This window comes from Butyrivibrio sp. INlla14 (genome assembly GCF_900102515.1).
Classification (GTDB): domain Bacteria; phylum Bacillota; class Clostridia; order Lachnospirales; family Lachnospiraceae; genus Butyrivibrio.
Map to the genome: position 1 here is coordinate 1 of NZ_FMVS01000022.1, position 54,874 is coordinate 54,874.

70 protein-coding genes and 1 pseudogene are annotated in these 54,874 nt (G+C 40.7%); 8 read left to right on the top strand and 63 right to left on the bottom strand.

What is annotated here, in order from left to right:
* Nucleotides 1-205: 205 nt before the first annotated feature.
* Entirely contained in the window at nt 206-439 is a 234-nt protein-coding gene (locus tag BLO53_RS13560; protein WP_092062710.1) for a helix-turn-helix domain-containing protein, read from the bottom strand.
* A 211-nt stretch (nt 440-650) separates the two neighbouring features.
* Between BLO53_RS13560 and BLO53_RS13565 the strand changes: the two genes are divergently transcribed.
* Nucleotides 651-1,280 carry a helix-turn-helix domain-containing protein gene (locus BLO53_RS13565; protein ID WP_092062713.1) on the top strand — a complete coding sequence of 210 codons (630 nt, stop codon included), beginning with the start codon at nt 651-653 and terminating at the stop codon, nt 1,278-1,280.
* A gap of 84 nt (nt 1,281-1,364) precedes the next feature.
* Nucleotides 1,365-2,654, top strand: a complete 1,290-nt coding sequence (locus BLO53_RS13570) for a tyrosine-type recombinase/integrase (RefSeq protein WP_092062716.1) — start codon at nt 1,365-1,367, stop codon at nt 2,652-2,654.
* A gap of 154 nt (nt 2,655-2,808) precedes the next feature.
* On the opposite strand, the gene BLO53_RS13575 is transcribed toward BLO53_RS13570, so the two are convergent.
* From BLO53_RS13575 to BLO53_RS13610, 10 genes and pseudogenes are all read right to left on the bottom strand, one after another.
* Nucleotides 2,809-4,743, bottom strand: a complete 1,935-nt coding sequence (locus tag BLO53_RS13575; protein WP_092062719.1) for a hypothetical protein — start codon at nt 4,741-4,743, stop codon at nt 2,809-2,811.
* A gap of 42 nt (nt 4,744-4,785) precedes the next feature.
* Nucleotides 4,786-5,007, bottom strand: a complete 222-nt coding sequence (locus BLO53_RS19675) for a Beta-galactosidase C-terminal domain (RefSeq protein ID WP_242875382.1) — start codon at nt 5,005-5,007, stop codon at nt 4,786-4,788.
* Nucleotides 4,999-6,834 (bottom strand): annotated as a pseudogene (locus BLO53_RS13580) (beta-galactosidase); the annotation flags it as partial. The gene BLO53_RS19675 and the pseudogene BLO53_RS13580, both read right to left, overlap by 9 nt.
* 90 nt (nt 6,835-6,924) lie before the next feature.
* Nucleotides 6,925-7,497, bottom strand: a complete 573-nt coding sequence (locus tag BLO53_RS13585; protein ID WP_176757289.1) for a histidine phosphatase family protein — start codon at nt 7,495-7,497, stop codon at nt 6,925-6,927.
* Between the two features lie 113 nt (nt 7,498-7,610).
* Nucleotides 7,611-7,919, bottom strand: coding sequence for a P-loop domain-containing protein (locus BLO53_RS13590; RefSeq protein ID WP_330388919.1), 309 nt, complete (start codon nt 7,917-7,919; stop codon nt 7,611-7,613).
* Nucleotides 7,916-9,574 (bottom strand): amino acid ABC transporter ATP-binding/permease protein, encoded by a 1,659-nt coding sequence (locus BLO53_RS13595; protein WP_092062725.1) that lies wholly within the window; start codon nt 9,572-9,574, stop codon nt 7,916-7,918. Before BLO53_RS13595 ends, BLO53_RS13590 begins: the two co-directional genes overlap by 4 nt.
* Nucleotides 9,571-9,822 (bottom strand): hypothetical protein, encoded by a 252-nt coding sequence (locus BLO53_RS19870; RefSeq protein WP_330388920.1) that lies wholly within the window; start codon nt 9,820-9,822, stop codon nt 9,571-9,573. The genes BLO53_RS13595 and BLO53_RS19870 overlap by 4 nt, the downstream gene beginning before the upstream one ends.
* On the bottom strand, nt 9,803-10,846 hold the full coding sequence (locus BLO53_RS13600; RefSeq protein ID WP_330388921.1) for an ABC transporter transmembrane domain-containing protein: 1,044 nt from the start codon (nt 10,844-10,846) through the stop codon (nt 9,803-9,805). The genes BLO53_RS19870 and BLO53_RS13600 overlap by 20 nt, the downstream gene beginning before the upstream one ends.
* Before the next feature lie 251 nt (nt 10,847-11,097).
* Nucleotides 11,098-12,042: an L-lactate dehydrogenase gene (locus tag BLO53_RS13605; RefSeq protein WP_092062728.1), complete on the bottom strand. Its 945-nt coding sequence runs from the start codon at nt 12,040-12,042 to the stop codon at nt 11,098-11,100.
* A gap of 88 nt (nt 12,043-12,130) precedes the next feature.
* Nucleotides 12,131-12,820, bottom strand: coding sequence for an ATP-binding protein (locus tag BLO53_RS13610; RefSeq protein WP_092062731.1), 690 nt, complete (start codon nt 12,818-12,820; stop codon nt 12,131-12,133).
* Nucleotides 12,821-12,958: 138 nt separating this feature from the next.
* On the opposite strand from BLO53_RS13610, the gene BLO53_RS13615 reads away from it, so the two are divergent.
* Nucleotides 12,959-13,618 carry a Crp/Fnr family transcriptional regulator gene (locus BLO53_RS13615; RefSeq protein ID WP_092062734.1) on the top strand — a complete coding sequence of 220 codons (660 nt, stop codon included), beginning with the start codon at nt 12,959-12,961 and terminating at the stop codon, nt 13,616-13,618.
* A gap of 717 nt (nt 13,619-14,335) precedes the next feature.
* On the opposite strand, the gene BLO53_RS13620 is transcribed toward BLO53_RS13615, so the two are convergent.
* From BLO53_RS13620 to BLO53_RS13640, 5 genes are read right to left on the bottom strand one after another with little or no spacing between them, the layout of a single operon-like run.
* Entirely contained in the window at nt 14,336-15,187 is an 852-nt protein-coding gene (locus BLO53_RS13620; RefSeq protein WP_092062737.1) for a DUF3737 family protein, read from the bottom strand.
* A gap of 25 nt (nt 15,188-15,212) precedes the next feature.
* Nucleotides 15,213-15,833: a cyclophilin-like fold protein gene (locus tag BLO53_RS13625; protein ID WP_242875380.1), complete on the bottom strand. Its 621-nt coding sequence runs from the start codon at nt 15,831-15,833 to the stop codon at nt 15,213-15,215.
* A complete protein-coding gene (locus BLO53_RS13630; protein WP_092062740.1) occupies nt 15,808-16,350 on the bottom strand; it encodes a flavodoxin family protein in 543 nt (180 codons plus the stop codon). Before BLO53_RS13630 ends, BLO53_RS13625 begins: the two co-directional genes overlap by 26 nt.
* A gap of 12 nt (nt 16,351-16,362) precedes the next feature.
* Entirely contained in the window at nt 16,363-17,364 is a 1,002-nt protein-coding gene (locus BLO53_RS13635) for an alpha/beta hydrolase (RefSeq protein WP_092062828.1), read from the bottom strand.
* Nucleotides 17,365-17,379: 15 nt separating this feature from the next.
* Nucleotides 17,380-17,604, bottom strand: a complete 225-nt coding sequence (locus tag BLO53_RS13640) for a hypothetical protein (protein ID WP_090008798.1) — start codon at nt 17,602-17,604, stop codon at nt 17,380-17,382.
* A 176-nt stretch (nt 17,605-17,780) separates the two neighbouring features.
* Here BLO53_RS13640 and BLO53_RS13645 point away from each other — a divergent pair, with 176 nt between their 5' ends.
* A complete protein-coding gene (locus BLO53_RS13645) occupies nt 17,781-18,656 on the top strand; it encodes a LysR family transcriptional regulator (RefSeq protein WP_092062743.1) in 876 nt (291 codons plus the stop codon).
* A 116-nt stretch (nt 18,657-18,772) separates the two neighbouring features.
* On the opposite strand, the gene BLO53_RS13650 is transcribed toward BLO53_RS13645, so the two are convergent.
* From BLO53_RS13650 to BLO53_RS13705, 12 genes are all read right to left on the bottom strand, one after another.
* Nucleotides 18,773-19,078, bottom strand: a complete 306-nt coding sequence (locus BLO53_RS13650) for a type II toxin-antitoxin system PemK/MazF family toxin (protein WP_092062746.1) — start codon at nt 19,076-19,078, stop codon at nt 18,773-18,775.
* Nucleotides 19,078-19,320 carry an AbrB/MazE/SpoVT family DNA-binding domain-containing protein gene (locus BLO53_RS13655; RefSeq protein ID WP_092062749.1) on the bottom strand — a complete coding sequence of 81 codons (243 nt, stop codon included), beginning with the start codon at nt 19,318-19,320 and terminating at the stop codon, nt 19,078-19,080. The genes BLO53_RS13650 and BLO53_RS13655 overlap by 1 nt, the downstream gene beginning before the upstream one ends.
* A 455-nt stretch (nt 19,321-19,775) precedes the next feature.
* The gene (locus tag BLO53_RS13660) at nt 19,776-20,597 is read right to left on the bottom strand and encodes a helix-turn-helix domain-containing protein (RefSeq protein ID WP_092062752.1); all 822 of its coding nucleotides are present in this window, start codon (nt 20,595-20,597) and stop codon (nt 19,776-19,778) included.
* Between the two features lie 425 nt (nt 20,598-21,022).
* Nucleotides 21,023-21,520 (bottom strand): DUF6680 family protein, encoded by a 498-nt coding sequence (locus BLO53_RS13665; RefSeq protein ID WP_092062755.1) that lies wholly within the window; start codon nt 21,518-21,520, stop codon nt 21,023-21,025.
* A 27-nt stretch (nt 21,521-21,547) separates the two neighbouring features.
* Nucleotides 21,548-22,918, bottom strand: a complete 1,371-nt coding sequence (locus BLO53_RS13670) for an ATP-binding protein (RefSeq protein WP_176757290.1) — start codon at nt 22,916-22,918, stop codon at nt 21,548-21,550.
* 339 nt (nt 22,919-23,257) lie between these two features.
* Nucleotides 23,258-23,734: a type III toxin-antitoxin system ToxN/AbiQ family toxin gene (locus tag BLO53_RS13675; RefSeq protein WP_176757291.1), complete on the bottom strand. Its 477-nt coding sequence runs from the start codon at nt 23,732-23,734 to the stop codon at nt 23,258-23,260.
* Nucleotides 23,735-23,980: 246 nt separating this feature from the next.
* Nucleotides 23,981-24,595 (bottom strand): HAD family hydrolase, encoded by a 615-nt coding sequence (locus BLO53_RS13680; protein ID WP_092062763.1) that lies wholly within the window; start codon nt 24,593-24,595, stop codon nt 23,981-23,983.
* Between the two features lie 21 nt (nt 24,596-24,616).
* Nucleotides 24,617-25,138 carry an AAA family ATPase gene (locus BLO53_RS13685; RefSeq protein WP_092062766.1) on the bottom strand — a complete coding sequence of 174 codons (522 nt, stop codon included), beginning with the start codon at nt 25,136-25,138 and terminating at the stop codon, nt 24,617-24,619.
* A gap of 154 nt (nt 25,139-25,292) precedes the next feature.
* Nucleotides 25,293-26,252, bottom strand: coding sequence for a plasmid recombination protein (locus BLO53_RS13690; protein ID WP_242875381.1), 960 nt, complete (start codon nt 26,250-26,252; stop codon nt 25,293-25,295).
* Between the two features lie 324 nt (nt 26,253-26,576).
* A complete protein-coding gene (locus BLO53_RS13695; protein WP_092062772.1) occupies nt 26,577-26,810 on the bottom strand; it encodes a complexin-2 in 234 nt (77 codons plus the stop codon).
* Nucleotides 26,811-26,917: 107 nt separating this feature from the next.
* Nucleotides 26,918-27,892 (bottom strand): AAA family ATPase, encoded by a 975-nt coding sequence (locus BLO53_RS13700; protein ID WP_092062775.1) that lies wholly within the window; start codon nt 27,890-27,892, stop codon nt 26,918-26,920.
* A 129-nt stretch (nt 27,893-28,021) separates the two neighbouring features.
* Nucleotides 28,022-28,258 carry a hypothetical protein gene (locus BLO53_RS13705; RefSeq protein WP_013280038.1) on the bottom strand — a complete coding sequence of 79 codons (237 nt, stop codon included), beginning with the start codon at nt 28,256-28,258 and terminating at the stop codon, nt 28,022-28,024.
* A 163-nt stretch (nt 28,259-28,421) separates the two neighbouring features.
* On the opposite strand from BLO53_RS13705, the gene BLO53_RS13710 reads away from it, so the two are divergent.
* Complete coding sequence (locus BLO53_RS13710; protein ID WP_092062778.1) at nt 28,422-28,946, top strand: helix-turn-helix domain-containing protein; 525 nt, start codon at nt 28,422-28,424, stop codon at nt 28,944-28,946.
* A 54-nt stretch (nt 28,947-29,000) separates the two neighbouring features.
* The gene (locus BLO53_RS13715) at nt 29,001-30,053 is read left to right on the top strand and encodes a tyrosine-type recombinase/integrase (RefSeq protein ID WP_176757292.1); all 1,053 of its coding nucleotides are present in this window, start codon (nt 29,001-29,003) and stop codon (nt 30,051-30,053) included.
* Between the two features lie 156 nt (nt 30,054-30,209).
* On the opposite strand, the gene rpsI is transcribed toward BLO53_RS13715, so the two are convergent.
* The 6 genes from rpsI to BLO53_RS13745 form a co-directional block, all read right to left on the bottom strand.
* A complete protein-coding gene (gene rpsI, locus BLO53_RS13720) occupies nt 30,210-30,608 on the bottom strand; it encodes a 30S ribosomal protein S9 (RefSeq protein WP_026490004.1) in 399 nt (132 codons plus the stop codon).
* Between the two features lie 26 nt (nt 30,609-30,634).
* On the bottom strand, nt 30,635-31,063 hold the full coding sequence (rplM, locus tag BLO53_RS13725; protein ID WP_013280033.1) for a 50S ribosomal protein L13: 429 nt from the start codon (nt 31,061-31,063) through the stop codon (nt 30,635-30,637).
* 375 nt (nt 31,064-31,438) lie between these two features.
* The gene (gene truA, locus BLO53_RS13730; RefSeq protein WP_092062832.1) at nt 31,439-32,224 is read right to left on the bottom strand and encodes a tRNA pseudouridine(38-40) synthase TruA; all 786 of its coding nucleotides are present in this window, start codon (nt 32,222-32,224) and stop codon (nt 31,439-31,441) included.
* A gap of 63 nt (nt 32,225-32,287) precedes the next feature.
* A complete protein-coding gene (locus tag BLO53_RS13735; protein WP_092062781.1) occupies nt 32,288-33,088 on the bottom strand; it encodes an energy-coupling factor transporter transmembrane component T family protein in 801 nt (266 codons plus the stop codon).
* A complete protein-coding gene (locus BLO53_RS13740; RefSeq protein ID WP_026490007.1) occupies nt 33,082-33,933 on the bottom strand; it encodes an energy-coupling factor transporter ATPase in 852 nt (283 codons plus the stop codon). Before BLO53_RS13740 ends, BLO53_RS13735 begins: the two co-directional genes overlap by 7 nt.
* A 31-nt stretch (nt 33,934-33,964) precedes the next feature.
* Nucleotides 33,965-34,825 carry an energy-coupling factor transporter ATPase gene (locus BLO53_RS13745; protein WP_092062836.1) on the bottom strand — a complete coding sequence of 287 codons (861 nt, stop codon included), beginning with the start codon at nt 34,823-34,825 and terminating at the stop codon, nt 33,965-33,967.
* A gap of 519 nt (nt 34,826-35,344) precedes the next feature.
* Here BLO53_RS13745 and BLO53_RS13750 point away from each other — a divergent pair.
* Nucleotides 35,345-36,226 (top strand): M15 family metallopeptidase, encoded by an 882-nt coding sequence (locus tag BLO53_RS13750; protein WP_092062784.1) that lies wholly within the window; start codon nt 35,345-35,347, stop codon nt 36,224-36,226.
* A 253-nt stretch (nt 36,227-36,479) separates the two neighbouring features.
* Here the strand turns inward: BLO53_RS13750 and BLO53_RS13755 are convergent, their stop codons facing one another.
* From BLO53_RS13755 to BLO53_RS13785, 7 genes are all read right to left on the bottom strand, one after another.
* The gene (locus tag BLO53_RS13755; RefSeq protein ID WP_026490010.1) at nt 36,480-37,016 is read right to left on the bottom strand and encodes a bL17 family ribosomal protein; all 537 of its coding nucleotides are present in this window, start codon (nt 37,014-37,016) and stop codon (nt 36,480-36,482) included.
* Nucleotides 37,017-37,213: 197 nt separating this feature from the next.
* Nucleotides 37,214-38,173 (bottom strand): DNA-directed RNA polymerase subunit alpha, encoded by a 960-nt coding sequence (locus BLO53_RS13760; protein WP_026490011.1) that lies wholly within the window; start codon nt 38,171-38,173, stop codon nt 37,214-37,216.
* A 56-nt stretch (nt 38,174-38,229) separates the two neighbouring features.
* The gene (gene rpsD, locus BLO53_RS13765) at nt 38,230-38,823 is read right to left on the bottom strand and encodes a 30S ribosomal protein S4 (protein ID WP_092062786.1); all 594 of its coding nucleotides are present in this window, start codon (nt 38,821-38,823) and stop codon (nt 38,230-38,232) included.
* A gap of 310 nt (nt 38,824-39,133) precedes the next feature.
* Nucleotides 39,134-39,541, bottom strand: a complete 408-nt coding sequence (rpsK, locus tag BLO53_RS13770) for a 30S ribosomal protein S11 (RefSeq protein ID WP_026490013.1) — start codon at nt 39,539-39,541, stop codon at nt 39,134-39,136.
* Between the two features lie 100 nt (nt 39,542-39,641).
* A complete protein-coding gene (gene rpsM, locus BLO53_RS13775) occupies nt 39,642-40,010 on the bottom strand; it encodes a 30S ribosomal protein S13 (RefSeq protein ID WP_026490014.1) in 369 nt (122 codons plus the stop codon).
* 194 nt (nt 40,011-40,204) lie between these two features.
* Complete coding sequence (gene rpmJ, locus BLO53_RS13780; RefSeq protein ID WP_013280022.1) at nt 40,205-40,318, bottom strand: 50S ribosomal protein L36; 114 nt, start codon at nt 40,316-40,318, stop codon at nt 40,205-40,207.
* Between the two features lie 126 nt (nt 40,319-40,444).
* The gene (locus BLO53_RS13785) at nt 40,445-41,767 is read right to left on the bottom strand and encodes a transglutaminase domain-containing protein (RefSeq protein WP_092062788.1); all 1,323 of its coding nucleotides are present in this window, start codon (nt 41,765-41,767) and stop codon (nt 40,445-40,447) included.
* Nucleotides 41,768-41,987: 220 nt separating this feature from the next.
* Between BLO53_RS13785 and BLO53_RS13790 the strand changes: the two genes are divergently transcribed.
* Nucleotides 41,988-42,986 carry an aldo/keto reductase gene (locus tag BLO53_RS13790; RefSeq protein ID WP_092062789.1) on the top strand — a complete coding sequence of 333 codons (999 nt, stop codon included), beginning with the start codon at nt 41,988-41,990 and terminating at the stop codon, nt 42,984-42,986.
* On the opposite strand, the gene BLO53_RS13795 is transcribed toward BLO53_RS13790, so the two are convergent.
* The 22 genes from BLO53_RS13795 to rplB all read right to left on the bottom strand — a co-directional run bounded on the left by BLO53_RS13795 (nt 42,970) and on the right by rplB (nt 54,848).
* On the bottom strand, nt 42,970-44,055 hold the full coding sequence (locus tag BLO53_RS13795) for a GGDEF domain-containing protein (RefSeq protein WP_092062790.1): 1,086 nt from the start codon (nt 44,053-44,055) through the stop codon (nt 42,970-42,972). The two genes, BLO53_RS13790 and BLO53_RS13795, sit on opposite strands and share 17 nt — an antisense overlap.
* Nucleotides 44,056-44,184: 129 nt before the next feature.
* Nucleotides 44,185-44,403: a translation initiation factor IF-1 gene (gene infA, locus BLO53_RS13800; RefSeq protein ID WP_013280019.1), complete on the bottom strand. Its 219-nt coding sequence runs from the start codon at nt 44,401-44,403 to the stop codon at nt 44,185-44,187.
* A 15-nt stretch (nt 44,404-44,418) separates the two neighbouring features.
* Nucleotides 44,419-45,177 carry a type I methionyl aminopeptidase gene (gene map, locus BLO53_RS13805; protein ID WP_092062793.1) on the bottom strand — a complete coding sequence of 253 codons (759 nt, stop codon included), beginning with the start codon at nt 45,175-45,177 and terminating at the stop codon, nt 44,419-44,421.
* An 18-nt stretch (nt 45,178-45,195) separates the two neighbouring features.
* A complete protein-coding gene (locus BLO53_RS13810; protein ID WP_092062796.1) occupies nt 45,196-45,840 on the bottom strand; it encodes an adenylate kinase in 645 nt (214 codons plus the stop codon).
* Between the two features lie 114 nt (nt 45,841-45,954).
* Nucleotides 45,955-47,274, bottom strand: a complete 1,320-nt coding sequence (gene secY / locus BLO53_RS13815) for a preprotein translocase subunit SecY (protein ID WP_026490020.1) — start codon at nt 47,272-47,274, stop codon at nt 45,955-45,957.
* 2 nt (nt 47,275-47,276) lie between these two features.
* Complete coding sequence (gene rplO, locus BLO53_RS13820) at nt 47,277-47,717, bottom strand: 50S ribosomal protein L15 (protein ID WP_026490021.1); 441 nt, start codon at nt 47,715-47,717, stop codon at nt 47,277-47,279.
* 123 nt (nt 47,718-47,840) lie between these two features.
* Nucleotides 47,841-48,026: a 50S ribosomal protein L30 gene (gene rpmD, locus BLO53_RS13825; protein ID WP_013280014.1), complete on the bottom strand. Its 186-nt coding sequence runs from the start codon at nt 48,024-48,026 to the stop codon at nt 47,841-47,843.
* Between the two features lie 16 nt (nt 48,027-48,042).
* The gene (gene rpsE / locus BLO53_RS13830; protein ID WP_013280013.1) at nt 48,043-48,552 is read right to left on the bottom strand and encodes a 30S ribosomal protein S5; all 510 of its coding nucleotides are present in this window, start codon (nt 48,550-48,552) and stop codon (nt 48,043-48,045) included.
* An 18-nt stretch (nt 48,553-48,570) separates the two neighbouring features.
* On the bottom strand, nt 48,571-48,939 hold the full coding sequence (rplR, locus tag BLO53_RS13835; RefSeq protein ID WP_026490022.1) for a 50S ribosomal protein L18: 369 nt from the start codon (nt 48,937-48,939) through the stop codon (nt 48,571-48,573).
* 19 nt (nt 48,940-48,958) lie between these two features.
* A complete protein-coding gene (gene rplF / locus BLO53_RS13840; RefSeq protein WP_026490023.1) occupies nt 48,959-49,498 on the bottom strand; it encodes a 50S ribosomal protein L6 in 540 nt (179 codons plus the stop codon).
* Between the two features lie 15 nt (nt 49,499-49,513).
* Entirely contained in the window at nt 49,514-49,915 is a 402-nt protein-coding gene (rpsH, locus tag BLO53_RS13845; protein ID WP_026490024.1) for a 30S ribosomal protein S8, read from the bottom strand.
* Between the two features lie 249 nt (nt 49,916-50,164).
* Complete coding sequence (locus tag BLO53_RS13850) at nt 50,165-50,350, bottom strand: type Z 30S ribosomal protein S14 (RefSeq protein WP_026490025.1); 186 nt, start codon at nt 50,348-50,350, stop codon at nt 50,165-50,167.
* Between the two features lie 21 nt (nt 50,351-50,371).
* A complete protein-coding gene (gene rplE, locus BLO53_RS13855; RefSeq protein WP_013280008.1) occupies nt 50,372-50,911 on the bottom strand; it encodes a 50S ribosomal protein L5 in 540 nt (179 codons plus the stop codon).
* Nucleotides 50,912-50,933: 22 nt separating this feature from the next.
* Complete coding sequence (gene rplX / locus BLO53_RS13860) at nt 50,934-51,263, bottom strand: 50S ribosomal protein L24 (RefSeq protein ID WP_026490026.1); 330 nt, start codon at nt 51,261-51,263, stop codon at nt 50,934-50,936.
* 12 nt (nt 51,264-51,275) lie between these two features.
* A complete protein-coding gene (rplN, locus tag BLO53_RS13865; protein WP_013280006.1) occupies nt 51,276-51,644 on the bottom strand; it encodes a 50S ribosomal protein L14 in 369 nt (122 codons plus the stop codon).
* Between the two features lie 23 nt (nt 51,645-51,667).
* The gene (gene rpsQ / locus BLO53_RS13870) at nt 51,668-51,922 is read right to left on the bottom strand and encodes a 30S ribosomal protein S17 (RefSeq protein WP_013280005.1); all 255 of its coding nucleotides are present in this window, start codon (nt 51,920-51,922) and stop codon (nt 51,668-51,670) included.
* A 28-nt stretch (nt 51,923-51,950) separates the two neighbouring features.
* Nucleotides 51,951-52,160, bottom strand: a complete 210-nt coding sequence (rpmC, locus tag BLO53_RS13875; protein ID WP_013280004.1) for a 50S ribosomal protein L29 — start codon at nt 52,158-52,160, stop codon at nt 51,951-51,953.
* Nucleotides 52,150-52,587: a 50S ribosomal protein L16 gene (gene rplP, locus BLO53_RS13880; protein ID WP_013280003.1), complete on the bottom strand. Its 438-nt coding sequence runs from the start codon at nt 52,585-52,587 to the stop codon at nt 52,150-52,152. The genes rpmC and rplP overlap by 11 nt, the downstream gene beginning before the upstream one ends.
* The gene (gene rpsC, locus BLO53_RS13885; RefSeq protein WP_092062799.1) at nt 52,587-53,258 is read right to left on the bottom strand and encodes a 30S ribosomal protein S3; all 672 of its coding nucleotides are present in this window, start codon (nt 53,256-53,258) and stop codon (nt 52,587-52,589) included. Before rpsC ends, rplP begins: the two co-directional genes overlap by 1 nt.
* A gap of 19 nt (nt 53,259-53,277) precedes the next feature.
* Complete coding sequence (gene rplV / locus BLO53_RS13890) at nt 53,278-53,673, bottom strand: 50S ribosomal protein L22 (protein ID WP_035789867.1); 396 nt, start codon at nt 53,671-53,673, stop codon at nt 53,278-53,280.
* A gap of 30 nt (nt 53,674-53,703) precedes the next feature.
* The gene (gene rpsS / locus BLO53_RS13895) at nt 53,704-53,994 is read right to left on the bottom strand and encodes a 30S ribosomal protein S19 (protein WP_013280000.1); all 291 of its coding nucleotides are present in this window, start codon (nt 53,992-53,994) and stop codon (nt 53,704-53,706) included.
* 11 nt (nt 53,995-54,005) lie between these two features.
* Nucleotides 54,006-54,848: a 50S ribosomal protein L2 gene (rplB, locus tag BLO53_RS13900; RefSeq protein WP_026490030.1), complete on the bottom strand. Its 843-nt coding sequence runs from the start codon at nt 54,846-54,848 to the stop codon at nt 54,006-54,008.
* Nucleotides 54,849-54,874 lie beyond the last annotated feature (26 nt).

Here is a 54,874-nt window from a genome sequence, read left to right on the forward strand (position 1 = left end):
CAAGATCTGGTTCGTCACCGAGATACCTGCGCACTACTTCGGCAATCTTCCGATTGTCCTTCTCCAGTGCGCGCTCGTATTTCTCGGTGATCCGCTCCAGATCTTTCTTAAGTTCCTTCGTGCTTTTTTCTGCTCTAGGCATTTCTTTTCTCCTTTCCATCCATCGAATCCATCAGTCATTTTGTACCGGCTTACGGTAAATATGTCAGCCGGTTACCGCACAGTTACAAATCGCTTTTACATCGTCACGGTTGCGAAGATCGTTCCCTTCATTGAGCTGGATGAACATTTCCAGTGCATCCGCCCGGATCAGAAGTCTTCGCCCAACCTTCAGTACAGGGAGCTTCTTCCATTCAATCAGTTTTCGGAGAGTATTTCTCCCGATACCGGTACGTTCCGAAGCTTCATCTACCGTATAGGCGAGTTTGCTATCACGCATTTCGTTTTCCTCCTTTCATTTGCATTATGCAATTTTCCTTTAATGCAAATATACTGCATAAGGAATCCTTTGTCAAGCAGTATGCAATTCTATATCTTTTTATATGATTGCATATTGCATTTCATAATTGATTGTGCTATAGTACAAATGTACCCACCGGAAGGAACAAAACGGAAAGGGAAACCACACCGATAGCGGGAGGCGTAAAGAAATGAAAGACAAAGAATTACGCGTGATAATTGGAAGCAGAATTAAACAGAGAAGGAAAGAACTGAACCTTCATCAGAAATATATAGCAGAGAAGATGGATGTAAACACATCCACCATACAGAGATATGAAGCAGGTACTATCGACAACACAAAGAAACTCATTCTCGAAGGACTTGCAGATGCCCTCCACGTATCAGTGGAATGGCTTAAAGGTGAAACGGATGAATATACCACCGATATCACCGACAGCCGCGATCTTAAGATCAGGGATCTTATGGGAAGGCTTGCGGTCACCGACCAGCAGGACTTAAGCAGCGAGGAATACGCATTTGCAAAAGACATACTCATATATCTTCTGACCGAATACGAATCATTCCTGGATTCATTCAGATTCGCTTCCGGTCGCATCAAAGAAGATAAGTTCAATAAATCGCTTGCTAAGGCAACGGGGATCGAGTCGCAGAAGGAATATAACGAGATTATGTTCCTCAGAGAAGTGACTCACACGATCAATGCCTATAACGATATATCCGATGTAATAAGGCTCTATACCAGGAGTCCGAAGAAAGCGGAAGAAAGACTTGAAAGCCTGATGTCCTTCTACGAAGCCGCTGACGAGGACGAGGAATAGACAGCCACACGGAAAAACCGTATAGTTAATTAGAGCATTTCAACAGTTCCGGTTGCCTTCACAAGAGAGGAGGATTATTAATTCATGGCAAAAGGATCTGTTAGAAAAAAAGGTAAAAAGTGGTACTACCGCTTCTATGTTGAGGATGCAAGCGGAAACCTGGTACAGAAGGAGTTTACAGGTACCGAAAGCAAAAGTGAGACCGAAAAGCTCTTAAGACAGGCAATGGAGGACTACGAAGAAAAGAAATTCATTGCCAAAGCAGAAAACACCACACTCGGCGATCTGCTTGATGTGTGGGCTGAAGAAGACTTAAAGACCGGGGCACTAAGCAACGGCACTGTAGAAAACTATCTCCAGACTATCCAGAGGATCAAGAAGCATCCGATCAGCAAGCGGAAACTCAAAACAATCACATCGGATCACCTGCAAAAGTTCATGGATCTGCTGGTATTCGGCGGAAGCGAGGGCGATTTTACATCAAACGGCTTCTCAAAGAACTATATGAGATCATACTCGGCGGTACTGCACGGAGCATTCCGATTCGCAGTATTTCCAAAGCAGCTCATAACCTTCAATCCAATGGACTATGTGGTGATACACAGCAACGTGACCGATACGGAACTGTTCGCCGATGACGATGAGGCATCAGAAACTACTAAACCTCTCACACCCGAGGAATATCAGAAACTCATAGACTTCTTGGGTAAAAGAAGCAAAGATGCCATCCTTCCGGTTCAGATATCATACTTCACCGGACTTCGCATCGGAGAAGTGGCAGGACTGACCTGGCAGGATATAAATCTTGACGAGCAATACCTCACAGTCCGCAGGAGCATCCGCTATAACGGAGCAAGGCATACCACAGAGATCGGACCGACCAAGCGTGGCAAAGTACGTACGGTAGATTTCGGAGATACACTCACCGACATCCTGAGGAAAGCCAAAAAGGAGCAACACAGAAACCGGCTCCGCTACGGCGCACTGTATCATCACAACTACTACCGCGAAATCAAAGAGAAAAACCGCATCCACTACGAATTCTATCACTTAAGCGGGGAGGATATAGTTCCACCTGATTATCAGGAAATCGACTTCGTATGTAAACGCGAAGACGGAAGTCTTGAAATACCTGCCACCATCTCAGATGCCTGCAGATCAGCGGCTACTCACGTACCGGAATTAGAAGGCTTCCACTTCCACATGCTCCGCCACACTTACACCACAAACATGCTGGCAAACGGAGCGATGCCGAAAGATGTTCAGGAAATGCTTGGTCACTCAGATGTAAGTACCACAATGAATATATACGCCCATGGTTCAAGAGAATCCAAGAAAAACAGTGCAAAACTCTTGGATAAAGTAGTCGGATAAAAAAGTTTCCCTTGTATCTACCTTATAAGGGCAAAAACAAGGGAAAACCGTATTCCGATTACAATATAAAGGCTCAAAAGCCTTGTAAATAAGGGAAAGTTAGCGGATCAGTTAGACAAACTGGAATTTGATTATTTCATTAACCAAATATTTGCTATAGCAATCCTTCGATAACACTTCCCGAAGCCCACGGCATAAGAGCGAACCAGGTAGATGCTGGTTCTCCATCTGAGTATTTTTCAGTAAGAAGACCCTCGCAGAAGCAAAAGCGCTCGGACATCCAACCGGTTCGGCCGTAACCATACTCGCTGTCCTTCGTATTAAACGTCTGAAGGCTCCATCCGATGGTATCTTCCATTCGGCTCTTCACATACCGGTCATCACAAAATCCCAGATAATACCTCATTTCACTGATTACAGTACTAGACATGGGATGTATATGAGGATTTGCAACGGAAGTAATGCTTCCGCCACAAGATGACCAACCTATTTCACTTAAAGGCCGAACCATAATGTGCGTATTGTACCCGAGCTTAAAGGTGAATTCATAGTAAAGTGCATCTCGAAGATGGTTAAGGAGATAGTTTTCACCCGTCAGTTCATGCAGAATTCGGACGGCGCGAATATAGCTTAGGATGCCTTCGCTGTCAACGGCTTTATCCGTATCGAGCGGCCCACCGTAACATTCGACCTTTTTGACAAAAGCGTTAAAGTAATGCTCTTCACTCTTCCGAAGCAGATTCATATACATGCGATCATCTATCACCTGTTCGTACTTAGCCGTAGCTGCAAGGCACCATGCACTGCCCATAGAATCATACTCTAAGCCTGCGCCTGTTTTTTCTGACATCGAAAACGGATATTCATTATCAGAATTCAGTTCTCTGTTTATCCGTTCAACAACTTTCCCGGCAAGATCAAGCCACTCTTCGTGAACGATTCCCCGTTTTTCTTTTTCATCACAATAAGCCTGCAAGAGGTAATATATCGCCTGCCCGTTAATATAGGAGCTGTGTCCGCCACTATGCATGCCGTTATACCACCAGCCATGTGCGGAAGGATGACCGTTTTCCATGCTTTCATACAAGAGCCCGGACGATGGATTAAAAGAATTTCTTACGGTTTGTTCTATAAAGGTCAGGCTTTGACTCCGTGCGACATCATCTCCGATACGATTAGCCCAAATAAGCATCGGAACAGCCACTACCAGACCATTGGTCCAGGAAATGGATGGGATCCGGTTATAGGATAAGCCATCTGCTCTATCATAGACAAAACCGGTATAAATCTTCTCCTCGTCAAGCCACGCGTAGTCACGGATCGCCGAGCAAAGCATTTTGAGAGCTTTGGGAGCATTCATTCCGGTAATCGATCTGGGACACTCATGATAACGAAAATAGCAATCTTCTATTGCAGGATATATCGCGCGCTCGTCCTCTCCTGAATAGCAGTATACAGTCAGATCAAAGGTATAATGTTCGCCTGCAGAGAGCTTGAATGAATTTTTATCAGAAAGCGGCTCACGATCACGTACCGTGGCAGTCTGAACAAAAAGCCAAGGTGCATTTTCATATCCAAGCGTATAAGCTACGGACGAACCTCCATCTTCTTCTAAACAACACGAAAATCCACAGAACTGTTCAAGAGATCCATCCTTTCCGCTGATGACAGGAGCTGCCGATATCCCCGTTACCGTGCCATGATCATAAATCAGGCTGAGCGGTTCTGCGAGCCTGTCACTTCTTGTCATAAAGAAAGGTGATTCCGGCATGTCAGATGCGCCGGTTTTCAGTCTGGGGAATGCTTTTCGTCCGGAAGAAGGCATGTCCGCAGTGTTTCGGTCATACATATATCCGGGCATGAAGAACTTTGGATTTTCAGCCTGAACCTGAACCTTCAACTGAATAACACCATTAAAGTCTTCGTGACCGGTATTTGTAATTGTTACCTGATATATGTTTTTCAGACCATCTGCTGAAGCGGGAGTACACGAAAACTCGAGTCCATATTCCGAACACGAAACATATTGCTTAGCATCCCCTTTTTTTCTAGCCTGACAAACAATGGAAAAATATTTTTTTGAATCCATAACATATTGCTCCTTACCTGCTTTATCTTCCGCAGTATTCGACTATAACTTGTTTTTCAAAACAAGGTATTCTCTTCCTCCTAAGTTTATACTGCCGCTGATCCGATTTCCTGTCATCAGATTAATACCTTCCACGTTTGTTAATTCAATAATATCCGAAGTTACGTTCAAGTAGAATTCATAGGTTGCTTCTTTGCCTATTCTTTTATGATATTCTATTCCTGCAGGTATATCCTTTACTTCAATGCCGGATTCTGTCAACAAGCCTTTAATAAATTCGCTCAGACCATCGATCGAGCATCTGGCCGCCTGATAATAAGCTTTTCCATTTCCATGACACCTGCACGTTATGGCAGCCGTATCCTTATAGAAATCCTCCGTATATCTGCCCAATATCTGTGCATCATCTACTCTTAGTATTTCAGCGTAGTCTCTTACTTCAATTATCTTATCGATACCCTTGTAATTGACGTGAATACCATTATTATCTGATGGATAAAGTGTATCGATCTCTTCACTGATCACGCCGAGCAGTTTTTTCAGTCCATCTCCCGGAAATCCCCCCTGATAACAAAGACAGTTCTCATTAACATATCCGCTGATATAGGTCACAAGGATTGTTCCGCCCTTTTCAACAAAATCCGTTAATTCCTTTGCGATATCATCCTTCAGCATAAAAAGCATAGGGACTATGATTAACTTATACCGGTCAAGTTCATCCTCGGTAGAGATAACATCTGCCTCAACTCCGAACTCCATAAGCTTTACCCAATAATCCCTGCATATGGAATCATATTTTTTGGTGGATCCGCCAAATGCTCCCGCACCGTCAATTGCCCACCAGTTGTCCCACTCAAAGATAATTGCCGCCTCATTGTTTTTTATGGATCCTTCAACTTCAGAAAGTTTCCTCAGTGTCTCCCCCGTTTTCTTTACTTCCTTAAAGATCCTGGTATCATTTGTTCCGATATGGTCGATAACCGCGCCATGGAACTGTTCTGCCGCCCCTCTTGACTTGCGCATCTGAAAATACTGAATGGAATCAGCACCACAGGCAATCGTCTGAATCGCGAACTGCTCATGAACTCCCGGTCTTTTGAGCTTATTAAACGGCATCCAATTAACCAGCCCCGGTGCACTTTCCATAAGCAGGAATGGCCTGTCCTTTTTCATTCCCCTCATTACCGCATTGTCAAATGCAGCAGACATCATCGTATCCCGATAAGTTTCATGATCGTTATGAAAAGCCGGATAGCTGTCCCAGGCTATCGCATCAATCTTTTTAGCCAAAACTCTGTAATCAATGCCATAATACCTGCCCATAAAGTTTGTTGTTATGGGAATCGAGGCATTTTTCGAATGCTCTCTTATAGCATCGATCTCTACGGAAAGATAATCCGAATAATTGCGGCTGGTAAATCTTTTCCACTCGAGATTGAGTCCCATTATAGCTGTCTGACCATTGTTGTATGGTGGATCGATCTCTTCAAAATCAGAATACCTTGCGCTCCAGAAGGTCGTCCACCATTCATGATTAAGCTCATCGATATTATTGTGGAACCTTTCTCTTAGATATTCCCTGAATTTTGCCTTGCACTTATCACAAAAACATTCCCCGCCAAATTCATTTGACACATGCCACATGATAAGGCCCGGATGATCTCCGACCGTTTCAGCCAGTTTTCTGTCTATGATCCTTACTTTTTCCCTGTACTTTTCCGAAGACATACAGTGATTATGCCTTCCTCCGTGTCTGTTGCGAACTCCGTTTGCATCTACACGCATAACATCAGGATATTTATTGTCCAGCCACACAGGCCTGGCACCGGAAGGAGTGGCAAGGATCGTGCTGATCCCGTTTTGATACAGATCATCCATGATCTGCACCAACCAGTCCAGGTGGAACTCGCCTTACCTCGGTTCGTACATGGCCCATGAAAAAACACCTAAAGTGGCCTCGTTGATGCCTGCCTCTTTCATGTATTCAATATCCTGTTTCAAAATATCCGGCCTGTCCAGCCATTGCTCCGGATTATAATCTCCCCCATGAATGATCTTATTCATTGGTCTGCCGAAAACATATCTGTTCATGTTAATTTTTTCTCCCTTTGAAATAGATTTCAACCCTATCGTCAATAAAACTGGAATATTATGGTTCAATGCCCTAGAATCAAGTTACTGCTATGAATGAAAACATATTGAATCTATAGAATCATTTATAAAATCAATCTCAAAGTAATTTGTTGGTGCAAATATTCCATCCATTACAGTTTCATCTTTATATGTTATTTTTCTGGATTTGTCAGAAGGATTTGTTACTGTAACATCACAATAATTCAATAGATAAGAGCAAATTGCTGTAGCGTGAGAAACAATCAGTGCGGATTCTCCATCTTGAATTTTTCCAAGAATTGAATCAATCGCAATTTTCATTCTATTCTTAACATCATTTAATGATTCACCATTAGGATTTCGATAATCATGGTCTAAATACTGCTTTAGCCAGAAATCTTCGAACGCCTCGCCAATGATTCTTTCATGTAATTCACTTACTACAACAACGTTATCTGTAATAATTTTGGCAGTATCAATCGCTCTTTTATATGAAGAAGAAAAGCAATGATCAACTCTTTTCATAACTTCTTTCTTAGACTTGGCAAGAGCTATGCCTTCATCAGAAAGAGGGATCATTGATGTTTCTATTTTTATCTTTTCCGGTATAGAGTGTCTCATTAGGTAAATCTTTTTTGACATAATCATCCTATATATTAAAAAAATCATTTCTTTGATGATACTATATCCAAACGCCTAAAAAAAGAGGATTCCTGAAGAATCATCCTCAGAAATCCTCTTAATATCACTAATTTTTATCTTCCGATAATCTTGTCAACTTTTTTATTCAGTTCCTCAATTCTATCTGTAAAAGGAATAATGGGTTCATCGGGAACTATCTTTCGCATGACCTTGTCGCGAATCATAAAATTCGTGGCGCTCTTATCTTCATCAATCAAGATCAGTTTAACGCCGCAGCCGATTGCCTCAACTATGTTTGCGGCTTGAGATACGCTTCCGCTGGCATTCCGAAGCCCCATATCGCTGTAATAATACTTTGCAGGTGTTCCTATATATTTTCGCCCCTTCACATCATATCTAACAGCTTTTTCCGTCTTATTCACGAAATCCGTCCGCCTTCCATCGCCAATGTTTTCTCTGCAATCCTCATGGTTGACTCTCTGTGAGATACAAGGAGGACAGTCTTTTCTCTCCCTTCTTCTTTAAGAGATTTCAGAATCACAGCTTCATTGAGACTATCAAGATTGCTTGTTGGTTCGTCGAGAAGCATAAACGGTGCATTATGAAGAAACGCCCTTGCAAGTCCTATTCTCTGCCTCTCACCGCCGGACAAGGTGCTTCCCAGTTCTCCGACTTCGGTTTCATATCCCTTCGGAAGCGTCATAATAAAGTCATGTATAGAAGCCTTTTTGCATGCCTTCACAACTTCTTCGTCAGTTGCATCAAGTTTTCCGATGCGGATATTGTTACTAATCGTATCTTTGAAAAGCTCTGTTTCCTGAGTCATGTAGCTTTCCATGTCCCGAAGATCCGCTGTGTTTATCTCACTTACATTTCTTCCGGATACCGAGATTTCTCCATTACAGGCATTCCAGAATCTCATGAGAAGCTTTAAAAGTGTAGACTTGCCACACCCACTCTTTCCAACAATACCGACAATCTTTCCCTTTGGCACCTGCAGCGATATGTTATTCAGCACATTTTCTCCTGCGTAGGCAAAAGAAACGTTTTTTACTTCCGCACCGTCAAAAATTGCAGATGCCTTCCCTGTTATGTCTTCCGTCTCCGGCTCTTCGTCTATGATTGCAAGGACTCTTGCACCTGAAGCCACTGTACTCTGAAGAGTTGTACCAAGTGACGCAAGTGCGGTAACAGGTCCGAAGGATGACATGAGAGCGATCATCGGTATAAGGAATCCGTCAAATCCAATCTGCCCGGCTTGATAAAGCCATGCGCAAACCAGCAGCATTGCGATATCGGAGATCAGTATCAGCATATTTGCTATCGCCATGTTGGTTCCGGTAAGCTTACTCAAAACTCCCTGCCTCTCCGAAAGCGCTCTCGTTTTATCACTTATCTCTTTCAGTCTCTTTTCTCCAAAGGAATACTGAAGTATATCATCGATTCCCCTTATGCTTTCAAGCATATGTGCTGAAAGTTCTCCTGACTGCGCCCGAAGTTCATCGCCCGTTGTACCGCTCCGCTTTGAAATGATGATAGGAAGAATCACGCCTACAAGAGTAAACGCAATTAGTGCGGCGATACCAAGAAGCGGGTGAAAGCTTCCGATAAACAGACACATAATCGTTTCCGATACTATAGCGATGCATATCGGCGAGATAGTATGTGCATAAAACACCTCCAGAAGCTCCACATCCGATGTGATGAGAGATATCAGATCTCCTTTATCCCTTCCTTCAAGCTTTGCAGGGCATAGCCTTCTGAGTGCTTTAAACACTTTGTCTCTTATGATCGCGAGCAGCGTAAATGCTATATAATGATTCGTCCGCTGCTCTGTAAACCTGAATATCGCTCGCAGTATCGCAAATGATAAAAGCAGCCATACAAGCATGTTCCAAGATAACTTTGTTTGTATCCCAAGCCCTATGAGTATTGCTTCTCCACCAAGTATCGGAATGAACTCTGCTGTAAAGAAGCCAAGTGTTCCGAGCACGACAGCCAGGATCATAAACCCGGAGAGAGGCTTTACAAGCTTAAGCATTCTTAACAGAATCAGTGCTTTGTTTTGCTTTTTCATGCGATAACACCTCCCTTCCCGTAGTCCTCAAGTTCTTTCTGTGTATTCCACAGATTTCTGTATACGTTATTCGTTTCAAGGAGATCTGCATGCGTTCCCGATCCGGAGATCCTGCCGTTATCCATCACAAAGATTCTGTCCGCATCCACAACATTCATAAGCCTGTGAGTGATCATGATAACTGTCTTTTTTTCTGCAAGTTTCTTTATCTCAGAAAGGATAAGTTCCTCACTGCTTTTCATCATCATAGGAAAAGCTGACATCTGAAAGTCTAATGTCCAGCCCTGTCTCGGAAAGTCTCGCAGTCTTTTCTTTTGGTTCTTCCTCGCTCAAGAATTTAAATATCCTATCGCTTGCAGCCATTCCATTCATAGCCACATGGAAGTAGCTGCCAAGTTTTCTCATCGGAAGAAAGAAATCCGCTGAAAGAAGGATCATAAAGACCGTACTCTGAAGCGTAAGGTTTCCGTCTATAAAGGTTTTTCCCGCAAGTGCAATACCAAGTGCGGCACCACCGTATGCGAAGAAATCCATGATGATAATGGAATTGAGCTGCATCGTCAGAACTTTCATAGTAATCCTTCTGAAGTTCTCGGATTCCGCGTTCATCTGTTCGTTCTTATACGCATCAGCTTTGTATGTTTTCAGAGTTGTCATCCCTTGAAGATTTTCTAGGAAGGTGCTCCCAAGCTTCGCATACTGATCCCAGTACTTGGACAGAAGCTTCTTTGCAATCTTCTGGACCATCATTATGGCTCCCGGGATGAGGGGGACACAGATAAGCAGCACTCCTGCCACCTTGAAACTTCCCGCAAGACCGAACAACACAAACAGGGTGATCGGAGCGATAAATGCATAGAAAAACTGCGGCACGTATTGTCCAAAATAGCTTTCAAGCTGTTCTACACCTTCCACTGATTCCTGAACAAGTTCTGCGGTTGTCGCATGCTCTCTGTATGTATTCCCAAGCTTCAGTATCTTTTTATATATCTGCTCTCTCATTACGCGCTTTACAGTCTTCGATGCACGATAGCTCATCTGCGTCGTTTTCTTTGTCATGACAAACCGAACAATGAGAACACCTGCAAGTATCGCAAGAGAAATAAGCATCTCTTTTACGGTCATTTCCTTGCGATACAGCTTTTCTACCGCATTTGCGATGACAAAGATCATCACTGCGTTCATCATAAGTTCAACCCATTGGCAGATAATGTTACCCACTATGTATTTTTTACTTTCCGGGCACATAGCCATCAATCTCTTATCAAACATTTACTATCTTTACTCCCTTAAAGCGGCTTATTATTTTTTACACTTAAAATATGCCATTGAGCCATCTATGTGGCATTCCATTTCTTTTCCGTAAATACAACAGTCCCTACCGGAACATCCAAAAGCCTTCCATCAAAGTCATCAGGTATATAAGATAGAACCTTTCCTGCAATTTCATGATACCACTTTATGTTAGTTGCCGCTAACAATGTTCCAAAAAATGATGCTTAAACAATTCCCGCCATATTTCATCAAAGTGCTTCATCAATTACAGCTTTCAAAGTCTCTGATGATTTAAGTAATGCATCTTTTTCCTGCTGGTTTAGTCTGATTGGAACAGCTCCCTCTACTCCATTTCTTCCGACAATAGCCGGCATGCTGAGTGCAACGCCATCAATACCATTCTCTCCGTGTTGGATGCTGGAAATCGGAAGAACGGATTTTTCATCACGAATGATAGCTTCACAAATACGCCTTACACTCATGGCAATTCCGTAATAGGTAGCGCCTTTCTTCTCGATGATCTCATAGGCACTGTTTTTAACATTTTCAGCAATCTCTTTCATTGCCTTTTCATGTTCAAAGTGTCCTCTCATCTCGCAGAAATCATGGATCGGGATTCCCGAAACATTAGCACTGCTCCATGCTGCAATCTCGCTGTCGCCGTGCTCACCTATGATGAATGCATGTACTGAACGGCTATCAACGCTCAGGTGCTCGCCAAGAAGGTATTTGAATCTTGCTGTATCAAGTACAGTTCCAGAACCAAACACCCTGTTCTCCGGAAATCCGCTGAATTTGGCTGCAGCATATGTAAGAACATCAACAGGATTCGCCACTATCAGTAAGATTCCTTCTTTGTTGTACTTTGCAATCTCCGGAATTATTGACTTAAAGATACCTACGTTCTTTTTTACCAGATCCAGTCTTGTCTCACCCGGCTTCTGTCCGGCACCTGCTGTAACCACCACAACTGCTGCATCTTGTGCATCCTCATAATCACCGGCATAGATCTGCATTGGCTTAGCAAACGGAAGTCCATGACTGATATCAAAAGCTTCACCCTCCGCTTTCTCTTTATTCAAATCTATCAGCACCATCTCAGAAAAGAGCCCGCTCTCCATAAGAGCAAAAGCTGATGCTGAACCAACAAATCCACAACCTACTACTGCTACTTTTCTCTCGTTCAGTGTCATGATACGCCTCCTTATCTGTGCTTATTACACTTTTCAGTATAATCTTTCATCCATCAAAAGCCCATGAATTAAATGCTTACTGGGAAATTTAATCAATAACCTCACCATTCCTTGAGATCGTCACAACCTGCCATGGAAGAAACTTACCGCTATTCCTTATTGCATTCTCTGCTGCTCTCTGTAATCCTCCGCAGCATGGAACCTCCATTCTTACTATGGTCACGCTGGCGATATCATTGTTTGAAATGATATCTGTAAGCTTTTCTGTGTAGTCACCCTCATCAAGCTTGGGACATCCTATCATTGTAACCTTGCCCTTCATGAACTCTTCATGCATGTTTGCATAGGCATATGCTGTACAATCGGCTGCTATAAGGAGCCTGGCTCCATTATAGAAATCTGCCTGTGTCGGCAGAAGTTTTATCTGACAGGGCCACTGCATCAGTCTTGAGGGATGCGAGCTCATTCTTGAAATCATATTCTGTCCGGGATCAGTGTCTTCCTGTACGCTACTCTTAAGTGCCATGAATCGTGACCCTGGACATCCGTGTGCTGCTTTTACTGCTGCTTCATCATAGGCAGGTGCTTCTCTCTCGTCAAAAGAGATTGCTCCCATTGGGCATCCAGGCAGACAGTCTCCAAAACCGTCGCAGAAGTTTTCTCTTACAAGCTTTGCCTTTCCATCCACAATATCTATAGCCCCCTCATGACATGCATTTGCACAGATGCCACAGCCGTTGCACTTTTCTTCATCAATCTTTATTATCTTTCTTACCATCGTTAATCCTCTCTTGTTTCACTGTGTTCTTGTTTTGATGCCGTCAGTATAATATACTGTTCGTAATAAGTATGTTGTTTAAACCACATTTTGATTTTTTTCCGAGTTTGATTCTGAATAATTATATGAGGATAAATAATGGATATAAATGTACTGGAGAAAAGCAGACTGTTCCAAGGGATGACAGCAAAAGAACTGTCGTTATGCCTCGATTCACTGGATGCCAGGGAAAAAAAATATCGAAAAGAAGAATTGATTCTCCACGCCGGAGATACGACCGATAAGATAGGCATGGTACTCTCAGGCAGTGTTACCATTGAAAGCAACGATGTATGGGGCAACCGTACTGTTTTAAGCCACGTTGGAATAAGCCAATATTTTGCTGAAACCTACGCTCTTCTTGGCGAAGTCCTTCTGGTCGATGTCAGAGCAAATGAGGACTGCCGTGTTCTCTTTTGCAATATAAGAACCCTCCTTGATGGCTGCAAAAAGAGCTCTCCCTGGAAGGAAAAGCTCCTTAAAAACATACTTATTATCTCATCTCAGAAAAATCTTGTTCTGTCCGGTCGAAGTTTTCATACTTCTTCAAAGAGCTGCCGTGGGCGTCTTTTGTCATACCTTAATGCAATTGCACTTCAGACAGGCTCGAAGGAATTTGATATTCCTTTCAACAGACAACAACTTGCAGATTATCTGAACCTTGAAAGAACCAACCTGTCAAAAGAGCTGTCTCATATGAAAGATGAAGGGCTGATTGAGTACAGAAAAAGTCACTTCAAGCTCCTTAAGGCAGATTAACTGCCTTTAGCACATCCTGTTGTTCAATATCAAGCGTCCCTGCTATCATCTTTGTTTGTAGTCATCTGATTACAGCTCGGCACTTGACTCAGGTACAGAATTTTGGAAATGCGGTCATGGAAATTTCCCAAGACCATTGACTCATTTTGGAATTACCTGATTTAAGGTCAACGCATCCCCATACAATAGTTGACCCATATAAGGGAATACTGGATTTACAGTCAAATCCTCAACCGTAGCTGGTTGACTCATATATAATAATCTTGGAATTGCAGTCAATCAGACACACTGCGATCATTGACTCAAACAGAATAAAACAAGATTTATAGTCAAGAACACTCAGAAGCACAAACCAATAGGCATGCCTAAATAGGGTCTTTGAAGCATCTACTAGTATCTTATAGAATCGTAAAGTGAAATTTTTAATTCCCGAATAGGAACGACTTAAATAGAAAACCGGAAGCCACCTGGGCTTCCGGTAATAGATCTTTGAATATTTCCAAAGAAACAATATTCTGCAACAGCAGATGATTATCTCTTTGAGAACTTTTTCACTGCCTTAAGTGCCCTGTTTTAGGCATTTCAAGTGCGAGTTGCTGTTTACCTGCTGCGTACGGTAGAAAGCTCAGGACTACTGTATGCTGCTGGTGGCAACTTGAATAATGATAGTAAAAAATACTACTATGATATTGATTTCCATGTAAGAAATAATTTAAATCAAGCACATTCTTTCCGTCCTAAAATCAGCACCTGTCCTTTAGCATCTTCATCATCCATAATAATTTCTCCAACTTCTCGCACATGGATAGTGCCGCTTTGAGGATTCTTAATACTTATCACTTCTGAGTCTATCGAAGCTTCCACATCCGACTTCTCAAACGCAAGGTCCGTATCTATCATCTTGCAATTTATGAGTTTTAGGTTCTTGCAGTAACAAAGTGGTTGAGTTCCTATTATAGTGCAGTTTTCAAAAGTAACATTCTCGCAATACCATGCAAGATATTCGCCTTTGATAACACTATTCCGGATAACTACATCTTTGGCATGCCAAAAAGCATCTTTAGTATCGAAGTTACAATTATCAAACTCAGAATCTGTAATATACTGAAAAGAATACTTTCCCTTTAGGGTAACGTTTTCAAAAGTCAGTTTTTCTGATCTCATCATGAAATATTCACTCTGAGCCGTAGTATTCTTCATTACAATATCTTTTACTGACCATCCAAATTCCTGCGATACAATATCACAATCTTCTATTCTTATATCCGAACATTCCCTGAGTGCCTTTATGCCATGAAGCTTTGTATCAGTTATGAAAGCATTCTTTGTATACCATAGCGCAGCGCGGCAGTTCTCGGTCATTTCACTTCCATTGATCTTCAAATTATCATCGTGCCAGAAGGGATATCTCAGATTAAAAAAGCAATCCTGTACCTCAGTATTTTTGCTTTCCTTAAGTGCACTCTCTCCATCAGCCGGACCATCAAACCGGCAGTTATGGACTACAATACCATCACTTCCGTAAAGGGCTCTCTCTTCATCAAATTTTTGATCTAATATTGTTTTCATCATATTGCCTCACTTCTCATAATCTTTATTCATTAACGCTGACTGTTATAGTAACATTGCCAGAGCCAAGTAGCCTTCCCAATTCTTCCTCAGACTTGTTATCTATATGACCAAGTTTTGTATAAGCCCAGCTGTTTGAACCGTAAAACACTACCAGCTGATTACCTGAATACAAAACAATGTCCCCAGCACTTGTAGTCATCTGCTTATCATTCCTTGGAATAGACTGACCGATAGAGCCAACCTGTTCAAAGCCACCGTACATAGACATATCAATGATGATAGGACTAGATTCAGCCAGATTATTCACAGCTTTTACAGATTCATTTTCTTCCCATGTCACAGGGATCTCTTCATCATTTATAAAAAGTTTAAGCGTATTCTCCACCAACCTTTCTTCTGAATCAGTCATACTCTCTTCACTTTTTGAAGATTCCATCGTAGCCGTATCAATGTTCCTTGCCTCTTCTAATTCAGGCCGGGCTTGAGTCATTTCTTCATTATCCTTATTCGGAATAGATACCGCTTCTGAAACTGACTCAGTATTAACAGGCTTTCTGCATCCTGTAACGGTAAATACAACAAGCAAGCATAATATAATCCAGGCTCTGCATTTTTTCTTATAAAAGATTTTTTCCAAACTCATAAGCTTCCTGCTTTTCCTCTTCTTTTCCGTCTGCTTCACCCATATCATTTATTCCGCCGCAGAACAGTGAACCTTTAAATGACGCTTTTTCAAAACAATCTACCCAGCCGTTCAGACCACTGACAGCTTTCTCAGGAACAAAAGTCTCATCTTCAGCAGCTGTTGAAAGCATATAGACATTACGAAATCTATAATCCGAAGGAAAAAGCGGATTAAGTCTGTCAAGAAGAGTCTTCATCTGTCCGCTCATCTCGTAATAGTAGATAGGGGTCGCAAATACAAGCGTATCTGCATTCTTTACTTTTTTCGCAATCTCTACAGCATCATCATTTATCACGCACTTCTGCGTCTTTTGGCATGCAAGACATCCTTTGCAGAATCCAACTTTTTTGTCCTTGAGGCTAATGACTTCCACATCATGTCCCGCAGCTTTTGCTCCATCAGATACTTTATCTGCCAGAATATCAGAATTGCTCTTTGCTCTAAGACTTGTCTTTATTATCAAAACCTTACTCATCGTTACCTCTCCTTATTTCAGATATTCATTGAAGAAGCTCTCAAGTTTATCAAACGGAATATAATCCTTATCTCCACCATCATAGAGATCCGTATGAACCGCATCTGGGATGACCATCAGCTCTTTATTATCCGCATATTTGCTGTCCTTTATCATATCCGCATAAGCATCTTTACTGAAGTAGCATGAATGAGCCTTCTCGCCATGTACAAGAAGTACTGCACTTCTGATTTCATTACTGTATTTAAGGATTGGCTGATTCACGAAGGATTCACAGCCTACCACATTCCATCCATCATTGGAATTAAGGGAACGGGCATGATATCCACGATCCGTTTTGTAGTAATCAAAATAGTCTTTTACAAAGAAAGGTGCATCTGCAGGTAGAGGATCTACAACACCTCCCGCGCGCTTATATTCTCCATTCTTTAAATCTTCAAGGCGCTGAGCACACAAAGCCTTTTTCGCTTCATATCTCTTTTCTTCACTGTCATCGGCATCAAAGTAACCTTTTGCATTAACTCTTGTCATGTCATACATGGTCATTGCAGCTGTAGCTTTGATTCTTGTGTCAAGAGCAGCTGTATTGACAGCCATTCCGCCCCATCCGCAGATTCCTATGATTCCTATTCTTTCCGGATCTACCTTTTCATTAAGTGAAAGAAAATCAACTGCAGCCATAAAATCCTCTGTATTGATATCAGGTGATGCCATATATCTTACGTTGCCGCCTGACTCTCCTGTAAAAGAGGGATCAAAGGCTATTGTAAGAAATCCTCTTTCTGCCATAGTCTGGGCATATAATCCTGAACACTGCTCCTTAACAGCTCCAAAAGGTCCTGATACTGCAATAGCCGGAAGCTTGCCATCTATATCCTTTGGTATATACATATCTGCCGCAAGAGTTATCCCGTAGCGATTTGCAAATGTCACCTTGCTGTGTTCCACCTTCTCACTCTTTGGAAAAGTCTTATCCCACTCTGTTACTAAATTAAGTTCTTCTGTTCTGATCATCATTTGATACCTCCGTCATCTCTGCTTCATTTCATTTTCGATTTTTCTTAGCATGAAATCCATGCAGTCAACTTTTCTCCCGCTTTCGTGGTACTCGTCCATGGCACGGCATCTTTCTTTTTTCAGAAGCCTTACCATTTCATCGATACTGCCTGACTCAAATTTTTCCAGGATCGTATCTGTTGCCTCATTACAGCATCCCGCATCTGAAAGGCTTTGCTTTAGATATTCTTTATCCATGAGTATTCCTCATTTCCATGTAAATATTTCACTTACAATTCTATTGTATGAGCTTGTAAGATTTTTCGCTAATAGTTATAATGAATATCATATTATTCCATTTTGGCATATCATATAGCATTTCGAGTACTGCACTGCGTAGCATTTCGAGTGCACTGTACGGGAAAGGAATCACCATGGAAATCAGGACTTTAAGATATTTTTTAGCTGTAGCAAGAGAAGAAAACATGAGCAGAGCCGCTGAGATGCTGCATGTGACTCAGCCAACTCTATCCAAACAATTAAAATCATTGGAAGAAGAATTGGGTAAGAAGCTATTTACAAGACACAGTTTCAGTATAAAGCTGACAGAAGAAGGAATTCTTCTCAGAAACCGTGCAGAAGATCTTGTGAGCATGGCTGATAAAATCGAGCAGGAATTTCTTTCCCTTGATGACATAAGCGGAGGAGATCTTTACCTCGGACTTGCAGAATCTTATCAGCTAAGATTCCTTGCAAGAGCAATCAAGACCTTTAAAGAAAGCTATCCCAATCTCCATTATCACATCACAAGTGGTGATACAGAACAGCTGTCTGAAAAAACAGAAAAAGGGCTTCTTGATTTTGTTGTTCTGGTTGAGCAGCCGGACATCAGAAAGTATGAATATATAGAATTTCCACAGGCTGATACCTGGGGACTAATCATTCCTGAAAATGACCCTCTGGAAAAAAAGGAATCCATTCGTTTGGATGACCTGATAGGATTACCTCTTTTCTGCTCAGATCAGGCTTGGAACGGAGATATAAAGAAATGGGCCGGGAGCAGATTTTCAGAGCTACAGCTGGAAGGTTCTTTCCGTCTTTCCTACAATGGCTCTATTTTTACAAGGGAAGGTCTTGGATATCTTCTCACCTATGATTATCTTATTGATACATCAAAAAACAACGGTCTTGCATTCAGACCGTTGTCTCCTAAGCTTGAAAATAAAATATATTTCGCATGGAACCGCTACCAGGCATTTACACCTATAGCAGAAAGATTTTTATCGCACCTAAAAAATCTAGTGCTATAACCCATCTTTTGGGACGGGTTGCTGTTTACCTGCTGCGTACAATCCGTAATTCGAATCATATGCTGCCAAGTTTATTACTCTATTCAAGCATCTACTTGGAATATGTTGTTTTATACTCAGATGTAATCAAAGATTCCTTGGATAGCATCTGTAATATTTATAATGTCTGGATAATGTATCCTATCTATCTTTGAATATCCTCTAATGTTCATATCAAGAAGTGCCATTTTTTCACACTGCACATATCCTTCAACATCATCTGTCTTGATATATATGTGAAGTGGTCCTGCTTCCCCTTTTTCAAAAATAGGACAACCGATTATCTCAAAGGTCTGATTAAAGAAATCCTTACTCACAATAAGAACCGGTTTCTTGATATGTTCAATTTTAAGTATATCCCCTTGATGCAATTCTTCCTTCATTACCAAATCTCTCTTCCTACCGGTTCACCCCAGTCAAATTCACCGTCTAAATGGAGCTGCCCACCATATTCTGCAGCACGTTCTTCCAGCGTTCTATGTCTAAATGGTTTAACAAGCATTATCATGCCATTAGATACCTTGACATCGAGAACATCATCAACTGAAATAGCTGCTTCCTGAAGCACTTCTTTGGGTATTCTAATTCCTTGACTATTTCCCCATGCTTTAACTTGAGCTTGCATAAGCAATACCTCCTTTGTATATACATTGTATATCCCTAAGGTAAAAAAATCAACTTATTCATCTCCAAAGATCTCCGGGGAGTCTAATTTTTCTTCGTTTCACCACAACTGAATACTATTATAGATAAAAGAAAAACCCCAGAAACACTGAGTTTCTGAGGTAAACATTCCAGGACAGATGTCCATATTCCGCGATGCCATTCGCAGACGCTTCGCGTCTTGCTCATGTCGCGCTGTCGCGCTATGAATACAAAAAAGGGATTGCTCCCCAGCAAGTAAACTTGCGGAAGCAATCCCTTTTTGTATTCGCATCGCTTGTAGAAACGCGCAGATTATCTCTTTGAGAACTTTTTCACTGTCTTAAGTGCCTTGTTTTGGGCATTCCTAGGGCGAGTTGCTGTTTACCTGCTGCGTACGGCAGAAAGCTCAGGGCTACTGTATGCGGCTGGTGGCAATCAAAAATACTGCCTTTTGTATTCTTCACTTAGCTCATTTTGAAGCATGGTAAAAAATTCAGAATATCTCAGAGCTGTTCTGCCCTCATAACATATTACTTTAACATACAGTGAGAGTGGGATTTCTTTTTCCTCCCAAAATATAGGTTCATCATTATGACTTATAATTTCTTCACATATACTATTCGAATAATTTTCTTCTTTAGAATTTGTAAGAATTACAAATTCATCTCCGCCAATGCGAAAAACTATATCCTCAGCGCCTGCAGCCTGTTCCATGCGTTTCATAGCAGTTATTATCGCCAAATCGCCTGCTTTATGAGAAATCTCATTTATAGGAATAAGGCTCTTGATATCACCAAGCACCAGATAGCAGCCTTTTCTTTCTCTAATGCAGTCATATAGCTCACTTATATCAATCTTCTTCCTGTCATCCATCGTCTTTTCCTCCATTAGCTCCCGGTCAATTCTATATCCGGGAAACAACTCAAATTTAGAGGGATTCTTTCTAAACTCCGAAGGCGATACCTGCCACACGCTGCAAAAGGCTCTTGAAAAAGCTTCATTACTGCCATAGCCATATTCCACAGCTATATCGAGCAGAGACTTTTCCGGATTACTTACAATTTCTCTCGAAACCTTACTCATACGCCTTCGAATTATATAATCCCTGATACTGATATTGTTAATGTACCTGAAAAGCTTTTCAATAGTGGATTTCGAGCAATGCAGCTTATCAGCAATGTTCTCTGTTTTTATAGGCTCAGTGAGATTATCTTCGATATATTCCATTGCTTCTATAAGCAGCTGAAAATTTTCCATGCTCAAGGTCCTTTCTACTACGATATCGTAATCATATTATACAAAGGCATATAGAATTATTCTTGATAAAATGAGTAAAAATGGACCACTAACCCCATCCCCCTAGTCCACTTTCGGGCGCAAAAAGACCCGGTACAAATGTACCGAGTCTTTTGAAATCTGCAATAGCAGATGATCATCTCTTTGAGAACGATCAATGAAGTGAAAATGCCGTATTTTAGGCATTTCTTCATCAAGTTGCTGTTTACCTGTTGTGTACGGTAGAAAGCCCAGGACTACTGTACACAACTGGTGGCAACAAATCTACCTTCTAAATACACCGTACGTTGTCATAATTATCTGTTCACAAGAACTAATTCCTGAAATTTACATAGTTAAATATTTTCACTTTATACCACAATACCTCAATCTCATTTTGTCCTCTCCTATTTTTGACTTTCATTTTTCATCTGCTGAAAATATATACTAGCAGCGTTCATTATATCTAACTGTGCACTTTGGTATTGCTGCTGTTGAATAATATTATCCGATAACCCTTTGGGAATATATGGTTTCTGTATAGTCTCCCAGGTGACTTTTTCTTTATATCCCAATGATTTCGCCATAACATCAAGGAGTTTATCCCCTTCCGTTTTAATCTTTGAAAGCTCCATTTCATTTGGATTCTCTACACACAATCTATCATAATAAATCTTCCACTGATTTAATGCAGATTGATCATCACTAAAAACAACCTCAATAATGTTCAATGCCTTAACACTTTCTGTAGACCAGCCCAAACCTCTACTTATCATTAGTGTTTTAAAAATCTCCATCTTATCAGAGCGCTTCTTTCTCCTGTCTTGTAAAATCTGGCCAACAACTACTGCAACAACCGGGGAAACTATTATTGCAATTATATTAATTATGTCTATTGTTCGCATATGCCACTCCTCATTTCATAGTATTTATCATTTTAAAATCCATGTTCCCTGTTTCTTTGATCCAAGTCTTTCAATAGCATCATCCTCTATCAGTTGCTTCATCAGCATCTGTACTGATCTTCGTGACTTCCCCATAATATTTGCCAATTCTTCTTGTGTTATGATTGGATTCTCCTTAATCAGGAGCAATATATAATCTCTATCAGATAAAGTACCTCTTTGCGCTTTATTTTGCGCTTTATTTTGCGCTTTATCATAAGCATAATTCAAGTTCCATAGAGTAAGGAAGAAATTATAACCATCAGTATAAAACTCTGGCTTTAAACTATCTGTATATCTTTCTTCAGATTCATAGGCATCAAGTATCTTTTTGAATCCACTGCCTCTTCTCTCCATCAAACGTAAGCGCCCAAAAACATCGGCCAGTATTGGATTTCTAAGCTTAGAAGGGACATGTCTCAAATCTAGTAACTGAACCTCAGAACCATCATACATTCCCCCTGGATTAGTAATAACCATTCGATCATCATAAATATCAATCTGGCTATGAGCACCTGTCTGCAAATAACTTCTATGAATGAGTGCATTGACTAATCCTTCTTCTACTGCACGTTCTGGATAATCCGGCAATTCTACTCTTTTATCTTTGTCTTTTCTCCATCCTTTTTTTGAGTTTTTTCTAACAAAATCCATTGCATTATCAAAGAGTGATAATAAACTACCAGTGATTTCCAGATCATCCAGAGCATCTTGGACAGAACCCGCTTTATCCAAACCATTCCATCTTGTACAAAACATTCTTGAATGATGAATATTCCATTGGTCAGCAAACAAAACACCTGCGTTTGTCATTTGTCCGTCTTCTTGCATTAATCTAAAGCTAATAAGATCTTCTTCAAAATCGTGATTACCAGACAGTACATCAAGATATCTTTTTTTGAACGCTTCAAACGTCAGCTTATCACGAGTTATGTCTGAAACCATAGCATCATATGACGTTCCTGTGCTTTTTATAATGAATTCAGTTAGTTCAAATCCAGTAATCTCCTTCTTTACACTTCCAGTACGGTAATAATATCTTCCATGGAGATTTAAAGGTAATCGCGATTTTTTTACCTCAACCTGAATATACTTCTTTTTATCTTTTGACTTGAGATTCACATCACAAGTTATTCCAAATGCTGCAGTAATTTTATTTGGAATATCCTCTAATAGCTTCTTTTGTACCTTTGAATCTAATCCAATAACGTTGCCATTATCATCAACTCCTATGTAGAGAGTCCCACCCTGGGCATTGGCATAGCCACAGATCCACTCTAAATACTTATCCTGCCATGACTCTTTCCATTCAACCACCTGATTTTCGTCATCTTCAATTATTTTGTCTATATCTCGCATAGCCTCGTCCTTAGTTTTTTTATTTAACAATATCATTGTTGCGCTTTAATCTCAACCCTAAAGCGCAAACTGAAATATCATTATTGCGCTTTACTAGCCAACTACTTAACAACATGAGGACATAACAAAAACACCCCAGGACTGTTGTCCTGAGGTGCAATAAGTCGTATATGATTGTCCAAAGATGTAATACGTTGTAAAACGATTATCTCTTTGAGAACTTTTTCATTGCCTTAAGCGCCTTGTTTTGGGCATTTGTAAGGCGAGTTGCTGTTTACCTGCTGCGCACGGTAGAAAGCTCAGGGCTACTGTATGCGGCTGGTGGCAACTTTACTATTTTCAATATGACTTACAAGCCTTTTCAAGTTTAACAAAATCATTAGTTCTTTTAGCAAGCGGAGTGGCATCACCATTTCTCAGCTTATGCTTGTAAACAATATCTGCATTTTTCAATATTCTGTTTCTTTGCCTATTTATCTCTCTGCTTTCAGCCTGCAACAAAAACCTATAATGTGGATCCTTGGTCCCATTAACATCAACAAGGTAAAACTCTCCATCCGGTACAGGTATCATATTGTTTATATTAATAACCGCATAATCCTTAATCTTAATGAAATCTACACCTTCAGACATTTTCTTATGCTTTGGCTTAAACGAAGATAATGGCGCAAAATATTTAAACCCATTTATCTCCAGAACAATTCCTATATATTTTCTAGAAGATTTATCCCCTTCCGAAAAGAATATATGCTCCTGATATGCCGATAAGTATTTTACATATCCTGGATTCACTTCATATATTTTTAAACCTCTCATGTTCCTCCTAAACATAAAACAGGGACAAGAAACCTTGTCCCTGCTGTTAACTCGCTCATTTATAAGGCTGTGCATCACCTACTGATAACTCGCTCATTTATAAGGCTGTGCATCACCTGCTTAACTATAGTATACATCAATAGACCTATCTTTCAAGTAGCAAAATTACCAAAATCCTTTTGGGATAAGCCACAATAAATCTCTATCATTTGAAAGTCTTAATCAGGTCAACCATCATCACTAATTCTATAGTAATTCCATCAGTTCTGACAAATTTGCGACAGAAAAATCCGGTTCTTCAGATACATCTGTAAATACCCAAAACTGTCCAAAGCCTTGTTTAATCCATATTGTTCCCATACCTAATGCTTTTGTAGGCACAATATCGTTATCCACTCTATCACCTATCATGACAGCTTTATTGGGATTGCATTTTGCACGATAAAGTGCTATCTCAAAGATCCTTTTATCTGGTTTAGAAACTCCTTCTTCAGCAGAAGCTATCACTAAATCGATATATTGGGATATCCCAAATTCTTTCAATCTATCTTCCGTTCCAGAAATCTGATTTGCAATAATTCCTATCTTGTATTTTTCTTTTAATGATTCCAAGCACTTTTTTGTTTCCGGATATAATATCTCATCTTCTTGAGTCCAAATTGGCTTCTCAACCCCCAACTGTCTCATCATCTCAGAATATCCACGTTTGCCTCTTTTATACAATTCAAGTGCCTTGTTATAAACAAATTCATAAGTAACATTTGCTTCATCTGCAACTGTTCTCATATGTCTTTCATATACTTTGCTCTCATCAATAAGTGTTGATCCCAGATCAAAAAACAGCCACTCATACTCTAACATGTTGCAATTTCTCCCTTATAGTTAACCGTTCGCCAAAATTGAGAGAAGATATTCTACATTTTCCTCAACTGGAGCAGCTCCATCAATTCTAATTATCGGACAATCTAAGATTTCAATCCATTTAGTGACAAAATCCTCCGGCCTGCTGTTTACCTTTTCAAACCATGAATTTTCTTTGCTTGAAAGATCTCCGTTATCAAGTATCCTATCTCCAAACTTTTGAGCAGAACGTGCTTTTACGCGTTCCATCCTCGTTTCTTTGGGAACTTCGACAAGAATAGCGTAATCTAATTTTGCAAGCAGTTTGTCCCCATAATCCCCCTTTACTGCTGCAAACACAAATTTATCGTTGGACTCTATTTTCTCCTCCAATAAGTGTATTACCTCATCTTTACTCCTTGGATTAGAAAACATATATGACTTATCATTTTTCGGAAAATACAGATCCTCATTATCTATAAATTGATAGGATAATCTATCTGCAAGAATTCTTCCAATTGTACTTTTCCCAACACCATTATGCCCGCATATCAATATCCCCATATTTGTATCCTCATTCATCCCATTTCTATTAACCAGTAATAATTCTGTCTTCAAATATAAAGCATCAAAACAGTTTCATTATACTTTACTGGACAAAGCACTTCAACAGAAAACAAGGGCGTTTTCACGCCCCTGCCTAATGCTATCATAGTATTCATCTCTCCGGACTGAGATTGTTCCTATTGAGATTCGGACCTTGCTGCTCTTTCCTCTGATCAACTATCGCCTGGCTTTCTCTTAGCTTTTGCAAAATGCTTGTTTTAGCCTTTTCAGCTATCTCAGGCTTCTTAGTCTTGTCCCACCATTCCTTGAATGTTTTAAAGGCTTTCGAGACTAATTTACCAAGTGTAGTCTTAGGATTTTCAAGTGTTGCATATCTCATGAATTCCTTTTTCATTTCCGTATTTACCACTGAGTCCACATATTGGTTAACTGTACTTTCGATGTCCTCCTTCATCTCTTTAGCCGTTCCATCCAGAGCTTCAATCTGCGTTTCCTTCTCTTGGCACTTATCTTCCAGCTTTTCATATTCTTGCTGCTTTAGCCTTAAATAGAATTCTTTTGAGAAGTCACTATTCCTGCCTTTTTCTTTTGGCTTAAGTGTTTCATCTCCAAAAATCTCCGGGTGGTCTTTCATCTGATGCTCTACAAAATCGTGCATTAGATCTTGTATTTTTTCTAGTCTCTCCTGATCAAACACTTTTGTTTTTGCCACCTGTTTGTTTAGTCCTCGTTTGTATCCTGTTGCTACCGGAACTCCTACTACGTGCATATGAGGTGAATCCTCATCCAAGTGTGTTACCGCCGATGCGATTTTGAATTCCGGAACTATCTCTTTTACATATTCAAGCTGTTCCCTCAAGAGTGGCTTCATTGCATTCCACTGTTCTCTCGTCTTATCCGCCCAGAATTCCTTATCCCCTACTTGGAGAATTACCTCCGTAGCCACATCATTCTTTTTACTTTCGGATACATACTCCAGATAATCATGGATCTGTCTGTCACTTCTTTTACCTTTGTTGTATTCCGCCAGTGCCTCAGAGAATTCCTTTTCATAAATATCTTTTACATCATCGAGAATATTTACTTCACTCCCGACTTCCACTTCGATCATTTCTTCGTTATACTCTTCACTTTGAAATAGTCGAAGATTGTGTTTACTCACCGAAACCACATCTCGTGTTTTAGTGAGCGAATGCTTTTTACATGAAATGTGAAATGTTACTGTTATCATAAACTAAATCCTTTCGTATTTTTTTGCCGCCGGCAGGCCCCTCGGAGAGCCCCCGGATAATGATGTGTAATGTCATTATCCATAGGGGTTTACCCATAACGCCACGTTATGGGGAAGCTCGCTCCGCTCGCCTGCCAAACCATTCATTCCTTGGCTGATTATTACCGGAGCGTGTCACGCTCCCGTTCAATCCATCAAGGGAAATCACCATCTAAAATTCCTGTGCATTCCCACCATATCGAGGTAGTCCTGACGAGCTTTTTCCTTCTCCTCTTCAGTGGGTGCTGTCTTGAACTTTGAATAGATTTCATGCCTCACTAGTTTTTCCATCTTGTCTTCAAGTTCTTTTTTGATCAGATCAGTATCTTCATCAAACTCAAAGACCAGTAATCGTACCAGCCTTATAAATAATTTCTGAGATATCTGTACGTTTTTCATTCGTCCCTTTCTTCTAGTCCGCAACAATGCAGTGTCTTTATCTTTTTACAACCTTGCAATCTTAAGAGTGTAACTTCAGATACCTTACATTGTTGCGGTCTTGATTATCATTCGTTCTCTTTCAATATCCAGTACCAGGTATTGTTGATTCTCCTGGCTTTTATCCCAAGTTCATTTTTGGCTATCTCCAGAGTTCTTTTTGATATATCCTCTTCTTTAGCCAGTTCTACTGCCTCGTTACTTGGGATCATATTATGATCTTCAGCCAATTCTCTCAGAAGAGCTATCGCCTTTTCCTGCTTATTCGCTTTCGGTGCAATTCCTCCGAGAACTTCGTCTGCGGTTATTTCATAATCTCCAATCCACTCGAATCCCTCTTCTGATAATCTGAAGGCCTTGGAATGTCCAAATGCTGATAAGTTGTTCTTTATTTGGACTATTGCCCTTAGTTCCGGTTCTCCTTCTATCCTTCCTACCAATAGGACACTTCTTGCTACTGCGTAGAAGTCTATTGATCCCATCCCTCGATAGGCTGCCTTGTTTCCGGAAGCTTTGTTCATGTGTCCGATTAGGATGATTGCACATTTGTACTTCTCCGCCAGAGCTCCCAGCTTCTTAGTCATATCTCTTGCTTCGTTAGCTCTATTCATATCCATTCCGCCTCCGAGATATGCCTGTAGTGGATCCATAATCAAGAGTTTTGCTCCAGTCCTTATGATTGCCTGTTCAACTCTCTCATCTACCATTGATAGCGATTTATCACTCTCATCTATCACATGGATTTTGGAGCAGTCAGCCCCGGCCCCTTCAAGTCTTGGCTTTACCGTATCAGCCAGTCCGTCTTCTGCTGTCTGATATATGATGTTTATTGGTTCCTCACTCTGCAGACCTGTATCTAACGAAATTCCTTTTGATAACTTCGCTGCTGCATTTAGTACAAAAATTGTTTTTCCATCTCCGGGATCTCCCTGAATGATGGTAAGCTTTCCATATGGTATAAACGGATACCATAGCCAGGAAACTTCTTCAGCTTCTACATCTGACATCTGGATAAGCTTTAATTCTGGTTTGCTTGTTTCCATTTAGATTCCTCCAATCTTACTTTTTTGTTGAACTTGGCCGGAACCCTTGCTATACTTTATTTAATCGAATTTACAAAAGCTCCGGCTTTTCATTTACTCTCTTGTTACCAGCAAGAGAGTTTTTTCTTTTTAGACCGCTTCTGGACTAAAGTATCCAATCTCTTCCCACACCTTTCTGTCTGGACAATAGTAGTTGTATTCACTGGAATTCTCTTTCTTCATGGCATATCCAAATTTGAATATTCCCTGTTGGATTCCAATTCTTACAAACTGCGCATCTTTGTGCATTGCCTCAGCGACCTCGGTTATAGGAACATTTCTACCGGTAAATCTTGGTAGTTCTACATATAACTTTTTGTCTTCCATACCTTTCACCTCCTTTCTTTTAAAAATACGAATTATCAGTTCGTATTTTGATAATACGTCCTTATAATTCATTTGTCAACTTAAAATATGCATTTTAAATTCGTATTACGTTCTTGCAATTCGTATTGCTACGTGTTACAATTCACACAAGGAGGTCAGTACAATGAATAATGGATATGATATTGGAAATAGAATTAAGCAGGCCCGCAAAGCTCAGCACCTCAGTCAAACTGAACTGGCTAACAGACTAGGTAAAACCATGCGTACAGTACAGAAATATGAAAGCGGTGAAATAGAGCCTTCAATAGGTGTACTGAATGAGATAGCAAATATTCTTAATATCTCCCCGGCAGAACTTATTGGATATCAGAAGAAGAACATTACTTTAGATACTCTCTCAGATGTCCTCTATGTTCTAAACGAATTAAATAAAAAAGCAGGTCTTCACTTCAATATAGACGTAAATCGCCCGCCAAAAACTGAAGAGTGGAGCTGTAGCCTTAAATTCATGGGAAACGATGAAATAGCAGAAAACAACGCAGATCTCTGCCTTTTTCTGGAAAGATACGCAGATGAACGAGAAAGCCTTGAACAAGGCCTATCAAATGAAGATAGATTTAATCACTGGTTTGAAACAGAACTTGCATACTACGCAAATGTAGCATTGCCCGATAAGAAAGGTGATTAAGGGACTATCCCCTTTTTCATAAATTACCTGAGCATCAAAGGAGGTCGATATTATTTGAAATTACCAAACGGATATGGAAGTGTTATGAAAATGTCCGGGAAACGCAGAAAGCCCTATATGGTAAGAGTAACCACCGGATGGACCATTGATCCGGAAAAAGGTACCAAAAAGCAGACGTACAATGTCATAGGATATGCTGAAACCAAGCAGGAAGGCTTGCAAATGTTATCAGATTATCATCAGAATCCATTTGATACAAAAGCTGCCAAAATGACATTCACAGACGTATATAATGCCTGGTCTGAAGCAAAGTATCCTACCATCTCTAAATCCAATGTGCATGGGTATACAGCCTCATATAACGTATGTGGCATCCTTTATAACAAAACTTTTAGAGATATAAGGCTGGCAGAGCTTCAGAATGTCATTGATACCTGCGGAAAGAATTATCCTACACTCCGTAAGATCAAAGTCCTTTTCAATCAGCTTTACGATTATGCCCTTAAGAACGATATCTGTAACAAGGACTATTCCGAATTTGTAGATATCCTCAAGTATAAGGACAAGAATCCAAACAAGGTTGAGAGAGATATCTTTTCAAAAGCTGAGATTGACAGGCTATGGGAACTCAAGGATGATCCGTTCTACCAGACAGTACTAATGCTGATTTACAACGGCTGTAGAATATCTGAACTACTGGATTTGGAAAAGAAAAATGTTCACCTTGAAGAACAGTATTTCGATGTGATACTAAGTAAGACTGAAAATGGTATCAGAAAGGTTCCTATAGCAGATAAGGTTCTACCATTCTACAAAGCCTGGTATGAATCCTCTGACTGTGAATACCTTCTTCACACAGATGACAACAAAAAATTCACCTACAGGAACTATAAAGACAGCTACTGGACACCACTAATAGAAAACCTTGGTATGGAGCACAATCCCCATGATACTAGGCACACCTGCATATCAATGCTGGCGGAAGCTCATGTGGATCCTACAATGATCAAGAAAATCGTAGGACACTCCGGAGCAATGTCTCTGACAGAGAAAGTGTACACACACCTTGATATCCAGTCTCTGGTAGAAGCAATAAATAAAATCTAAGACTTGATAATTTTGCTGTCTACCTGCTGTTTACTCGCTGTTTACGGTACAAAATTTTCTGCGTTTCACCACAACTGAATACAATTATAGATAAAAGAAAAACCCCAGAAACACTGAGTTTCTGAGGTTTGTAAATTCTTTTTGAATCTCGAAAGATTATCTCTTTGAGAACTGAGGAGCACGACGAGCTTTCTTTAAACCGTACTTCTTTCTTTCCTTCATACGAGGATCTCTTGTAAGGTATCCAGCCTTCTTAAGTGTAGGTCTGTACTCATCTGAATCAGCCTGAAGAAGGGCTCTTGAAATACCATGTCTGATAGCACCAGCCTGACCTGTTGTGCCGCCGCCTCTTACTGTTACAACAACATCAAACTTGTCTGATGTCTCTGTAGCTACGAGTGGCTGTCTTACGATAACCTTGAGTGTCTCAAGTCCGAAATACTCATCGATAGGTCTCTTGTTGATTGTTATATTTCCATTTCCGGATACAAGGTAAACTCTTGCGATTGACTTCTTTCTTCTACCTGTTCCGTAGTAACTTGCTGACTTTGCCATTTTATGTTCTCCTTTCAACTACCCGATTAAAATGTTAATACTTCAGGCTTCTGAGCTGCATGTGGGTGCTCAGCTCCTGCGTATACATGGAGTTTTGTGTACATCTCTCTTCCAAGAGATCCCTTAGGAAGCATTCCCTTAACGGCATGCTCGATAACTCTCTCAGGCTTGTCCTGGAGCATCTGACGAAGTGAGAACTCCTTGTGATGTCCAACATAATCTGTGTGGTGCCAATACATCTTCTGGTCAAGCTTCTTACCAGAAACCTTGATCTTCTCAGCGTTGATAACGATTACATAATCACCTGTGTCGATGTTAGGTGTGTAGATTGGCTTGTTCTTTCCTCTAAGTACGTTTGCAACGTTAGAAGCAAGACGTCCAAGTGTCATATCTGTAGCATCAACTACATACCACTTCTTCTCAACTGTAGTTGCACTAGGCATATAAGTTTTCATTGTGTTTCCTCCAGTAAATAATTGCTCTTAATTGATACATTGCATTGACCCTTCACCTGATCGATGCATTTATAACGATGTACATATTGAGGCTTACCGGGACATCAATATGACATTACCACGTTATTTCAGTCCATTTAGAACTGAAAACTGTGCAAACGGACATACCGTCACACAGTAAGATATTATATGACTTTGCAAGCCAAATTGTCAAGGTTAAAAAACCATTTCTTCAAGAAATTAATCAATTTTTTATCTTCTTATCAGTACTTCCTTGCAGATAACTAATGTGCGCTATTTGGTTTGCATCTAGAATTACCGGTATCCTTCGGCTATGTAGATGTATTCGAGTTTGATCATGAATGAGTCAATGTACTAGTCCGCGTTATCCACTTTTGGCCCTGGAATACCCTCAAGAAATCTGTACTCCATAAGAAAAAGTCCCTCAGGAGGAGCTGTTGGTCCTGCTGCCGCTCTGTTTTTCTTATCAAGTATAGTCTTCATCTCTGATGGGCCACCTTTGCCTCTTCCTATCTGCATTAGGGTTCCTGCGATTATTCGGACCATGTTGTATAAAAAACCATTGCCTGTAACAGAGATGACCACCTCATCTCCATTTCTTGTGACATGAATATCTTTTATCCTGCGTACATGGCTAAGCGCCTGAGATTCCACATTGCAAAAGCTTGTAAAATCATGCTCTCCAGTAAGATAGTGCGCCGCATCATTCATAACTCCGATATCCAGGGGCATACTGAAGTGACAAGCATAGAGCCTTCTGGTAGGATCCATGGTCTGTCTGTTCACAATCCTGTATTCATAGGTCTTTTCAGTATCGCAGTGCCTTGGATGGAAATCCCCAGCCACTTCTCTGGATTCTACAACACGTATATCCTGGGGAAGTTCATGGTTAACAGCAAATATAAATCTATCACCCGGAATTGTTGAAGCTGTATCGAATACTGCAACGTTTCCATAGGCATGTACTCCGGCATCAGTCCTGCTGGCTCCAATAACGTGGATCTCCTCGCCTGTCAATCTCCCTATGGCGCGGTTAAGCTCACCCTCGATCGTATTGGGCGTACTGGTCTGCTCAGCCCATCCGTTATAGGCTGTACCATCATATGAAACTATCAGCATTATTCGCCTAATGTCACTCATATCTTTATCCATCTTCGTTTTTGATGATCTCTTTCGCCGCAAAAATAGCTGCTTAATAGATGCTTAGAGTATTCTTCCCAACACTATTACAATTCCGAGATACGCCCAGATTACAAGGTAAGCTAATCTATCCCTATTCTGATAGATTAGTGGTTTCATCTTGGTCCTGCCATCTCCGCCTTTGTAACATCTGGCTTCCATGGCCATTGCAAGGTCATTGGCTCTTCTAAAGGCTGAGATAAACAGTGGTACAAGAAGTGGAACAAGGCTCTTTGCCCTTTTAATTATAGAGCCGCTCTCAAAATCTGCGCCTCTTGCCATCTGCGCCTTCATGATCTTGTCAGTTTCTTCCATGAGGATTGGGATAAATCTAAGAGCAATAGACATCATCATGGAAATCTCATGTACAGGCACCTTGAACAGTCTAAGTGGTCTTAGAAGCTTCTCAAGGCCGTCTGTAAGATTATTAGGTGTAGTTGTGAGGGTCATAAGCGACGATCCAGTAATAAGGAACATCAGTCTGATTGCCATCATTATAGCCATCTTAAGGCCTTCATAGGTTATAGTCAGCTTCCAGATACTAATAAGCTCTTTTCCCGGTGTGAGGAAAAGGTTGAACACCATAGTTATCATCAACAGGAAAAAGATTGTCTTCATACCCCTGAAGATGAATTTAGGCGGAACCTTGGATAAGTAAATGCACATAGCAAGAAAAAGAGCTGCGATCACATATCCTACAAAGTTATTAGCAACAAAAAGTGAAACTATGAAAACAAAGGTAGCCACAAGCTTAACCCTGGGGTCAAGACTGTGGATAACTGATTCTGTTCTATAATATTGTCCAAGTGTAATGTCTCTTAGCATTTTCCAAAAGCCTTCAATATCTCTATTTTTGCAGCATCCAGTGTGGTTACATTAGTATCAACCGGAAAGCCTGCTTCTCTAAGTTCTTGCATCACGTATGTGACCTGTGGTGCAGCAAGTCCAATTTCTTCAAGTTCCTTGTAATGCTTAAACACTTCTGTAGGCACGTCATCAAAGGCTACCCGGCCTTTGTTCATAACGATGATCCTGTCAACATAATTAGCTACATCGTCCATACTATGGCTTACAAGTATGATAGTTATTCCCATTTCATCATGGAGCTTCTTTATAAGGCCCAGAATATCCTCTCGTCCCTTAGGGTCAAGGCCCGCTGTAGGTTCATCCAAAATAAGAACCTCTGGTTTCATGGCAAGGACACCAGCTATAGCCACTCTTCTCTTTTGTCCACCAGATAAGTCAAATGGGGACTGATAAAAATATTCATCATCAAATCCAACCTGTTTCAAAGCCTCATAAGCTCTGAGCTCCACCTCTTTTTGAGGAAGGCCCAGGTTTTTGGGGCCAAAGCACACGTCCTTAAAGCAGTCTGTTTCAAAGAGCTGATGCTCAGGATACTGAAAAACAAGTCCTACCTTGGCGCGAAGGCTCTTTTTATCATAGTCAGGGTCATTTATGTCCTGTCCATTGTAGAAAACACATCCACTTGTAGGTTTCTCAAGCCCATTCATATGCTGTATAAGTGTTGACTTGCCAGATCCGGTGTGGCCGATAAGTCCCACGAACTGGCCGTCTGGAATATTAAGACACACATCTATCAAGGCCGCATGAGCCATTGCAGTGTCTTCATCATATATATAGTTTACGTGATCGAGTATAATTGACATTTTATTCTCCGGAAGTTGTGCTTCCCTTATACTAATTATTCTCTTTATTTTTGATTTTCTTTAACTCTTCCACAAGTTCTTCTCTAGTAAGAACGCCTTCTGGAAGCGGCAATCCGGCTTTCCTAAGTTCGTGAGCTAGAAGTGTAACCTGAGGAACACCAAGGCGCAGGTCTTTTAGTTTGTCCACCTGGGAAAAGATTTCTCTGGGAGTGCCGGTCATTTCTACATGTCCCTTGTCCATTACAAAGACTCTGTCAGCGTAGATAACTTCCTCCATATAATGGGTGATAAGGATTATGGTAATATTCTCAACCTGGTTAAGTGCCCTGGCTGCCCTGATAACGTCCTTGCGTCCGTTCGGATCAAGCATGGCTGTTGGTTCATCAAATATAATACACTTGGGGTGCATTGCAATTACCCCTGCAATTGACACTCTCTGCTTCTGGCCACCTGAAAGATGGTTTGGTGAGGATTTTCTAAATTGCAGCATTCCTACAGTCTTAAGGGATTCATCTACTCTTTCCCATATCTCATCAGTTGGAACGCCCATATTCTCAGGGCCAAATCCCACATCTTCCTCTACAACCTGGCCGATGATCTGGTTGTCAGGATTCTGAAACACCATACCAGCTTCCTGTCTGATGTCCCATAGATGCTGATCATCCTCGATATTCATTCCATCGACGAAGACCTCTCCCTCTGTGGGATATAGAAGGGCATTAAAATGTTTGGCAAGTGTAGATTTGCCAGAACCATTATGCCCCAGAATAGCAATGAATTCGCCAGGCTTGACATCAAGGTTAACCTTATCTATCGCTCTGGTTATTCCTTCTACGTTGCCCTCTTCATCTCTTCTGATATATTCAAATACAAGATTATCTGTCTTTATCATTTTTTTCATAGTAACATCCATAAATCAGTATTAATCAGCAATAGTTAGTTTACTAAAAAAGCGGCATAAATACAAGATTATGCCGCCTTTGTCATACTATTAAACTTTATCAATATCTCATTTCATTTCTTTTAACATTCTTTTGTTTTCGTACATGAGTGCATCAGCCTTCGCAAAAACGTCTTCTAAACTATTTTCCCCGTCATATCTGGCGACGCCAGTTGCTATTACTATGTCATGATTCTGGATATTCTCCTGATTGGATTTGTTCCACACCTCCAATCAGATATTTCCTTGTCTGACTTACTCGCAAAGTGCATATTAATTCACATTTTAATATTATCGGTTTTTCGTCAATATTACAATTTAAAAAATCTTAAAAGAATATTATCAATTTATCACAACGATACCGGTTTCAAAATTTTCTTTTGACGCTTTCAGCATTGTGATAAAATCTCATATATAGTCTCATTCTATATATATTTACTTTGAGAATTCTTTTGTTTTTTGGGGGTTTTAATGAATAAAAAATACTTACATGACTTCGGACTTTTATGCATGGCTATAGTAGCTTTATCGCTTATAGCAAGATTTTTGGCCCACGGACAAACCCTTGCAGAATATGAAAAAGAAAAAGAGGCTTCCTCTGCACTTAATTCATCTTCTGCAGTCTCTACAATAGATGATAATATTCTTGATTCCAATGCTTCATTATCTGAAGCAAGTACCGCATCCACAACAGATGTAGCTACGATTGCAGCCACAAAGGCATCAACTGAATCAGCTGCAGAAGCGGCAACTGATATATCCGAGCAAACTTATGCTGAAGGTTTTACCTATTCAGAATTACCGCAGGATATCGTTGAGAAAATTTCCGGGGTTTCTTATGTGGATAACTCAAATATCAGTCTTGATGAATTAAGATATTGCAAGGTTCTTTATAATGATTTTGACGGAAATGTTCAGAACGGAGAACTTATCTGTAACGAACAGATAGCCCAGGATCTTTTGGAAATATTCTATGAATTATACAATAGCGGGTACCAGATAGAAAGCGTTAAGCTTATTGATGAATATGATGGGGATGATACAGCTTCTATGCTGGCCAATAATACCTCCTGCTTTAATTACAGAGTAGTTGAAGGGACACAAAAGTTATCCAAGCACGCTTATGGACTTGCTATCGACCTAAATCCTTTCTACAACCCTTATATTACCTATAACAAGGATGGTTCTCAGAATATTTCTCCCGCAGGAAGTGAAGCCTATGCTGACCGGGATGCATCATTCCCATACAAGATTGACGAAAACGACCTCGCCTACAAGCTCTTTACAGAACATGGCTTTAAGTGGGGCGGAAACTGGAATTCAGTCAAGGATTATCAGCATTTTGAGTATTAAAATCGAGCCACGTCAGACTCGGAACCGCTTCGCTTGTTCCTCCATTTGGCTCTTAACGAGCCACGTCAGACTCGGAACCGCTTCGCTTGTTCCTCCATTTGGCTCTTAACGAGCCACGTCAGACTCGGAACCGCTTCGCTTGTTCCTCGTTGTTGCGGCAGTCGCCGCAACAACTAAAATAAAAAGAGGTAGTTTTTTTAATGTAAACATTAAAAAACTACCTCTTCTTATTTTATCTGACGTGGCTCGTTGCTCACACAAGCTCAAGAACAACCATCATAGCTGCGTCGCCTTTTCTCTGGCCGATCTTGATCATACGAGTGTAACCACCCTTACGATCTGCATACTTAGGACCGTACTCATCGAAAAGCTTAGCTACAAGATCAACTTCCTTTGTGTTCTTCTTTCTTCCAGCCTTCTCAGTAGGAACTTCAACTACTGGGTAAAGAGTCTTAAGAAGCTGACGTCTAGCGTGCATTCTTGAAGGCATATCCTTCTTGATCTCTTTCTTAACAGTTGTGTACTTTGTAACCTTCTTGCCGTCTACAACTTCCTTAACTCTCTTACCGTCTTTATCCTTCTCAGGAACCTTGCAATCAACTGTAAGTGTCTCGAAGTTGTCCTTCTCCTTAGCTGCAAGAGTGATCATAGGCTCTACGATCTTCTTGATTTCCTTAGCTCTTGCCTCTGTAGTAACGATCTTTCCATTGTAAAGAAGTGCTGTTACCTGGTTACGAAGAAGTGCTCTTCTAGGTTTTGTTGCTTTTCCAAGCTTTCTGTACATTGCCATTTTAATATACTTCCTTTCTCATCTGCAGGATTCCTCCTGCTGTGGTACATCAAAGAATGCGCTTTGGTCTTACTTCTCTAATGCTGTTAATATACGCCATGAGAATCGCATTGGTACACATCGGATTTATCCTCTGCGAAAATCAAATTCTATGTGTAGGTATTCCCACCCATAGATTTGCCTCAATCTGAATGATCTTACTGCTCGCCATCCTGTCTCAGGGAAAGTCCAAGCTCATCAAGCTTAGCAAGAACCTCCTCAAGTGACTTACGTCCAAGATTACGAACTTTCATCATATCGTCAGAAGTCTTGTTTGCAAGCTCCTGAACGGTATTGATACCAGCTCTCTTAAGGCAGTTGAATGAACGAACTGAAAGTTCAAGCTCATCAATTGACATCTCGAGAACCTTGCCCTTCTCGTCATCTTCCTTCTCTACCATAACTTCAGCAGTCTTGGCATTCTCGGAAAGATCGATGAAGAGGCTTAAATGCTCACTAAGAACCTTTGCTGCAAGGCTTACAGCCTCGTCAGGAGCAAGTGTTCCATCAGTGTGAACATCAAGTGTTAATTTATCGAAGTCAGTAACCTGACCTACACGAGTATTCTCTACAGTTACGTTTACTCTCTCTACTGGTGTGTAGATAGAATCGATAGCGATAACTCCGATTGGAAGGTCGCCACCTTTGTTCTTATCAGAGCTTACATAACCTCTTCCCTTAGTGATGGTGAGCTCCATGTAGAGCTTAGCATCCTTGCCGGAAAGTGTAGCGATAACCTGATCTGGATTCATGATCTCTATATCCTGATCAACCTGAATATCAGATGCTCTAACAACGCCTTCACCATTGAACTCAATGTAAGCAGTCTTTGGCTCATTTGTGTCAGAAGAATTCTTGATTGAAAGATTCTTGATATTCATGATGATTTCAGTTACATCTTCCTTAACACCAGGAATAGAACTGAACTCATGCAGTACGCCTTCGATTTTGACCTGACTTACTGCTGCACCAGGTAAAGAAGAGAGCATAATCCTGCGAAGGGAATTGCCCAGTGTAATACCGTAACCTCTCTCAAGAGGCTCAACTACGAATTTACCATACTTCTTATCATCTGAGATTTCAGCAACTTCAATATTTGGTCTTTCAAAATCAAACACTGATATACCCTCCTTATGTGGTTAGTTAACAAGATATTTATATTATAAGTTATTTATTACTTAGAATACAACTCGACGATAAGCATTTCGTCAACTGGTACATCAATTACTTCTCTTGAAGGAAGTTCCTTAACTGTACCCTGAAGATTGTCCTTGTTAACATCAATCCACTCAGGAACGAGTCTGCCAGCTGTGATCTCTGTGATATCCTTAAATCTCTGGATATTCTTAGCAGCTTCCTTGATCTCGATTGTGTCGCCAGCCTTAACGAGGTATGAAGGTACGTTGATCTGCTTGCCGTTTACAAGAACGAACTTGTGAAGAACAACCTGTCTAGCCTCTCTTCTTGTTCTAGCGAATCCCATTCTGAATACTACGTTGTCAAGTCTTGACTCAAGAATTGTCATAAGGTTTGAACCTGTCTGACCCTTCATTCTGTCTGCTCTGTCATAGTAGTTTCTGAAAGGCTTCTCAAGTACGCCATAGATGAACTTAGCCTTCTGCTTCTCGCGGAGCTGAAGTCCATACTCGCTCATCTTCTTACCAGCTCTAGCTGATGCTCTCTTGGACTTCTTGTCATATCCAAGGAAAGTTGGATCTAAATCAAGAGATCTGCATCTCTTTAATACGGGAACTCTGTTTACTGCCATTTTAGGCTCCTTTCTTTTACTCAAAACAAATATGCTCTGTCTTGATGTTGTTTACAATGATTGCTGTAAAATACAGCATTTGCACCTTCGTCCAACGTAATTTCACATATATAATATGCACATGTAACTACATTGATTGAATATACTACTTCGTGATACCCATGATTGCTTCACTACGTTCTCGCAATCATGCATACATTCGGAATCCGAGCTATTGCTCTACTTCCTCATGTATGTTCGGTCTCCAAGGTTATATTTTTCTCTGTGCAAGCACAGAAAAATATAACTTTGTATCCCTATATCACTCAGATTATACTCTACGACGCTTAGGTGGGCGGCATCCGTTATGTGGTACAGGTGTTACGTCTGTGATAGATGTAACTGTAAGACCGCTTGCAGCAAGAGCTCTGATTGCAGCTTCTCTTCCTGAACCTGGTCCCTTAACGAATACATCAACAGTCTTAAGGCCGTGAATAAGAGCAGCCTTAGTTGCTGTCTCTGCAGCTACCTGTGCAGCATAAGGAGTAGATTTCCTTGAACCCTTAAATCCGAGACCGCCAGCACTTGCCCAGCTAAGAGCGTTACCTGCAGCATCTGTCAATGTAACGATTGTGTTATTGAAAGATGACTGGATATGTGCCTGTCCGTGTTCAACGTTTTTCTTGACACGCTTCTTTGCAGCTGCCTTCTTTGCAGCTGATGATTTCTGATTTGCCATTTTAAACTAACCTACTTTCTTCCTATAAATACTATAAATTGTTACTTTTGAAACTGCCATGCACAATCTCAAATATATAGATCAAAGGCTTTAAAAAGAATTATTTCTTCTTGTTAGCGATTGTTCTCTTTGGTCCTTTTCTTGTTCTTGCATTTGTCTTTGTTCTCTGACCACGGCAAGGAAGTCCTCTTCTATGACGCATTCCTCTGAAGCATCCGATCTCTGTGAGTCTCTTGATGTTCATGGCAACTTCTCTTCTAAGGTCACCCTCTACATCGTAGTCGTTACCGATAATCTCGGCGATTTTCTTAACTTCTTCATCAGTAAGATCACGAACACGTGTGTCCGGATTTACTTTTGCAGCTTCAAGAATCTTGTTTGAGCTTGTTCTACCGATTCCGTAGATATATGTCAAACCGATCTCTACTCGCTTATCTCTAGGTAAATCTACACCTGCAATACGAGCCATTTTAATTCCTCCATTTACAAATAAAAAAATAAATAATTTCTTGAGAAGCTTTACTCCTCTTGCTCCAACCTATTTCGTCAGAGCTGTTACTTGTTTGATTGGGGCCAGATACTCTATCGGCCCAACCGGACAAAGTATAATCCGATCTTTCCAATACACATTGGTATCAAAAAGTAATCCGAAAACGGCTCGAATTATCCCTGTCTCTGTTTGTGCTTAGGGTTGTCACAGATTACTCTGATAACGCCCTTTCTCTTAATAACCTTGCACTTTTCGCACATAGGCTTAACAGAAGACCTAACTTTCATTGTAACTCCTTTCCTGCATGGTAAAAACAGCATAATGCCTAAAGAAGGGCATAATATCCCCTCTTCTAAAAAGACCATTTAACATGATAACATATGCTAAATCAAATAGCAACTATTTTTTTACTGTTATTCAGTTTTTGGTACTTTTGAGTATTTTCCTCCTGCACAAGCAGGCAGATACTGGGAATTAAACATTCGAGTATGCCTGTGAAAGTCCTTATCAGACTGATTGAAATAATTATAATTTATTGGTTCCTGGTCATCCCAGGTAACATCCACGTTATAATAAGAATCACCAAGTTTAATGATATCCCAGGCATGCATGTCACCAGATGCAAGACCACCACCCCATCCCACAGTCATATAGGTTGGTATTTCCAATTGCTGCATCAGATACTGAAAAGCCTTAGAATAGCCGGCGCAAACCGTCTCGTTTCCAACAATCGCACTATACGCACTCTGATCCAGGCTATTCTGGCTGTATGTCAGCTTATCTGCCAATAGATTATGGACGTAGACTTCCTTATCATAAGCTGTTTTAAGTTCATCAGTGCCGGCCAAAATAGCTGCAGTCATAATATCAAACTGCGCCTTTGCTTCGTCAATGTTTCCCAGATCTTCATAGAAATATATCTGAACCTTTACCACGTATCCCTTATAATCATATTCAGTGTACATGGCTGTATTTAGCCAAAAGAGTTCGGGATGATCCAGAACTACACTCATAAGAGCATTTTTCCACTGATCTGGAGTTGCCTTGACCACAGGCAAAAAAACATCTCTCTGCTCCATGGAATTTCCATATATCTGTTTATAAAGCTGTTTGCATTTATCTGTCAGCATATTGTAATAAGGGTAATATTCATTGGCAAAAGACATATCTTTTGCCGTATTTCCCATGCTAATATCGCTGATTGCGCTTTGCACCTGCTCAGGAGTCTCGATTTCAATGACATTTGCCGTAGGCATACTGTAATCAGACAAATTGTCTGTGATACTGTAATAGGCAGTTTCATCAGTAGAATCCTCATAAAGATCCTGATTTACCAAAGGTTCTTCAGCCTGATCAACTATATCTTTTTCTATTCCTGAGCTACTCCATTCACTCTCGTACTGCGCAAATTCTTTTTCCTGATCCTGAGACACCGTAAAAGAGGTAACTGTTGCCGCAGCGTCAGTTAATTCTGCGATAACCTGCGAAGCAGCTGAATCCTGAGTATTTCCTGCAGTATCCTGAGCATTATCTCCAGTTTGCTGGCCAGAAGCGCCTTGCGCCCCCTGCGAGCTTTCAAGTGCTGCTCTCTCCTGAATAATGCTGTTTATCCCAGATGATGCGGCCTTGGCGCCGTTTTTTACATCCGGGTTGATTCCACACAGCACAATAAAGCCGCAGATTGCTACAACCACAGCCAATATAAATGCCAATAATTTACCTAATAGTTTCTTCATAGCGATTCCTTCCTTGTCTATACGCACATGAATCCTATATCTATATCGGCAATTATTCTTTATAACTTAATACCTTTTTATTGAATTCACTTTTAATAATAATCTGCCTATTTTCAATCATTTTAGCCTGAAAGTGTTGACTTTACTTGAGAAGATAAACTACGCTAAGTCTGTAGTATATGTATCTATTAACCAATTTATTAGAATGGAGAAAGAGAAGATGTACACTGCAAACGAAAATAGATATGAAACCATGAAATACAACAGATGTGGAAAAAGCGGACTCAAGCTCTCTGCTGTTTCATTAGGCTTATGGCACAACTTTGGTGATAACAGCAACTTTGATAATATGGAAAAAATGTGCTTTACTGCTTTTGACAATGGCATAACTCATTTTGATCTGGCCAACAACTATGGACCTTCTGAAGGTGCAGCAGAGATCAATTTTGGTAAGATATTAAGAGAGAGCATGCACAAATACAGAGATGAAATGATCATTTCCACAAAAGCTGGCTATTATATGTGGCCTGGTCCTTACGGCGACTGGGGAAGTCGCAAGTATCTTATATCAAGCCTTGACCAGTCCCTTCAGAGAATGGGTCTTGATTATGTAGATATTTTTTATCATCACAGAATGGACCCTGAAACTCCGCTCGAGGAAACAATGGAGGCTCTTGCCCAGATAGTAAGAAGTGGCAAGGCTCTCTATGTAGGAATTTCTAATTATGATGGGCCTACTCTTCAGAAAGCTAGCGACATACTTACTGATCTGCACGTTCCATTCATCATCAATCAAAACAGATATAATATTTTCGATAGGACAATCGAAAAGAATGGTCTAAAAGAAAAATCTAAAGAGCTTGGAAAAGGCATAATTTGCTTTTCTCCTCTTGCTCAGGGTCTTTTAACAGATAGATATTTGAACGGCATTCCAGAAGACAGCAGAATTCGTACTGACGGACGTTTTCTTAACGAAAATAGTCTTAGTGATGACAAAATCAAATGTATCCATGCTCTTAATGAGATTGCTAAGGGCCGCGGACAAACACTTGCCGAAATGGCTCTTGCCTGGATTTTAAAAGACGACTATGTAACCTCCGTCATTATCGGAGCTTCCAAGCCGTCTCAAATTCTTGATAATATTAAAGCTATTGAAAACACAAGTTTTACTAGTGATGAGCTTTCAGCAATAGATAAAATTGCTAGTTCCTTTCAATAAAAAAGCATCCTTTTCCATCGGCCTTGGCTTGATATAGAGCTTTATCAGCAAGGTTATACATATCTACAAAATTAAGGCCTTTGGTATCTTCTGCTATTCCTATACTACAGGAGAAACCAGAGGCCTCTTCTGTTCTAAAGGTTTTGAATTCATGCAGGACACTTCGGCATCTAGTCTCAACAAACTCTTTTCCCATCTCGCCCATTACAAGCACCATGAATTCATCTCCACCAATTCTTCCAAACACATCTGTAGGATGAAAATAGCTTTTAATTATTTCTGCAAACGTTTTAAGAACTTCGTCACCAACCTGATGTCCATATCTGTCGTTGACTTCCTTGAAATTATCGAGGTCAAATATAAACAAAGTCGCTTTAGCGCCTATATGTCTATCGTTTAGTAGTTCTTTACTTTTTTCTTCGAAGCTAAGCTTATTAAATAGTCCTGTCAAAAGATCTGTCTGGCTCTTTTCCATCAGGATTTCATTTTCTTCTTTGGAAATAAGACTTGCTCTCATTACGGTAACATAGCAAAAAACAGATACGATCAAAAAAAGAATAGCGTTAGCAGCATCAATTATTACAAGTCTTGGAGTTTTTATACTGTATTCTAAAACAGCAAATAAGATTATTAAGACGAACTTGTATAGGGCAATTAAATGAAGATAATCCCTATACAAAGCTGAGATTACAAGAATAGCAGCAGGAAAAAGTATAGAACGAACTTCCCTGTGCACATAGGCATCAGCATAAGAAAATGTAAGAATAAGAACTGTATATACTAAATAGCAGTAAATCCTTGTTCTTAACATATTGCCACCGACTAGTTTTTCAAAAAAATGGTGACTTATAGTAACGAGGACGCTTAGTATAATTGGAATCAGGTAAAGTAGATATTTGCTATAATCGATGGGAACAATAAAAGAAATAAGCGTAAAAATAAGACTCAGAAAAACCAGAAAGCCTGCCATATCTCCAGCAACTAGAAAATTTTCTCTGGCAACCTTTCTCTGATTATTATCAATATAGTACGCACTATCTATGTAGACATCTATCAGTTTCTTAATCATAGGATCTCCACTGAAGTCAAATGTGTGTTCCTTAGTTAATTATATATCGTTAATTCGGCGTAGACAAATGAATGTTTAATTAAAAAACCCGCAAAGCAAACGCCTTGCGGGAAATAGCCATAAAAAGGATTACTTATCTCTCCAGATGATTCTACCCTTTGTCAGATCATATGGTGAAAGCTCCAGTGTAACCTTGTCACCAGGTAATATTCTAATAAAGTTCTGGCGAAGCTTACCACTAATATGAGCTAAAACTACGTGTCCATTCTCAAGTTCAACCTGGAACATTGTGTTAGGAAGCTTTTCAATAACTTTTCCTTCAATTTCAATTACATCAGCCTTTGACATTATTATCCTCCTTGTTCAAGACCTTTCCAATGTTAATATCTCTGGTTCACCATCTGTGATGGCTATGGTATTCTCATAATGCGCTGCAAGGGAACCATCTACCGTAACTACTGTCCAATCGTCGTCAAGCCAGCCTACATAGCGCTGTCCCATAGTGATCATCGGCTCTACGCAGATTGTCATGCCTTTCCTAAGCTTAGGGCCTCTTGTCAGTTTCCTGAAATTAGGAACTATCGGATCTTCATGTAAGGAAGTTCCAATACCATGACCAGTGAGTTCTCTGACAATTCCATATCCATAAGGCTTGATATAGTTATCAATTGCCCTGGATATATCATGCAGTCTGTTACCTGCTCTAGCCTTCTTGATACCTTCAAAAAAACTTTCCCTGGTAACATCAATCAGTTTCTGGGCTTCATCACTTATCTTGCCAACGCCCCACGTTCTTGCTGCGTCGGAATGATAGCCCTTATATATAAGTCCTGTATCAAAGGTAACAATGTCACCTTCCTGCAGGATTCTATCGGCACTTGGAATTCCATGAACAACTTCGTCATTCACAGATATACATACAGAAGCAGGAAATCCTTCATAATTCTTGCAATTAGGAATTCCACCCAGAGCCAGGATTGTCTTTTCACCAATCTCATCAAGCTCAAGTGTTGAGATACCGGGACGAATAGCGGCATGAAGTTCTTCATGAACCTTAGCCAAAAGCTGTCCGGACTTTCTCATAAGATCAAGTTCTTCATCTGTTTTTATCGTTATAGCCATAAATAAAACACCAAAATCTTATGCATTAAGAATATTAACGATATCGCTAAATACTTCCTGCATATCCTTTGTACCGTCAACTGTCTTTAAAATCTGCTTCTTATCATAGTACTCGATAAGAGGCTGTGTCTGCTCGTGGTAAACAGAGAGTCTGTTCTGAACTGTCTCAGGCTTATCATCATCTCTAAGAACCAATTCGCTTCCACATTTATCACATATACCATCTACCTTAGGTGGAATGTGTTCAATATGATAAGTTGCGCCGCACTTAAGGCAAGCTCTTCTGCCTGACATTCTGCGAACGATATTCTCATCTGGAACATCGACATTCACAGCAAAATCAACCTTGTCTCCAAGCTTGGTCAGCTCTGCATCAAGAACATCTGCCTGTGGAATAGTACGTGGGAATCCATCAAGAACATAACCATTCTTGCAATCATCATTAGCTACTCTATCGAGAAGTAACTGTACAGTAAGTTCATCTGGTACAAGAAGTCCCTTGTCCATATACTCCTTGGCTTTCTTGCCAAGCTCTGTTCCGTTCTTGATATTAGCTCTGAATATATCTCCAGTAGAGATATGAGGAATGCCGTATTTCTCAGCAATCATCTGAGCCTGTGTACCCTTGCCTGCTCCAGGCGCGCCCAACATAATAATTTTCATACTTATTTCTGCCTCTCACAAATTTATTTGTAACACAAATTTGATTATATAAGAACAAAGAAGAGGTTGCAAGACTCGCAAAAAGCGAGTCCTGTGACCTCTCTCCAATTAATCTTAGTCTTCCAAGAAGCCTTTGTAATTACGTACCAGCATCTGAGATTCAATCTGCTTGATTGTCTCAAGAATAACGCTTACCACGATGATAAGGCTAGTTCCGCCGAATGAAACACTCGCACCGAATACACCATTAAAGAAGATAGGTAATACACCAATAATTGTAAGACCACATGCTCCGATGAAAATGATGTAGTTCAAAATGTTTGTAAGGTAATCACTTGTAGGCTTACCTGGTCTGATACCAGGAATAAAGCCACCCTGCTTCTTCATGTTATCTGCAATCTCAAGTGGATTGAAGGTAATTGACGTATAGAAATACGCGAAGAAGATAAGCAATAATATGTATACTACTAAACCAATTGAGTAGTTCCAGTGTGTTGGATTACACCAGTTACTCTGGTTAAGATATGCAATGAACTTGCCCCAGAAACCTGTTCCGTTATAGCCAACAAGCTGGCTGATAATGATAGGGAACTGGAATAAAGACATTGCAAAGATAATTGGCATAACGCCTGCAGTATTGACCTTGAGAGGAATCTCTGAACGATTCCCACCGTAAGTTTTCCTACCCTGGATCTTCTTGGCATACTGTACAGGAATCCTGCGCTCAGCGCCATTAAGAAGAACAACCAATACTACCATTGCAACTATAACTGCAAGAATGATTATAGCTGATACAACTCCCCTAGCAATAGGCTTACCATTTACGAACTGATCGTAAAGAGCCTTGATATCTGACGGCATTCTGGAAAGAATGTTGATAGTCAGAACTATTGAAATACCGTTTCCAACCCCATTTTCTGTGATTCTTTCACCAATCCACATCAGGAATGCACTACCAGCTGTAAGGGCTGCTACAATCTGTACTACAAGGAAAATAGACTGCTGTGTAAGGAAGCCTGTGTTCCTGTAGAAACCAATTGCCATTGCAATGGATTCGATAAGAGCTAAAGCAACTGTTACGTATCTTGTAAGAGCTGTAAGCTTCTTTCTTCCATCCTCGCCATCTCTCTGCCACTCTTCAAACTTTGGAATAGCAATAGTGAGAAGCTGAATGATAATGGAAGATGTGATGTATGGTGTAATATTGAGTGCCAAAATTGACATGTTCTCAAATGATCCACCAGTAAATCGATCCATAAAGCCAAAAGAATCACTATCAGTAAGACTCTTGAACCAATTCTGGAATACTGATACGTTCATACCAGGTACCGGAATTGCTGATCCTAATCTGATCACACCAAGCATACAAATAGTGAAAAGGATCTTCCTTCTTAATTCTTTGACTTTCAATGCATTCATTAGGGACTTTAACATTATTAGATCACCTCTGTTGTTCCACCAAGAGCTTCGATCTTTTCTTTTGCTGATGCGCTGAATGCATTAGCTTTAACCGTAAGCTTCTTAGTAAATTCTCCGTTGCCAAGAATCTTCACGCCGTCAAGTTCCTTCTTGATGATACCCTGGTCCTTGAGTGCCTGAATATCTACAACTGCTCCGTTGTCAAATACTTCAAGTGCGCTAAGATTAATGCCTACGATATTCTTGTGGTTGATGTTCTTGAAGCCTCTCTTAGGAAGTCTTCTGAAAAGTGGCATCTGACCGCCTTCGAAACCAAGTCTTGGTGCTCCTGAACGAGCCTTCTGACCCTTATGTCCCTTACCAGCTGTCTTGCCGTTTCCTGAACCATGACCACGGCCTCTTCTAAAATTATCGCTCTGTCTTGAACCTTCAGCAGGTCTTAAGTTGGATAATTCCATGATATTCCTCCTTATAAAACCCGGAGCTCGTACCGCTCAACGCAGCGCACTTCTATATTATACACCACTCGCGTATACATGGAACAGCTCCGGTCACATTTTTTGCATCTTTTTGAGATTTTATTAAATCTCTTCTACCTTAACGAGGTGTCTGATCTGCTGAATCTGACCTCTTGTTGCAGAGTTATCAGGAAGTTCAACAGAACTGTTAAGTTTCTTGAATCCCATTGATTTAACTGTTGCTACCTGCTTTGGGATAGCTCCGATAGTTGACTTAACCAATGTGATCTTAAGCTTCTTATCTGCCATTGATTTTCTCCTTCTATTAAGCGGTTACTTCTGCTACAGATTTACCGCGCTTTGCTGCAACTTCTTCAGGTGTCTTTAACTGAGCAAGGCCATTGATTGTAGCATAAACAACATTCTGCTTGTTGTTTGAACCAAGTGACTTTGTTCTGATATTTCTGATACCTGCAAGCTCACATACAGAACGAGCAGGACCACCAGCGATGATACCAGTACCTTCTGGAGACTTCTTAAGTAAAACTTCAGCAGAACCGAACTTACCTACGAAATCATGTGTAATACTGTTGTTCTCATCAAGAGGAACAGTAATGAGGTTCTTTGTAGCATCTTCCTTACCCTTACGGATAGCGTCTGGAATTTCTGTTGACTTTCCAAGACCAACACCAACGTGTCCATTGTTGTCACCAACTACTACAAGAGCTGTGAACTTCATGTTACGTCCACCTTTAACAACCTTAGTAACACGCTTGATGGTTACAACTTTATCTGTCAATTCGAGCTGACTTGCATCTACGATATTACGCTTCATTTTGTGTTTTCTCCCTTCTTAGAATTCCAAGCCAGCTTTTCTAGCAGCCTCGGCCAATGCTTCTACCTTACCGTGGTAGATATAACCGCCTCTGTCAAATACAACGGCTTTGATACCCTTCTCGAGGGCTCTCTTTGCAACAACATCACCGATCTTTGTTGCAGCCTCAATGTCGTCTGTATTCTTAAGCTCAGCCTTGATATCTTTTTCAAGAGTTGAAGCAGATACAAGTGTCTTGCCGGCAACATCATCAATAACCTGTGCGTAAACATGATTATTGCTTCTAAAAACAGCTAAACGTGGTCTTTCAGCTGTACCGCTGAAACGATTACGGATCTTCATGTGCTTTTTAACACGAATTTCCTGTCTGGATTCTTTACTAACCATTTTGCACTCTCCTTATCTATTATTTCTTACCGGTCTTACCAACTTTACGTCTGATAACTTCATCAGCATACTTGATTCCCTTGCCCTTATATGGCTCTGGAGCTCTCTTCTCTCTGATGATAGCAGCGTGCTGGCCAACCGCCTCTTTGTCGATTCCCTTTACTGTGATTACCTGACCCTCTACAACTGTCTCAACTCCTTCAGGATCAACAAGTTCTACTGGGTGAGAATAACCAAGTGTAAGAGAGAGTGTCTTGCCGTTTTTAGCAGCTCTGTAACCTACACCGTTTACCTCAAGCTTCTTCTCGAATCCCTCTGTTACACCAATAACCATGTTGTTAAGAAGGCTTCTTGAAAGGCCGTGTAAAGCTCTTGTCTTCTTCTGATCGTCTGGTCTCTTAACCTCGATCTGACCGTCTTCCTGTGAGAAAGAAATCTCAGCAGGGAAAACTCTTGTAAGGGTTCCCTTAGGTCCCTTAACAGTCACCTTATTATTTTCTGCAACTTCTACTGTTACTCCAGCAGGAACTGCGATTGGCATTTTTCCAATTCGTGACATGCCCGTACCTCCAATTTACCAAATGAATGCAAGAACTTCGCCACCAACCTGAAGTTCTCTTGCTTTTTTATCAGTTACAACGCCCTGGTTTGTAGAAATGATAGCGATACCAAGACCACCTAATACTCTAGGAAGCTCATCCTTGCCTGCGTATACACGAAGACCAGGTTTTGAGATTCTCTTAAGACCTGTGATAACCTTATCGTTTCTGTCAGCACCATACTTAAGAGTAATATGAAGATTCTTGAATGCTCCATCTTCAACAACGTCTAACTTCTTAATATATCCCTCGTCAAGAAGAATGTTTGCAATTGCAAGCTTCATCTTTGAAGAAGGAACATCAACAGTGTCATGCTTTGCAGTATTTGCGTTACGAATTCTTGTAAGCATATCTGCAATAGGATCGTTCATTGCCATTTTAAAATTGCCTCCTTAATTATTTTTGCTTCGCCTTACTACTCCCCGAATTGAGCAGAGACACGAAGCCGCAACTCGCGCTTTTGTGTTTCTCAATACACTGAGTAATAATAATCTAATTTCTTTAAATTTAGTGGTCTCCATCCCAGACCACAATTATCAGCTAATGAAGTTCTGCTCACAGGCAATAGCCTTTGTCAGAACGTGCTAATGTGCTAGTTCAATGAAATCTCACTGAGCAATTAGTCTTTACCAAGATGCCTTACGTACACCAGGAATCTCGCCCTTGTATGCAAGCTCACGGAAGCAAATTCTGCAGATTCCGTACTTTCTGATGTAAGCATGAGGACGACCGCAGATCTTACAACGGTTATAAGCACGTGTAGAGAACTTTGGTTTCATCTGCTGTTTTAACTTCATGGATAATTTAGCCATGTGTTCTATTCCCTCCTATAATTACTTTGCAAAAGGCATATTGAACAGTGTAAGAAGCTCACGAGCCTCCTCATCTGTCTTAGCTGTTGTTGTGAAAATGATATCCATACCTCTTGTCTTATCAATCTTATCATACTCGATTTCAGGGAAGATAAGCTGCTCCTTGATACCAAGAGCATAGTTTCCTCTACCATCGAATGAGTTAGGGTTGATACCTCTGAAGTCACGTACACGAGGAAGTGCAAGGTTTACAAGACGATCAAGGAAATCGTACATCTTGTCACCACGAAGTGTTACCTTACATCCGATAGGCATACCCTCTCTCAGTTTGAAGTTAGCGATAGACTTCTTAGCCTTTGTAATAACAGGCTTCTGGCCAGAAATAATAGCCATGTCGTTTGCAGCGTTCTCAAGAAGCTTAGCATTCTCCTTTGCTTCTCCAACACCCATATTGATAACGATCTTGTCGAGCTTTGGAACTTCCATTACGTTCTTGTAACCGAACTTCTTTGTCATAGCATCAACGATCTCGTTCTTGTATAAATCCTTATATCTACTCAACGTTATATACCTCCTTTCTTAATTAGTCGATAACCTCACCAGTCTTTTTAGCGATGCGGTTTTTCTTTACAACCTTACCATTCTCATCCTTTTCAACTTTGAATCCGATCTTGGTAGGCTGTCCGTTATGAAGATACATAACATTTGAGATATCAAGCGCAGCTTCACGCTCAACAATTCCGCCATTAGGATTCTTTGCAGAAGGCTTCTCGTGGCAGATGGCCTTATTAACGCCTTCTACGATAACCTTTCCATTCTTCTGATCAACTGAAAGGACTTTACCCTTCTTGTTGATTTCACCACCGGCGATAACCTGAACCATATCACCCTTTTTGATCTTACTTGTTGACATATGGGCGCCTCCTTATAATACTTCCGGAGCAAGAGAAAGGATCTTCATGAACTTTTTCTCACGAAGCTCTCTAGCTACGGGTCCAAAAATACGTGTTCCCTTAGGCGTACCATCTTCATTGATAACAACAGCAGCGTTCTCATCAAATCTGATGTAGGAACCGTCCTTACGACGTGTCTCTTTAACTGTACGAACGACAACAGCCTTAACTACATCACCCTTCTTTACAACTCCACCGGGTGTTGCTTCTTTAACAGAAGCTACTATTGTGTCGCCGATTCTCGCATATCTTCTTGTAGATCCACCCATAACACGGATTGTAAGAAGCTCTTTAGCACCAGTGTTATCAGCGACCTTCAGTCTACTTTCCTGCTGAATCATGATATTTCTCCTTTATTTTATGATTACTTTGCACGCTCAATTATGGATACAAGTCTCCATCTCTTATCCTTGGAGATAGGCTTTGTTTCCATGACCTTAACTGTGTCACCGATACGGCACTCATTGTTCTCGTCATGAGCCTTAAGCTTGTAAGTTCTCTTTACGATCTTCTTGTAAAGAGGATGCTTTACATGGTCCTCAATGGAAACTGTGATGGTCTTATCCATCTTATCGCTTGTTACTTTACCAACACGCGTTTTTCTTAAATTTCTTTCCACGATTATTTCTCCTTATTTAGTATGAGGCTTAGTTAGCAGCCTTAGCATTCTGTGTGATTACAGTCTGGATTCTTGCAATATTTCTTCTTACTTCTTTAATTCTTGCTGTATTATCCAACTGGTTTGTAGCGTTCTGGAACTTAAGGTTAAAAAGCTCTTTCTTTGCAGAAACAAGCTCTGTCTGGAGCTCTTCAGCAGACTTAGCCAGAAGCTCTTCTACATACTTATTAGTTTTCATTAGATACACCGCCTTCCAAATCAGCCTTTGAAACGATCTTGCATCTGCAAGGAAGCTTATGTGTCGCAAGACGAAGAGCTTCTCTAGCATCGGCCTCGGCAACTCCGCCGATTTCGAACATTACACGACCTGGCTTAACAACAGCTACCCATCTATCAGTTGCACCCTTACCAGAACCCATACGTGTTCCGAGAGGCTTTAATGTGATAGGCTTGTCAGGGAAGATTTTGATCCAAACCTGACCACCACGCTTGATGAAACGTGTCATAGCAACACGGGCTGCCTCAATCTGGTTTGAGTTGATCCAGCAAGGCTCAAGCGCAACAATTCCGTACTCACCATAAGTGATTTTGTTACCACGAGTAATTTTATGAGCCATTGAACCGCGGAACTGCTTGCGGTGCTTAACTCTCTTTGGCATTAACATTATTTATCGCTCCCTTCCTTATCTGAACTCTCACCTGCTTTGGTTGGAAGTACTTCACCCTTGTAGATCCATACCTTAACACCAACCTTACCGTAGGTTGTATCTGCTTCAGCAAAACCATAATCGATGTCAGCTCTAAGAGTCTGAAGAGGAATAGTTCCCTCGCTGTAGAACTCTGAACGAGCGATATCAGCACCGCCAAGACGGCCAGAGCAGCATGCCTTGATACCAAGTGCATCTGTCTTCATTGTTCTGCTCATGCATGACTTCATTGCTCTTCTGAATGATACACGGTTCTCAAGCTGCTGAGCGATGTTCTCTGCAACAAGCTGTGCATCCTTATCAGGCTTCTTGATTTCCTTAATGTCAACAAGAACCTTCTTGTCTGTGAGCTTTGAAAGCTCCTTCTTAGTTACTTCGATTTCAGCTCCGCCCTTACCGATAACAACACCAGGCTTAGCTGTGTAAACGATAACCTTAACTCTATCTGATGCTCTCTCGATCTCGATCTTAGAAACACCAGCTGCATATAACTTCTTCTTCAGAAATTTTCTGATATTGTAATCTTCTACCAGATTATTGGCGAAATCTGATGACTCAGCATACCACTTTGAGTCCCAGTCAGCGATAACACCAACTCTGAGGCCATGAGGATTAACTTTCTGTCCCATTTCTAGGTTCTCCTTTCAATTATCTCTCGTCCAAAATAACAGTCAGATGACTCATTCTCTTATTGATTCTGTATGCTCTGCCCTGTGCTCTAGGCTGGATTCTCTTCATGATAGGTCCGTTTGAAGCAGTGCACTCAGCAATATAAAGATTAGCTCTGTTCATACCTTTGTTGTTCTCAGCGTTAGCTACAGCGCTTGCAAGAAGCTTGTAGATTACGCTTGAAGCGTATCTAGGATTGTACTCGAGAATTGCAAGTGCAGTCTCTACATCCTTACCTCTGATAGCATCCATGACGAAGCATGCCTTCTGAACTGGTATTCTTGCATAAGATAACTTTGCAAAAGGTCTTGTTTCTTTATTGTCACGATTTCTTTCTCTTTTAATTTTAGATCTATGCTTGATCTCGTTTTCCATGGATTAAACCTCCTTTCGTCGAACAAATAATTAGTTTACGCTGCTCTTTCTCTCTGCGGGAGAATTTCCAGCATGTCCTCTGAATGTTCTTGTAGGAACAAACTCACCGAGCTTGTGTCCAACCATATCTTCAGTAACATATACAGGAATATGCTTTCTTCCGTCATGAACAGCAATTGTGTGTCCAACAAAAGACGGGAAAATTGTAGAACGACGTGACCATGTCTTAACTATCTGCTTCTGGCCCTCTGCGTTCATAGCATCTATCTTCTTGAGCAGGCTTGCGTCTGCAAAAGGTCCCTTTTTAAGTGATCTAGACATTTTATTCCTCCTTATTTGATGGCTTTACCGTTTCTTCTTCTTACGATGAGCTTGTTAGAAGCCTTCTTAGCCTTACGTGTCTTATAACCAAGAGCTGGCTTACCCCAAGGTGTGCTAGGGCCAGAACGTCCGATAGGAGCTCTACCTTCACCACCACCGTGTGGATGGTCGTTAGGGTTCATAACAGAACCACGAACTGTTGGGCGGATACCCATGTGACGTACACGACCTGCTTTACCATAGTTAATAAGGTTGTGATCACCATTTCCTACAACACCGATTGTTGCACGGCACTCGATAGGAACCATTCTCATTTCGCCTGAAGGAAGACGAAGTGTAGCATACTTTCCTTCCTTAGCCATAAGCTGAGCTGCGTTACCAGCTGAACGAACCATCTGTCCGCCCTTTCCAGGATAAAGCTCAACGTTATGTACGTTTTCACCGACAGGAATCTGTGAAAGTGGGAGGCAGTTACCAACACGAACTTCAGCGTTAGCACCGTTCATAACTGTCATGCCATCTGTTAATCCGTTAGGTGCAAGGATATAAGCCTTTGTGCCATCCTCGTACTGGATAAGTGCGATATTAGCTGATCTGTTAGGATCATACTCAATTCCGATAACCTTTGCAGGCATATCGTCCTTATTTCTCTTGAAATCTACGATTCTGTACTTAACTCTGCCGCCGCATCCGCGATGTCTAACTGTGATCTTACCCTGGTTGTTACGACCAGCCTTGCTGTTCTTTGAAACAACGAGTGACTTCTCTGGAGTAGACTTTGTAATCTCTGAGAAATCAGATCCAGTCATGTTTCTTCTGGATGGGGTATATGGGCCGTATTTCTTAATTCCCATGATTATTTCTCCTTTTTATTTATCAC

What these genes read in the sequence shown, in the direction of transcription:
- BLO53_RS13795 (WP_092062790.1), bottom strand. Translation starts at nt 44,055, where the DNA reads ATGATTAAGAAACTGATAGATGTCTACATAGATAGTGCGTACTATATT.
- BLO53_RS13615 (WP_092062734.1), top strand. Translation starts at nt 12,959, where the DNA reads ATGGATATAAATGTACTGGAGAAAAGCAGACTGTTCCAAGGGATGACA.
- rplF (WP_026490023.1), bottom strand. Translation starts at nt 49,498, where the DNA reads ATGTCACGAATTGGAAAAATGCCAATCGCAGTTCCTGCTGGAGTAACA.
- BLO53_RS13750 (WP_092062784.1), top strand. Translation starts at nt 35,345, where the DNA reads ATGAATAAAAAATACTTACATGACTTCGGACTTTTATGCATGGCTATA.
- secY (WP_026490020.1), bottom strand. Translation starts at nt 47,274, where the DNA reads ATGTTAAAGTCCCTAATGAATGCATTGAAAGTCAAAGAATTAAGAAGG.
- rplP (WP_013280003.1), bottom strand. Translation starts at nt 52,587, where the DNA reads ATGTTAATGCCAAAGAGAGTTAAGCACCGCAAGCAGTTCCGCGGTTCA.
- BLO53_RS13810 (WP_092062796.1), bottom strand. Translation starts at nt 45,840, where the DNA reads ATGAAAATTATTATGTTGGGCGCGCCTGGAGCAGGCAAGGGTACACAG.
- BLO53_RS13695 (WP_092062772.1), bottom strand. Translation starts at nt 26,810, where the DNA reads ATGAAAAACGTACAGATATCTCAGAAATTATTTATAAGGCTGGTACGA.
- BLO53_RS13685 (WP_092062766.1), bottom strand. Translation starts at nt 25,138, where the DNA reads ATGGGGATATTGATATGCGGGCATAATGGTGTTGGGAAAAGTACAATT.
- BLO53_RS13850 (WP_026490025.1), bottom strand. Translation starts at nt 50,350, where the DNA reads ATGGCTAAATTATCCATGAAGTTAAAACAGCAGATGAAACCAAAGTTC.
- BLO53_RS13755 (WP_026490010.1), bottom strand. Translation starts at nt 37,016, where the DNA reads ATGGCAATGTACAGAAAGCTTGGAAAAGCAACAAAACCTAGAAGAGCA.
- BLO53_RS13740 (WP_026490007.1), bottom strand. Translation starts at nt 33,933, where the DNA reads ATGTCAATTATACTCGATCACGTAAACTATATATATGATGAAGACACT.
- rplM (WP_013280033.1), bottom strand. Translation starts at nt 31,063, where the DNA reads ATGAAAACTTATATGCCTAGTGCAACTACAGTTGAGAAGAAGTGGTAT.
- rpmD (WP_013280014.1), bottom strand. Translation starts at nt 48,026, where the DNA reads ATGGCAGATAAGAAGCTTAAGATCACATTGGTTAAGTCAACTATCGGA.
- BLO53_RS13690 (WP_242875381.1), bottom strand. Translation starts at nt 26,252, where the DNA reads ATGATCGAAGTGGAAGTCGGGAGTGAAGTAAATATTCTCGATGATGTA.
- rpsE (WP_013280013.1), bottom strand. Translation starts at nt 48,552, where the DNA reads ATGAAGCGTAATATCGTAGATGCAAGTCAGCTCGAATTGACAGATAAA.
- rplO (WP_026490021.1), bottom strand. Translation starts at nt 47,717, where the DNA reads ATGGAATTATCCAACTTAAGACCTGCTGAAGGTTCAAGACAGAGCGAT.
- BLO53_RS13610 (WP_092062731.1), bottom strand. Translation starts at nt 12,820, where the DNA reads ATGGTAAGAAAGATAATAAAGATTGATGAAGAAAAGTGCAACGGCTGT.
- rpsI (WP_026490004.1), bottom strand. Translation starts at nt 30,608, where the DNA reads ATGGCAAAGTCAGCAAGTTACTACGGAACAGGTAGAAGAAAGAAGTCA.
- rpmC (WP_013280004.1), bottom strand. Translation starts at nt 52,160, where the DNA reads ATGAAAACTAATAAGTATGTAGAAGAGCTTCTGGCTAAGTCTGCTGAA.
- BLO53_RS13640 (WP_090008798.1), bottom strand. Translation starts at nt 17,604, where the DNA reads ATGGATAAAGAATATCTAAAGCAAAGCCTTTCAGATGCGGGATGCTGT.
- BLO53_RS13595 (WP_092062725.1), bottom strand. Translation starts at nt 9,574, where the DNA reads ATGAAAAAGCAAAACAAAGCACTGATTCTGTTAAGAATGCTTAAGCTT.
- rpsH (WP_026490024.1), bottom strand. Translation starts at nt 49,915, where the DNA reads ATGGCAATGAACGATCCTATTGCAGATATGCTTACAAGAATTCGTAAC.
- BLO53_RS13700 (WP_092062775.1), bottom strand. Translation starts at nt 27,892, where the DNA reads ATGGAAACAAGCAAACCAGAATTAAAGCTTATCCAGATGTCAGATGTA.
- BLO53_RS13680 (WP_092062763.1), bottom strand. Translation starts at nt 24,595, where the DNA reads ATGTTAGAGTATGAGTGGCTGTTTTTTGATCTGGGATCAACACTTATT.
- BLO53_RS13605 (WP_092062728.1), bottom strand. Translation starts at nt 12,042, where the DNA reads ATGACACTGAACGAGAGAAAAGTAGCAGTAGTAGGTTGTGGATTTGTT.
- BLO53_RS13785 (WP_092062788.1), bottom strand. Translation starts at nt 41,767, where the DNA reads ATGAAGAAACTATTAGGTAAATTATTGGCATTTATATTGGCTGTGGTT.
- rplV (WP_035789867.1), bottom strand. Translation starts at nt 53,673, where the DNA reads ATGGAAAACGAGATCAAGCATAGATCTAAAATTAAAAGAGAAAGAAAT.
- rplX (WP_026490026.1), bottom strand. Translation starts at nt 51,263, where the DNA reads ATGTCAACAAGTAAGATCAAAAAGGGTGATATGGTTCAGGTTATCGCC.
- BLO53_RS13660 (WP_092062752.1), bottom strand. Translation starts at nt 20,597, where the DNA reads ATGGAAAATTTTCAGCTGCTTATAGAAGCAATGGAATATATCGAAGAT.
- BLO53_RS13570 (WP_092062716.1), top strand. Translation starts at nt 1,365, where the DNA reads ATGGCAAAAGGATCTGTTAGAAAAAAAGGTAAAAAGTGGTACTACCGC.
- BLO53_RS13670 (WP_176757290.1), bottom strand. Translation starts at nt 22,918, where the DNA reads ATGCGAGATATAGACAAAATAATTGAAGATGACGAAAATCAGGTGGTT.
- rplR (WP_026490022.1), bottom strand. Translation starts at nt 48,939, where the DNA reads ATGGTTAGTAAAGAATCCAGACAGGAAATTCGTGTTAAAAAGCACATG.
- infA (WP_013280019.1), bottom strand. Translation starts at nt 44,403, where the DNA reads ATGTCAAAGGCTGATGTAATTGAAATTGAAGGAAAAGTTATTGAAAAG.
- truA (WP_092062832.1), bottom strand. Translation starts at nt 32,224, where the DNA reads ATGAGTGACATTAGGCGAATAATGCTGATAGTTTCATATGATGGTACA.
- BLO53_RS13620 (WP_092062737.1), bottom strand. Translation starts at nt 15,187, where the DNA reads ATGAAAACAATATTAGATCAAAAATTTGATGAAGAGAGAGCCCTTTAC.
- BLO53_RS13625 (WP_242875380.1), bottom strand. Translation starts at nt 15,833, where the DNA reads ATGAGTTTGGAAAAAATCTTTTATAAGAAAAAATGCAGAGCCTGGATT.
- BLO53_RS13650 (WP_092062746.1), bottom strand. Translation starts at nt 19,078, where the DNA reads ATGAAGGAAGAATTGCATCAAGGGGATATACTTAAAATTGAACATATC.
- rpsC (WP_092062799.1), bottom strand. Translation starts at nt 53,258, where the DNA reads ATGGGACAGAAAGTTAATCCTCATGGCCTCAGAGTTGGTGTTATCGCT.
- rplB (WP_026490030.1), bottom strand. Translation starts at nt 54,848, where the DNA reads ATGGGAATTAAGAAATACGGCCCATATACCCCATCCAGAAGAAACATG.
- rplN (WP_013280006.1), bottom strand. Translation starts at nt 51,644, where the DNA reads ATGATTCAGCAGGAAAGTAGACTGAAGGTCGCTGATAACACTGGTGCT.
- BLO53_RS13665 (WP_092062755.1), bottom strand. Translation starts at nt 21,520, where the DNA reads ATGCGAACAATAGACATAATTAATATAATTGCAATAATAGTTTCCCCG.
- BLO53_RS13560 (WP_092062710.1), bottom strand. Translation starts at nt 439, where the DNA reads ATGCGTGATAGCAAACTCGCCTATACGGTAGATGAAGCTTCGGAACGT.
- BLO53_RS13630 (WP_092062740.1), bottom strand. Translation starts at nt 16,350, where the DNA reads ATGAGTAAGGTTTTGATAATAAAGACAAGTCTTAGAGCAAAGAGCAAT.
- BLO53_RS13790 (WP_092062789.1), top strand. Translation starts at nt 41,988, where the DNA reads ATGTACACTGCAAACGAAAATAGATATGAAACCATGAAATACAACAGA.
- BLO53_RS13575 (WP_092062719.1), bottom strand. Translation starts at nt 4,743, where the DNA reads ATGGATTCAAAAAAATATTTTTCCATTGTTTGTCAGGCTAGAAAAAAA.
- BLO53_RS13710 (WP_092062778.1), top strand. Translation starts at nt 28,422, where the DNA reads ATGAATAATGGATATGATATTGGAAATAGAATTAAGCAGGCCCGCAAA.
- BLO53_RS13635 (WP_092062828.1), bottom strand. Translation starts at nt 17,364, where the DNA reads ATGATCAGAACAGAAGAACTTAATTTAGTAACAGAGTGGGATAAGACT.
- BLO53_RS13735 (WP_092062781.1), bottom strand. Translation starts at nt 33,088, where the DNA reads ATGCTAAGAGACATTACACTTGGACAATATTATAGAACAGAATCAGTT.
- rpmJ (WP_013280022.1), bottom strand. Translation starts at nt 40,318, where the DNA reads ATGAAAGTTAGGTCTTCTGTTAAGCCTATGTGCGAAAAGTGCAAGGTT.
- BLO53_RS13705 (WP_013280038.1), bottom strand. Translation starts at nt 28,258, where the DNA reads ATGGAAGACAAAAAGTTATATGTAGAACTACCAAGATTTACCGGTAGA.
- BLO53_RS13655 (WP_092062749.1), bottom strand. Translation starts at nt 19,320, where the DNA reads ATGCAAGCTCAAGTTAAAGCATGGGGAAATAGTCAAGGAATTAGAATA.
- BLO53_RS13645 (WP_092062743.1), top strand. Translation starts at nt 17,781, where the DNA reads ATGGAAATCAGGACTTTAAGATATTTTTTAGCTGTAGCAAGAGAAGAA.
- rpsD (WP_092062786.1), bottom strand. Translation starts at nt 38,823, where the DNA reads ATGGCAGTAAACAGAGTTCCCGTATTAAAGAGATGCAGATCTCTTGAT.
- BLO53_RS13565 (WP_092062713.1), top strand. Translation starts at nt 651, where the DNA reads ATGAAAGACAAAGAATTACGCGTGATAATTGGAAGCAGAATTAAACAG.
- rpsM (WP_026490014.1), bottom strand. Translation starts at nt 40,010, where the DNA reads ATGGCTCGTATTGCAGGTGTAGATTTACCTAGAGATAAGCGAGTAGAG.
- BLO53_RS13745 (WP_092062836.1), bottom strand. Translation starts at nt 34,825, where the DNA reads ATGATAAAGACAGATAATCTTGTATTTGAATATATCAGAAGAGATGAA.
- rpsK (WP_026490013.1), bottom strand. Translation starts at nt 39,541, where the DNA reads ATGGCAAATCAGAAATCATCAGCTGCAAAGAAGGCAGCTGCAAAGAAG.
- BLO53_RS13675 (WP_176757291.1), bottom strand. Translation starts at nt 23,734, where the DNA reads ATGAGAGGTTTAAAAATATATGAAGTGAATCCAGGATATGTAAAATAC.
- map (WP_092062793.1), bottom strand. Translation starts at nt 45,177, where the DNA reads ATGGCTATAACGATAAAAACAGATGAAGAACTTGATCTTATGAGAAAG.
- rpsS (WP_013280000.1), bottom strand. Translation starts at nt 53,994, where the DNA reads ATGTCTAGATCACTTAAAAAGGGACCTTTTGCAGACGCAAGCCTGCTC.
- BLO53_RS13585 (WP_176757289.1), bottom strand. Translation starts at nt 7,497, where the DNA reads ATGTCAAAAAAGATTTACCTAATGAGACACTCTATACCGGAAAAGATA.
- BLO53_RS13600 (WP_330388921.1), bottom strand. Translation starts at nt 10,846, where the DNA reads ATGTTTGATAAGAGATTGATGGCTATGTGCCCGGAAAGTAAAAAATAC.
- BLO53_RS19870 (WP_330388920.1), bottom strand. Translation starts at nt 9,822, where the DNA reads ATGATGATGAAAAGCAGTGAGGAACTTATCCTTTCTGAGATAAAGAAA.